The organism is Sporomusa intestinalis, from assembly GCF_055383785.1.
In genome coordinates, this window is the sequence record NZ_AP042390.1 from 3751888 (window position 1) to 3809558 (window position 57671).

Below are 57671 nucleotides of genomic sequence, written 5' to 3' on the forward strand. Positions count from 1 at the left end.
AAAACAGGGAAACCGGGCTGACCATGGATTTGTTCTGGCCGGCCAGGGACTACATCCGCCAGGGGCCCGGCCTGCTGCTGGTGCCGGCGCTGGATTTTCACGACGACGGCAAGTCATTGACACCAACTGATCGGTGTCTTAAAATGAAAAGAGAATTCCCTGTGAAAGGAGGTCAAGAGGATGTATGCTGTTTTTGATTGCGTATTGCCCCGTGATGTACAATCGCCGGTTCGCGCAAGCGGTTTGGGCCAAAATTGGCTTCGTCCGCCCTTTTTTAGGCAATCGCATATCGCGAACAATTACCGGAACCTCTTGACCGCAATAAGATCGTCCTATTGTTGAAAAATATTTGCGAAAAGACGCCGGTTATTCGGTGTCTTTTTTTGCTTTCACGGAGGAAACGCTATGCAACCACTCATAAGTTACCGACAAATCGGCAAGCTGGCTTGGCCGGTTATCGCCGCCCAATCTGTTGTGTTAATTAACGGCATGATTGACCTGGCTTTCATCGCCCCTTACGGCACTGAGGCCATTGCCGCCGTAGCCATCGCTAATGCCTTATGCGCTGTGCTGTTTAATTTTCTGGAAGGGTTCCGGCTTGGCACAACCGTTTTAATCGCCGAAGCCTCGTCTGGGAATAATATGCCAAAAGCAACCGCCATAGTAAGCAGCGGGTTATTCCTGGCGGCGATAATTGGCGGCTTGTTCACTGCCTTCGCCCCGCTCATCAGTCATTGGGTTTACCGGCTTGCCGGTAATGCGGCAATGCAGTATCACGGTACAGACTACTTGACAGTCTGGCTATGGGTCTTGCCGTTCATATTATTTTCCTATGTGCTTACCGGACTGTTCCGGGGGCTAAAGGACACGGCAACGCCGCTGTATGCAACCTTTGTTGTCTGCCTGCTCAATGTTTTGGGGGATTATGTGCTGGTTTGCGGCGGCTTTGGCTTTCCCAGCCTGGGCGTAAAGGGAGCGGCCTGGGGAACGCTGCTTGCCAGCCTTGCCGGGTTCAGCATCCTCATGCTGCTGGCAGTAAAGAAGCCTTTGACCAGCTCCTGTCTGCACGTTAAGCAACCATTTTTCAAACAAATCCCGGAATATGTCGCATTGGCCGTCGATGTCGGCCTGAACACAGGCTCCACACTGCTGGCCCTGCTGCTTTTTGTGTTCATCGTCAAACCGTTGGGACCTGCTGCTCTGGCGGTGCATCAGATTACCTTACAGGTTTTTAATTTAGCCTATCTGCCCGCCGTCGGCTTTCTCATCACAGCCTCAATTATTGTTCCCCGGCTATTGAACCCCCTTCATAGCGGCCTGCTGGTCCCCACCGTGCGCCGGATCGGTCAAATGAGCGTTGGGGTCGTCTTGATTACAAGCGGTTTGCTGGTTATCTTTTCCGCAACTGTCAGCAATTTTTTCAGTCCGACCGACAAACAAGTGGCAGCGCAGGCGGCGCAAACAATGCGGCTTGTTTGCGCCGGTCAGCTATTTTCTGCCATTTACATGGTCCTACGCGGGGCGCTCACCGGGTGCAAAGATACCCGGTTTATTGTTTATGAAGGCTGGATATCGGGTTATCTTGTCTTTTTGCCTTTGGCTTATTTTTTGGCAATAAAGGCAGGCTATGGCATCTACGGAGGATATATGGCCTTCGTGGCATGGTGCATAACCGATTGCGGCGCGCTTGCCTGGCGTTTTTTTCGTCAACAGCGTTTACTATAAAATGCTGCCGCTACAATAGCCGTGTTTCCTACACTTAACTGGCAGTGCTCCTCAGGGCCGTGCAACCGTTAATGCATTACGGAAAGTACGCAAACAGGCTGTGCACAAAGGCACAGCCTGTTTGCCAGACGGCCGGTTAGTACGGTTTAACACAAACCCTTCCCGCCAGGTTCAGCCGCGTTGTTGTACGGTTGTTGTAAAACTGCTCTGAAAACGAAAAAAAGGCTTTACGAAAATGCCCGTAAACCCCTGAAATATCTATGGCGACCCCGGCAGGATTCGAACCTGCGACCTTTTGATTCGTAGTCAAACGCTCTATCCAGCTGAGCTACGGAGTCATGTTCAATTGTTACTTGACTATTATATTATGAGAATCGAATAATGTCAACACCGACAGAATTATTTATAATCAACCATAATAGCAATACGCTGGGTCACAATCGTTTAAAACAGCAGGATTTTCCCTTGTCGCTTCCAGCGGCACCACCCTATCATACCCTGAATCCAAACAAAACAGGCTGATCCATACCAATAGATCAGCCTGTTTTTTATCTATTCTTTATACTTTTGTATTATATACCGTGGCGGCAGCAATAGCCGCGCCTATGCCGGAGCCATCTTTACTTAGTTTAAGCGTTATCTGCTTGGCATTTTGACTAAATATTTCCGCTATAGCCTCCAATAAGTGAGTTTTATACCCTGGCATCTTTTCATACAATGAGCCATCAACCGCAATTGTATGTTGCCTTGTTAGCATCGGATCAATCTTAATTAAAACGCCAGCCCATGTAGCAGCTACTAAACGGGCGGAACGCCTTGTAACAAGGCGGGCAACGCTCTTGATTGCCGCAAGCTCATGAATCCTTAACCCAGTAAGTCCCCAACACTTAGCGGCCATATTGGCTACAGCGTCCAGTGCCGGTGATTCATCGGCCAGAACCGGTGAAAGGTCTGCTGTTGAAACTGAATAAGGAACCCGCAGCCTGTCTGAAACAATACATATATGCCTCTTAATTGCGAGCTGATGAATAATCAGTCTCACCAGCTCACCCAAATATTGTCCTGAAGCCATTTTCTCAAGCCGTTGAGATCCAATTTTTTCACTGTCCGTATCGAGCTGCCTGTCATATTCTGTTTGCTGGATTCCGTCAAAGTTGCCTGCCTCCAAATTGATAATCATAGGCTGTCCAGTCAGAGGATGACAAGGTTCAAGGTAGCAGGTATTATGGCCTGTTCCGCAGATTGATCCGACCGAAGTGGCCATGTCGGTATAAGCAGTTGATAATAATGTACCGGTAGTGTCATTAATTACGGCTACTGATTTAATATGGCTAAGCCCGTTGCGTGCCAGCGCTGCCTGCAATAATTCGCCGATATTCCGGCCTTCAACCCCGCTCGTTGTAAATTCTTTCGTCCAGGTGATCAGTACGGCTTCGTTAACACCTTGCTGCCGGCAGGGAAAGGAAAACGTGTGCCCCAGGGGATATGTACCATCACTGGGTGCAATTTCAGCTATTTTGCCGGCGATGAAATCAAAAAGTTCCTCACCGGAGGCAGATGCCGCAGTATAATCGTAATTCCCATGCTTATCTTTTAATAGGGCTGCACGTTTGTCAATAATAGTAACCTGACCGTTACCAGCCAGTTCGACTAACAATACGCGAATATTAGTACCACCAAAATCAATAGCAATTACTTGCCCCTGCTCCCGGCCTGTCGGATTACCAAGAAAAGACGGTAGCATTTTCAGGGAACTTGCCTTTCCAGCCAGACCATTGCACATGTCCTGCTGAAAACAAATAGCAATGTCTCGCATAAAATCGGTAGATATAACAAACTGTTCCTCAATCAGTGCCAAAACTCCAGCTAATGTGTTCAGGATGATCTACCTCCGGGTTAATATATGATTAACTGAGCCTCTTCCGAGAGGCTATTTATAATATTTGCTGGGAGTAAAGATATACCTTATAGCTCGCAGTAGACGAATAGCCAGACGAATTAGCATTCGTTTGAAATCCAGCCACACCAGGCCGAGAATAATAATTGCAATAAAAAGCATTCGTAGGTTTACAGCAGTATAAAACTGATCGATTATAATAAACCCTGCCACAGCAATCGCCGCAAGACTGGTCCAGCTCATAAAAAACCTTCTTCCATGGTTTTACACTATGCTTTTAATGAAAGAACCTGTACTTTACTAGCATCTATAACAGTCTGAGTACTATATCAACAAGCTGACAACTAACTGCTTAATTATCCTGCTGAATACGATAATACTTGCTAATGTGGCTGTCTAACAACTGACTGGTTTCTAATACCTGAGGATCAGAAACTCCATAAGATGCAGCCAGCAAATTCATCTGTCTCCGTAAATATTCTATTATATCAAGGATATTCAAAGCTTCGATATTTTTAGACAACGAGCGCGCCCCCACACAGAAAAATACCTCTTCTCAACAACAATTAACATTATAAACTATATTCCCTAATTTTGGAAGAACGATTTAGTTGTTTTTTTGAAATTTTTTATACACTAAATAAAATCTATGTTTATTATTTCCCAAAACATCAGCTAGAAAAAGGACATGGCCTCCTATATATTTATATTAGAAAAAATCACCTGGCAATAACCAGATGATTTCTTATACAACCTATTTATTCCAGTCCCGTAAAATCTAAAGTAGAAAAATAATCTTCAATAGTTTCTGCCCGCCGGATCAGCTGAACACTGCCGTCACTCTTCAGCATTAATTCGGCTGAACGCAATTTACCATTATAATTAAAGCCCATTGCGTGACCATGTGCCCCAGCATCATGAATGACCAATACGTCACCAATATCGATCATAGGCAGCTTGCGATTAACGGCAAATTTATCATTGTTTTCACACAGCGATCCGGTAACATCATAGATATAGCCAAGCGGCCAGTCTTCTTTCCCGAGGACTGTAATGTGATGATAAGCACCATATAGGGCCGGTCGCATCAAGTTAGCCATACAGGCGTCAAGGCCAACATAATTTTTATAAATTTCTTTCTTGTGTAACACGGTTGATACCAGATAACCATAAGGGCCGGTAATCATCCGTCCGCACTCCATGGCAATTTTGAGCGGCGCAAGCCCATTAGCGGCAATCTTAGTCTCATACGCCTTTTTGATTCCCTGGCTGATTGTGTTAATATTAACCGGTTCTTGTTCAGGGCGATAAGGAATGCCAATCCCTCCACCAAAATTAACAAATTCAACCTTAATATCAAGAGTACGATAAATTTCATTAATAAGGTCAAACATCATATTGGCGGTTTCCACAAAGTAGTTGGGATCAAGCTCATTAGAAATAACCATTGTATGAAGGCCAAATCGTTTTACGCCTCTACTCTTCATAATCCGGTATGCATCCAGAAGCTGCTTCCTCGTTAATCCGTATTTAGACTCTTCCGGATTGCCAATAATCGAGTTGCCGCCTTCACGCAACGGTCCCGGATTATAGCGGAACGAAATCATATCCGGGATGCCTGCATGCTTATCCAAATAATCAATGTGGCTAATATCATCCAGATTAATAATAGCCCCTAACTCACGCGCTTTCTTAAACTCAACAGCCGGAGTATCATTGGAAGTGAGAATAATCTCTTCCCCGCTCATACCGGCTTTCTCAGCCAAAATAAGCTCAGCCAGCGAACTGCAGTCCGCTCCCAGTCCTTCTTCCCTCAGCACTTGTAAAATATAAGGATTAGGAGTGGCTTTAACAGCAAAATACTCCTTAAACTCCGGCGCCCAAGCAAAGGCTTTAATTAAATTGCGGACATTGCGACGGATAGCCTGCTCATCATAAATATGAAACGGTGTTGGGTATTCTTTAATAATTTCTGTTAATTGTTCTTTTGTAAACGGTATCACTTTCTCAGCCAAATGTTTCGCCTACCCTTCCAAAAATCAGTACCAGTAATACAAAAAGCAGTCTGCGCTAAATCTCGCAAACTGCCTGGCAACAAAAGAATGCTCTTAACGGCTGGTGCAAGATAGCGCTCCACCTGTACTATCAGCAGGTGACAGTCTTACATTTCTTAAACGTAAAACCAGCAAAAGTTTCTGGCAAAACCTTCACTTCGGCGGTTTGCCCCTTTCAGTACCATCATCGCTGCCAGCTCTGTATACTTACTGTTGGTCCCCGCAACCTCTATCGGAAAACGGTTATTTAATTATGTCTATAATACCAGTACACCCCAACCAATGTCAATATGCCGGGGGAAATCTTATATAATCCCTTCTATCGACGCCCTGACTTAGGTAGTATAGTATATCCCTATGCAATTATATGCAGTGAACGGCATCACTAGAGATAAATTAAAAGACGGAAATCTATCTCAGAAAAATAGAATCCCGTCTTAATTTCTGGGGTGACTAGAGGGTCTCGAACCCTCGAATACCGGAGCCACAATCCGGCGTGTTAACCGCTTCACCATAGCCACCATAAATTGGTTGCGGGAGTAGGACTTGAACCTACGACCTTCGGGTTATGAGCCCGACGAGCTACCAACTGCTCCATCCCGCGATATAAGCAGAGAACCAGGTTTTTAGGAGCGACAGCGACGCAGAAACCTGCGTGAATCGCTTAGTTACGAGCGTTAGCGAGTAACCTCCTTATTCCCCTTCTCTAAATCTCCAAAGACTAAAATGTGGCTCCTCGAGTAGGACTCGAACCTACGACCGATCGGTTAACAGCCGATTGCTCTACCAACTGAGCTATCGAGGAATATAAGCAGAGAACCAGGTTTTTAGGAGCGATAGCGACGCAGAAATCTGCGTGAATCGCTTAGTTACGAGCGTTAGCGAGTAACTTCCTAAATTTCATCATTCCCTGAAAACTTCACAGAAGATAAGCATTGCGCAATAGGTATCAATCAATGTTTGCACTTGTGCAAACGAGGGTTTAAAGTCAAGTCCTCGGCCTATTAGTACCAGTCCGCTCCATGGATCACTCCACTTCCACTCCTGGCCTATCAACCTTGTCTTCTTCAAGGGGCCTTACTTCTTGCGAATGACAGACCTCATCTTAAGGCTGGTTTCACGCTTAGATGCTTTCAGCGTTTATCCTTTCCGGACGTAGCTACCCAGCTCTACCCCTGGCGGGATAACTGGTACACCATGGGTCCGTCCACTCCGGTCCTCTCGTACTAGGAGCAGTTCCCTTCAAGTCTCTTACGCCCGCGATGGATAGGGACCGAACTGTCTCACGACGTTCTGAACCCAGCTCACGTACCACTTTAATGGGCGAACAGCCCAACCCTTGGGACCTACTTCAGCCCCAGGATGTGATGAGCCGACATCGAGGTGCCAAACCTCCCCGTCGATATGGACTCTTGGGAGAGATTAGCCTGTTATCCCCAGGGTAGCTTTTATCCGTTGAGCGATGGCCCTTCCACTCGGTACCACCGGATCACTAAGCCCGACTTTCGTCCCTGCTTGACTTGTCTGTCTTGCAGTCAAGCTCCCTTCTGCCTTTACACTCTTCGCGCGATTTCCATCCGCGCTGAGGGAACCTTTGGGCGCCTCCGTTACTCTTTCGGAGGCGACCGCCCCAGTCAAACTGCCCGCCTGACACTGTCCTCAGTTTCGTTACTCCTTGAGTTAGAACTCCAGTAAATAAAGGGTGGTATCCCAACATTGACTCCAATGAGACTTGCGTCCCATCTTCCTAGTCTCCCACCTATCCTGTACATCATTTACCAAAACTCAATGTCAGGTTGCAGTAAAGCTCCATGGGGTCTTTCTGTCCAGTCGCGGGTAACCTGCATCTTCACAGGTATTTCAATTTCACCGGGTCCCTCGTTGAGACAGTGCCCAAGTCGTTACACCTTTCGTGCGGGTCGGAACTTACCCGACAAGGAATTTCGCTACCTTAGGACCGTTATAGTTACGGCCGCCGTTTACCGGGGCTTCAATTCAAACCTTCGCGTTTCCGCTAAGCTCTCCTCTTAACCTTCCGGCACCGGGCAGGTGTCAGCACCTATACGTCAGCTTTCGCTTTAGCAGGCACCTGTGTTTGTGGTAAACAGTCGCTTGGGCCTCTTTTTTGCAACTCATTCCCGCTTCGACCGCTTCTGGTCTACACGGTTTACAAGCTCCCCTTTTCCCGAAGTTACGGGGACATTTTGCCGAGTTCCTTAACGAGGGTTCTCCCGCGCACCTTAGGATTCTCTCCCCGCCTACCTGTGTCGGTTTACGGTACGGGCACCTAGTCTCTCACTAGAAGCTTTTCTTGACAGTCTGGGATCAGCAATTTCGCCATTATCTCTAACAGCTACCCATCACTCCTCAGGTTCCAGCATCACGGATTTGCCTGTGATGCACCCTACAAGCTTAGACGCGATTTTCCATCCTCGCGCTTGCCTGCCCTCCTGTGTCACTCCCTCGCTCAAACGATCCTAGGTGGTACTGGAATATTTACCAGTTGTCCATCGCCTACGCTTTTTGCCTCGGCTTAGGGCCCGACTGACTCTGAGCGGACGATCCTTCCTCAGAAATCCTTAGGCTTTCGGTGGACAAGATTCTCACTTGTCTTTTCGCTACTCATACCGGCATTCTCACTTCTATACTCTCCAGCACTCCTTACGGTATACCTTCTCTGGGTATAGAACGCTCCCCTACCCAAGTCCGTAGACTTGCCATAGCTTCGGTTCCGTACTTTAGCCCCGGACATCTTCGGCGCAGCGACACTCGACCAGTGAGCTATTACGCACTCTTTTAATGGTGGCTGCTTCTAAGCCAACATCCTGGTTGTTTTTGTATCTCCACATCCTTTGCCACTTAGTACGGCATTGGGGACCTTAGCTGATGGTCTGGGCTGTTTCCCTCTTGACCACGGGTCTTATCACTCGTAGTCTGACTCCCAGGATTCCACTACAGGCATTCGTAGTTTGACAAGGTTCAGTAACCCATTAGGCCCCTAGCCCTATCAGTGCTCTACCGCCTGTACTTACTTCCTGAGGCTAGCCCTAAAGCTATTTCGGGGAGAACCAGCTATCTCCGCGTTCGATTGGCATTTCACCCCTATCCACAACTCATCCCAAAGCTTTTCAACGCTCACGGGTTCGGTCCTCCACGCATTTTTACCTGCGCTTCAACCTGGCCATGGATAGATCACTGCGGTTTCGGGTCTACACTATCCAACTTTCGCCCTTTTTAGACTCGCTTTCGCTTCGGCTCCGTGTCTTCCACTTAACCTTGCTGGATATTGTAACTCGCCGGTTCATTCTTCAATAGGCACGCCGTCAGCCTCCTACGGGCCTTCGACTGCTTGTAGGCATACGGTTTCAGGTTCTTTTTCACTCCCCTCCCGGGGTGCTTTTCACCTTTCCCTCACGGTACTATGCGCTATCGGTCGCCTCGAGTATTTTGCCTTGGAGGGTGGTCCCCCCTGCTTCCCACAGGGTTCCTCGTGTCCCGTGGTACTCTGGATTCCGGCCATTTCGCTCTGCCTTTCGCTTACAGGGCTGTTACCTTCTGCGGCCTACCTTTCCAGGTAGTTCGGCTAGGCCTGACGAAACTTCCGCCGGTCCTCAACCCCAGTCGACCGAAGTCCACTGGTTTGGGCTCTTCCCCGTTCGCTCGCCGCTACTTGGGGAATCTCGTTTGATTACTTTTCCTCCGGGTACTTAGATGTTTCAGTTCCCCGGCTTACCTCCCGACCTGAGTCGGGTAATGGTGCATGACCACCACTGGGTTCCCCCATTCGGATATTCATGGATCAGGGCCTGCTTGCGGCTCCCCATGACTTTTCGCAGCTTACCGCGTCCTTCTTCGGCTCTTGGCGCCTAGGCATCCACCGTATGCCCTTACTAACTTGACTTCTAGCTCCGACTGTCTATAAGCCGCCATCTGCGTTGTTGCTCCTCAACCCGATTGTTTGCGTACGCGAGTACGCGGCACGGCTCGGGTTTCCGGGGCGCCTAGCATATGGCACCTTCTAGCCAGTCTCCGCCTCAACTTAAACTTTGCTTGTGACTAAGGTTAAGTCATTTTTTAAAAATCCTAATTGCGCTTCGTTAAGCTACTTCACATATTTGCATATGAGAGGTACTTTTACTTTGCTTTCTTCTGTGCAGTTTTCAAGGAACATGGTGTTTCAGGAATCTCTATGTTATCATAATTACTTGTGTATTGCAACAAGTAATTATTGGTAATATAGGTTCTGAAACTTATGGTGGAGACGAGCGGGATCGAACCGCTGACCCCCTGCTTGCAAGGCAGGTGCTCTCCCAGCTGAGCTACGCCCCCATAATGTGAACTATATAAATAAAACTGGTGGGCCTAAGTGGACTTGAACCACTGACCTCACGCTTATCAGGCGTGCGCTCTAACCAGCTGAGCTATAGGCCCATTGAGGATATTGCATTCCCTCAAAACCAAACAATGTAAATGAATTTACTACAGCCACCGCATATGGTGCGTCTAGTATCTCCTGCATCTGCCAAATGTACCGACCTGGAATAGAGCTCGCTTAGTTATATGATGTTCTTCGCTTGCGCTCAGAACTAAGCGATTCACACCAATCAGACTTCGCCTCGCGGCTCGCCTTCTTGGGTTCTCTGCTTATCGCTTGCGCTCAGAACTAAGCGATTCACTCAGGTTTCCGCGTCGCTTTCGCTCCTAAAAACCTGGTTCTCTGCTTATCCCTAGAAAGGAGGTGATCCAGCCGCACCTTCCGATACGGCTACCTTGTTACGACTTCACCCCAATCATCGGCCCCACCTTCGACGGCTAGTTCCATTTCTGGTTACCCCACCGGCTTCGGGTGTGACTGACTTTCGTGGTGTGACGGGCGGTGTGTACAAGGCCCGGGAACGTATTCACCGCAGTATGCTGACCTGCGATTACTAGCGATTCCGACTTCACGGAGGCGAGTTGCAGCCTCCGATCCGAACTGAGAGCTTGTTTCTGCGTTTCGCTTGCCTTCGCAGGTTTGCTTCGCTTTGTTTAAGCCCATTGTAGTACGTGTGTAGCCCAGGACATTAGGGGCATGATGACTTGACGTCATCCCCGCCTTCCTCCGCATTCTCTGCGGCAGTCTCCCTTGAGTTCCCGCCTTTACGCGCTGGCAACAAAGGATAAGGGTTGCGCTCGTTGCGGGACTTAACCCAACATCTCACGACACGAGCTGACGACAGCCATGCACCACCTGTTTTCGCGTTACCCGAAGGTAAGGGATCTATCTCTAGACCTTTCGCTCAATGTCAAGCCCTGGTAAGGTTCTTCGCGTTGCGTCGAATTAAACCACATACTCCACCGCTTGTGCGGGCCCCCGTCAATTCCTTTGAGTTTCAACCTTGCGGCCGTACTCCCCAGGCGGGGTACTTATTGCGTTAACTCCGGCACAGAAGGGGTCGATACCCTCTACACCTAGTACCCATCGTTTACGGCCAGGACTACCGGGGTATCTAATCCCGTTCGCTCCCCTGGCTTTCGCGCCTCAGTGTCAGACACAGTCCAGAAAGTCGCCTTCGCCACTGGTGTTCCTCCCAATCTCTACGCATTTCACCGCTACACTGGGAATTCCACTTTCCTCTCCTGCACTCAAGCCTGGCAGTTTCCTGCGCCCATACGAAGTTGAGCTTCGCACTTAGACACACGACTTACCAGGCCACCTACACGCCCTTTACGCCCAATAATTCCGGACAACGCTTGCCACCTACGTATTACCGCGGCTGCTGGCACGTAGTTAGCCGTGGCTTCCTCCTTTGGTACCGTCATTACCCTATATTGTTCACATAGGATACGTTCGTCCCAAACGACAGAGCTTTACGACCCGAAGGCCTTCTTCACTCACGCGGCGTTGCTCCGTCAGACTTTCGTCCATTGCGGAAGATTCCCCACTGCTGCCTCCCGTAGGAGTCTGGGCCGTGTCTCAGTCCCAGTGTGGCCGTTCATCCTCTCAGACCGGCTACTGATCGTCGCCTTGGTGAGCCGTTACCTCACCAACCAGCTAATCAGACGCAGACCCATCTCTGAACGGTAGCTTATATATAGAGGCCACCTTTCTTATCTCAGTTATGCAACTAAGATACCACATTCGGTATTAGCACCACTTTCGCGGTGTTGTCCCCAATTCAGAGGCAGGTTGTCTACGCGTTACTCACCCGTTCGCCACTAAGTAGCTATTGCTAACTACTCCGTTCGACTTGCATGTGTTAGGCACGCCGCCAGCGTTCGTCCTGAGCCAGGATCAAACTCTCCAATAAAGTTCATAGCCTTGCGACTATATATATTGAAGCCGTTTTATCGGCTCAATTCAATCAAAATTGTTGTTGGTTGTGCTGCATGGCAGCACACCGCACATCTGGCTTTTATGATGCATTTCTTTACATTGTTCAGTTTTCAGGGAACGACGCGCATGGATGCGCTAGGATCACAGGCGTATCATGGACGATACGCTCTGCCCGGGACCGACGCGCATGGATGCGCTAGGATTCGCTTGAATAGCGACTAAAAAGTATATTAGCATTTTTATTTGTTTATGTCAATAGTATTGTTCATCATACTATTGACATTTACTGGTGCGGTTGGTGAGACTTGAACTCACACGCCTTGTGAGCGCCACCCCCTCAAGATGGTGCGTCTGCCGATTCCGCCACAACCGCATGTAATTAGGTAGATAATGGTGCGGTCGAGTGGATTTGAACCACCACGAGGTTGCCCCCACTAGCTCCTGAGGCTAGCGCGTCTGCCGTTCCGCCACGACCGCATGTAATTGGTGGATCTACTAGGATTTGAACCTAGGACCCGCCGGTTATGAGCCGGATGCTCTACCAAACTGAGCTATAGATCCTTAAATGGTGGAGGGAGGTGGATTCGAACCACCGAAGTCAAAGACGGCAGATTTACAGTCTGCTCCCTTTAGCCACTCGGGAATCCCTCCAGATTAGCTGGAGCTGGCGAGAGGAATTGAACCCCCAACCTGCTGATTACAAGTCAGCTGCTCTACCAATTGAGCTACGCCAGCATATAACAACCATGTTGTCGCGAGCCACAAGGCGACACGAGAACATACGTGAGTCGCTTAGTTCTGAGCGTAGTAAAGAACTTCCACTCAAAAAGTAAGATGGCGACCCCGGCAGGATTCGAACCTGCGACCTTTTGATTCGTAGTCAAACGCTCTATCCAGCTGAGCTACGGAGTCATAAGCAGCGAACCAGGTTATCGAACCGCGAGGCGACACGATAACCGTGAATCGCTTAGTTCTGAGCGTAGTAAAAAACTTCCACTCAGAGAGTAAGATGGCGACCCTGAACGGATTTGAACCGTCGATCTCCGCCGTGACAGGGCGGCATGTTAGACCGCTACACCACAGGGCCGTTAAATGGTGGGCGATGACGGGATCGAACCGCCGACATCCTGCTTGTAAGGCAGGCGCTCTCCCAGCTGAGCTAATCGCCCGTTATTTGTGGGTTCGCTTCGTTCGCGAGTTCGTTCCTTCGAACGCGCGACCTATTGAACCTCGAATCAACGAAGATGGTGACCCGTAAGGGAATCGAACCCTTGATACCGCCGTGAAAGGGCGGTGTCTTAACCGCTTGACCAACGGGCCGGAAACAAAACTTATTCAGGTTCTCATCTTGCCTAACGGCTCGTAAGAACCCAGGGTGCTTATGGCGGAGTGGGTGGGATTTGAACCCACGCAGGCCTCACGACCTCTAACGATTTAGCAAACCGTCCTCTTCAGCCACTTGAGTACCACTCCATATAATATAATTATTCAAACAAGTATTTGGAATAATCTGAATCATAAGCAGAGAACCATAAGCAGAGAACCATAAGCAGAGAACCATAAGCAGAGAACCAGGTTATTAGGAGCATCGCGACGCTAGAACCTGCGTGAATCGCTTAGTTACGAGCGTTAGCGAGTAACCTCCTAATTCTCTCTTTATTCCCTGAAAACTTCACAGAAGAAAGATTTGCGCATTAGTCATCCAATTAATGTTTGCGAACCGGTCGCCAGTTCAGAGCTAAAGGATACATTATGGATGTTATCGCTCCGCTCTAACTAAGCGACTCACACAACTTCCCGTTTCGCTCTCGCTCGCGGCAAGCTGGTTCGCTGCTTAAAAGTCAAGTCCTCGGCCTATTAGTACCAGTCCGCTCCATGGATCACTCCACTTCCACTCCTGGCCTATCAACCTTGTCTTCTTCAAGGGGCCTTACTTCTTGCGAATGACAGACCTCATCTTAAGGCTGGTTTCACGCTTAGATGCTTTCAGCGTTTATCCTTTCCGGACGTAGCTACCCAGCTCTACCCCTGGCGGGATAACTGGTACACCATGGGTCCGTCCACTCCGGTCCTCTCGTACTAGGAGCAGTTCCCTTCAAGTCTCTTACGCCCGCGATGGATAGGGACCGAACTGTCTCACGACGTTCTGAACCCAGCTCACGTACCACTTTAATGGGCGAACAGCCCAACCCTTGGGACCTACTTCAGCCCCAGGATGTGATGAGCCGACATCGAGGTGCCAAACCTCCCCGTCGATATGGACTCTTGGGAGAGATTAGCCTGTTATCCCCAGGGTAGCTTTTATCCGTTGAGCGATGGCCCTTCCACTCGGTACCACCGGATCACTAAGCCCGACTTTCGTCCCTGCTCGACTTGTCTGTCTCGCAGTCAAGCTCCCTTCTGCCTTTACACTCTTCGCGCGATTTCCATCCGCGCTGAGGGAACCTTTGGGCGCCTCCGTTACTCTTTCGGAGGCGACCGCCCCAGTCAAACTGCCCGCCTGACACTGTCCTCAGTTTCGTTACTCCTTGAGTTAGAACTCCAGTAAATAAAGGGTGGTATCCCAACATTGACTCCAATGAGACTTGCGTCCCATCTTCCTAGTCTCCCACCTATCCTGTACATCATTTACCAAAACTCAATGTCAGGTTGCAGTAAAGCTCCATGGGGTCTTTCTGTCCAGTCGCGGGTAACCTGCATCTTCACAGGTATTTCAATTTCACCGGGTCCCTCGTTGAGACAGTGCCCAAGTCGTTACACCTTTCGTGCGGGTCGGAACTTACCCGACAAGGAATTTCGCTACCTTAGGACCGTTATAGTTACGGCCGCCGTTTACCGGGGCTTCAATTCAAACCTTCGCGTTTCCGCTAAGCTCTCCTCTTAACCTTCCGGCACCGGGCAGGTGTCAGCACCTATACGTCAGCTTTCGCTTTAGCAGGCACCTGTGTTTGTGGTAAACAGTCGCTTGGGCCTCTTTTTTGCAACTCATTCCCGCTTCGACCGCTTCTGGTCTACACGGTTTACAAGCTCCCCTTTTCCCGAAGTTACGGGGACATTTTGCCGAGTTCCTTAACGAGGGTTCTCCCGCGCACCTTAGGATTCTCTCCCCGCCTACCTGTGTCGGTTTACGGTACGGGCACCTAGTCTCTCACTAGAAGCTTTTCTTGACAGTCTGGGATCAGCAATTTCGCCATTATCTCTAACAGCTACCCATCACTCCTCAGGTTCCAGCATCACGGATTTGCCTGTGATGCACCCTACAAGCTTAGACGCGATTTTCCATCCTCGCGCTTGCCTGCCCTCCTGTGTCACTCCTTCGCTCAAACGATCCTAGGTGGTACTGGAATATTTACCAGTTGTCCATCGCCTACGCTTTTTGCCTCGGCTTAGGGCCCGACTGACTCTGAGCGGACGATCCTTCCTCAGAAATCCTTAGGCTTTCGGTGGACAAGATTCTCACTTGTCTTTTCGCTACTCATACCGGCATTCTCACTTCTATACTCTCCAGCACTCCTTACGGTATACCTTCTCTGGGTATAGAACGCTCCCCTACCCAAGTCCGTAGACTTGCCATAGCTTCGGTTCCGTACTTTAGCCCCGGACATCTTCGGCGCAGCGACACTCGACCAGTGAGCTATTACGCACTCTTTTAATGGTGGCTGCTTCTAAGCCAACATCCTGGTTGTTTTTGTATCTCCACATCCTTTGCCACTTAGTACGGCATTGGGGACCTTAGCTGATGGTCTGGGCTGTTTCCCTCTTGACCACGGGTCTTATCACTCGTAGTCTGACTCCCAGGATTCCACTACAGGCATTCGTAGTTTGACAAGGTTCAGTAACCCATTAGGCCCCTAGCCCTATCAGTGCTCTACCGCCTGTACTTACTTCCTGAGGCTAGCCCTAAAGCTATTTCGGGGAGAACCAGCTATCTCCGCGTTCGATTGGCATTTCACCCCTATCCACAACTCATCCCAAAGCTTTTCAACGCTCACGGGTTCGGTCCTCCACGCATTTTTACCTGCGCTTCAACCTGGCCATGGATAGATCACTGCGGTTTCGGGTCTACACTATCCAACTTTCGCCCTTTTTAGACTCGCTTTCGCTTCGGCTCCGTGTCTTCCACTTAACCTTGCTGGATATTGTAACTCGCCGGTTCATTCTTCAATAGGCACGCCGTCAGCCTCCTACGGGCCTTCGACTGCTTGTAGGCATACGGTTTCAGGTTCTTTTTCACTCCCCTCCCGGGGTGCTTTTCACCTTTCCCTCACGGTACTATGCGCTATCGGTCGCCTCGAGTATTTTGCCTTGGAGGGTGGTCCCCCCTGCTTCCCACAGGGTTCCTCGTGTCCCGTGGTACTCTGGATTCCGGCCATTTCGCTCTGCCTTTCGCTTACAGGGCTGTTACCTTCTGCGGCCTACCTTTCCAGGTAGTTCGGCTAGGCCTGACGAAACTTCCGCCGGTCCTCAACCCCCGGGTCGACATTCGACGTACGACTTTAGACTTTCGTAAGGGATTCGTAAAACTATCGTTTTACTCTTCCAAAATCCAGTGTCGAAAGTCGAATGTCGATCCGGGTTTGGGCTCTTCCCCGTTCGCTCGCCGCTACTTGGGGAATCTCGTTTGATTACTTTTCCTCCGGGTACTTAGATGTTTCAGTTCCCCGGCTTACCTCCCAACCTAAGTCGGGTAATGGTGCATGACCACCACTGGGTTCCCCCATTCGGACATTCATGGATCAGGGCCTGCTTGCGGCTCCCCATGACTTTTCGCAGCTTACCGCGTCCTTCTTCGGCTCTTGGCGCCTAGGCATCCACCGTATGCCCTATATAACTTGACTTTTGCTGCAAAGCTGCAACTGTCTATCGCGCATCATCTACTTCGTTGTCAGTCCGGGCGCTCTCTTCGACGTACTTCCAGTACGACTCCGTTCGCGTCCTCCCTCCGCCTCGCAGCTGATACACGCTAGCCAGTTTCGCCTCAACTTAAACTTTGCTTGTGCTCGGTTTAAGTTTTGTTTTAATAAATCTTAATTGCGCTTCGTTAAGGTACTTCACATATTTGCATATGAGAGGTACTTTTACTTGCTTTCTTCTGTGCAGTTTTCAAGGAACAGCGGAACATCTATGTTATCACAACCACTTGTGTATTTCAACAAGCAGGTTGTGGAACTTTTGTTCCGGAACCAGCAGCTTCCTAATCTCCCGGGCCGTTTCCAGCCAAGTACCTTCGGCGTTTGTGGGCTTAACTTCTGTGTTCGGTATGGGAACAGGTGGAACCCCACAGCTATCGTCACTGGATCTTTTGTTGTCAGGAATATCTATGTTACCATCGTCGCTTGTGTTTTGCAACAAGTAACTTTTGCTAACAGACCATTCCCTCAAAACCAAACAATGTAAATGGTTTGCATCAACCAGATGTACCGACCTGGAAGTTGTTTGGGTGTTAACCCAAACGCTTCTCCCTAGAAAGGAGGTGATCCAGCCGCACCTTCCGATACGGCTACCTTGTTACGACTTCACCCCAATCATCGGCCCCACCTTCGACGGCTAGTTCCATTTCTGGTTACCCCACCGGCTTCGGGTGTGACTGACTTTCGTGGTGTGACGGGCGGTGTGTACAAGGCCCGGGAACGTATTCACCGCAGTATGCTGACCTGCGATTACTAGCGATTCCGACTTCACGGAGGCGAGTTGCAGCCTCCGATCCGAACTGAGAGCTTGTTTCTGCGTTTTGCTTGCCTTCGCAGGTTTGCTTCGCTTTGTTTAAGCCCATTGTAGTACGTGTGTAGCCCAGGACATTAGGGGCATGATGACTTGACGTCATCCCCGCCTTCCTCCGCATTCTCTGCGGCAGTCTCCCTTGAGTTCCCGCCTTTACGCGCTGGCAACAAAGGATAAGGGTTGCGCTCGTTGCGGGACTTAACCCAACATCTCACGACACGAGCTGACGACAGCCATGCACCACCTGTTTTCGCGTATCCGTAGATAGGGATCTATCTCTAGACCTTTCGCTCAATGTCAAGCCCTGGTAAGGTTCTTCGCGTTGCGTCGAATTAAACCACATACTCCACCGCTTGTGCGGGCCCCCGTCAATTCCTTTGAGTTTCAACCTTGCGGCCGTACTCCCCAGGCGGGGTACTTATTGCGTTAACTCCGGCACAGAAGGGGTCGATACCCTCTACACCTAGTACCCATCGTTTACGGCCAGGACTACCGGGGTATCTAATCCCGTTCGCTCCCCTGGCTTTCGCGCCTCAGTGTCAGACACAGTCCAGAAAGTCGCCTTCGCCACTGGTGTTCCTCCCAATCTCTACGCATTTCACCGCTACACTGGGAATTCCACTTTCCTCTCCTGCACTCAAGCCTGACAGTTTCCTGCGCCCATACGAAGTTGAGCTTCGCACTTAGACACACGACTTATCAGGCCACCTACACGCCCTTTACGCCCAATAATTCCGGACAACGCTTGCCACCTACGTATTACCGCGGCTGCTGGCACGTAGTTAGCCGTGGCTTCCTCCTTTGGTACCGTCATTACCCTATATTGTTCACATAGGATACGTTCGTCCCAAACGACAGAGCTTTACGACCCGAAGGCCTTCTTCACTCACGCGGCGTTGCTCCGTCAGACTTTCGTCCATTGCGGAAGATTCCCCACTGCTGCCTCCCGTAGGAGTCTGGGCCGTGTCTCAGTCCCAGTGTGGCCGTTCATCCTCTCAGACCGGCTACTGATCGTCGCCTTGGTGAGCCGTTACCTCACCAACCAGCTAATCAGACGCAGACCCATCTCTCAACGGTAGCTTCTTTGAGAGGCCACCTTTCTTATCTCAGTCATGCAACCAAGATACCACATTCGGTATTAGCACCACTTTCGCGGTGTTGTCCCCAATTCAGAGGCAGGTTGTCTACGCGTTACTCACCCGTTCGCCACTATCTGCTGTACAACACCAAAGGCTCTGTGTTGGCACTTTTATTTTGCGTGAAGCGCTCTCTATCGTTCGCGCTTGACGCTGTCGGATTTCACCATCACTTAACTCTTGGTGTTGAACAGCAGACCGTTCGACTTGCATGTGTTAGGCACGCCGCCAGCGTTCGTCCTGAGCCAGGATCAAACTCTCCAATAAAGTTCATAGTCTTGCGACTATATATATTGAAGCCGTTTTATCGGCTCAATTCAATCAAAATTGTTGTTGGTTGTGCTGCAAGCAGCACACCGCACATCTGGCTTTTATGATGCATTTCTTTACATTGTTCAGTTTTCAGGGAACGACGTGCACGGATGCGCTAGGATCACGGGCGTATCATGGACGATACGCTCTGCCCGGGACCGACGCGCATGGATGCGCTAGGATCACGAACACCATACTGTTCGGACCGGTATTTCTCATTTGTTAACCGACAAGATATTATAATAGCATTTTCATCTGTTTATGTCAATCATAATTTTCTTGCCAATTATTGCCGCCACTCATCAGCGACTTTTATAGATTACCATGAACTTCTCATTATGTCAAGTAATTTTATAAATTATCTTTGAGGCCAAACTACAAAATTAAAAATAAAATACCACTACCAATCGGCAGCGGCAGGAAAAGAATATATCTAAATAGACAACGCACCGGATTATTGTCTAGTACCTCATCTTTCTTAAAATCGAGGGAATAGTTTGCGTAGATTTTCTCGCAATGCAAGGCGGAGGAGCCGCGCATATCGGACATATGTAAGGCGACGACAACGAAGCAGTGCGGGAAAAGATGCGCAAAATATCCTTGGTTTTAAGGGAGATGAGGTACTAGTAGCTTGTCAGTTCTAAAACAGTAGAATAATGGCGAGGCTATTTTTCGCAAACCAAGGCGGAGGAAGGAGGCATAGCGGACGTATGCCGACTGACGACAACGAAGGGTTGCGGGAAATAGACCATCAGTATTCACTGGATTAGGGCTGACAAGGTACTGGTATTACTTAATATTAGATATTAGAGCTTTATCATACCGGTACGTCATCTAGTTAATTTTACAGGTTTAACTATAACATGGAAATATGACAAATATATGACAAATACTCTTTTATATGACAATTATTCTTTTACGTTTCTCAAGTCTACAATTCGCTTGGCTTTCCCTTCCGAGCGGGCTATCGTTCTCGGCTGTACTAATTTTACAGTAGCATCAATCGATAATATGACCCGCAGCTTATGTCGAATTATATCTTGCAGGCCTTCCAGCTTGCGAAAATCTTCTAATAAAGTATCATCAGCCAGTTCAACCATGACCTCCATATCATCGAGGTAACCTTTTTTGCGAACAATGATATTATAATGAGGGCCGATTTCCCGGATACCCACCAATACACTCTCAATCTGTGAAGGAAAAACATTTACCCCCCGGATTTTAAGCATATCGTCAGTACGGCCCTGCACCTTTGTCATACGCACCAGCGTCCTGCCACACTGGCAGGGTTCCGGATTAAGGCTGGTGATATCACGGGTCCGGTAGCGCAGCAGCGGCAAGCCTTCCTTAGTCATAGTGGTAATGACTAGTTCCCCCATTTCGCCATAAGGCAACGGTGTACCGGTCACTGGATCAATAATCTCCGGATAAAAGTGATCTTCATTAATATGCAGCCCGGCCTTACACTCACATTCTCCCGATACGCCAGGACCAATTAATTCGCTCATACCATAGTTTTCAACAGCATTGATGCCCCAGATCCGTTCTATTACCTGGCGCATCTCTTCCGAGCAGCCCTCGGCCCCGAACAAACCCAACCGGACAGAAAGCGACCGGATATCTATCCCCATACTATGGGCAGTTTCAGCGAGATAGAGGGAGTACGACGGTGTACTTACTAATATAGTAGTGCCGAAATCCTGCATCATCATAATCTGCCGTTCCGTATTGCCCGTAGATGCCGGCACAATAGTAGCGCCAAGCCGTTCCAGTCCATAATGCAGCCCGAACGCGCCGGTGAAGAGCCCATACCCAAAAGCGACCTGCGCTACATCCTCTTCCTTCGCCCCGGCAGCAACAGCCAGCCGTGTCACCATATCAGCCCATAATTCAATATCCTGCCTGGTATAGCCCACAACAGTTGGTTTGCCGGTAGTACCAGAGGAAGCATGCAAACGGACAATTTTTTTTAAAGGTACGCTGAATAAGCCATAGGGATAATTGCTGCGGATATCGTCTTTGGTGGTAAAGGGAAGCAAACTCACATCCTGCAAAGAGCGGATATGATGTAATCCTACCCGTGCATTGTCTAACGCCTGACGGTAAAAAGGAACATTTTCGTAAACTCGCCGTACTACGTGCTGCAGCCTGGTCAGCTGCAGTTCGGCCATCTTGCCGCGTTCCAGGCATTCTGCCTCAGGATTCCATATCATAACCTCTAACCTTCTCTCAATATATTTATCTGCCTTCCGTCACAGTCCGCGGCACAGGCTGAGTTAACAAACTAACGGCAACAAGCACTAAGGCACTAATCGGCAGGGTAATGACCAGCGGATCAATATATGTCCAGGGGGCGAGCGCCACAGTATTCACGCCGAACAGCTTAAAACACAGGCCAAAAATAGTGGCCTCTTTCTCATGCACAAATAATACCAGAACGAGGTAAATTACCGATGCGATGACCATGCTGGCAATGGCACCGGCCGGGGTAATTTTGGGCCAGTATAACGCGGCTGTATACATAGGCAGAAACGCCGAGGTACACAGGCCGAAAAACAAGGCGGTAGCTACAGCGATTACACCGAACGGCAGCTTTAATGCCAAAGCACTGGTGAGAACAAAGCCAAACAGCGTACCAAGCCGCGCCAGCAGGAGAGTCCGCTTGTCGCTTTGCCCCTGGCTGGGATTTAAATCATAGGAAATTGACGTGGAGATAATATGAAACTGACCGCTTAAGGTCGACATGGCAGCCGACAACAACGTAAACAAAAATAAATATTTGAGCCATTCCGGCATCGCCTGGGTAATAAATAAGGGAATGATTTTGTCAACATTCGGCGCCGCCCCGCCAACTGCGGTTGCCGCCAAGGCCAGCGTGCCGCTCTGTTCCATAAAATACACATTGGATAATGCCCCGACAGTGAAGGCCACACCGGTCATGAACAAAATGAATAAAGCACCGATGCTTAACCCTTTGTAAATATCCTGCGAACTGGCTACAGTCATAAAACGGACGACTAACTGTGGCTGGGCCAAAACACCAATGCCAACACCAAGAATCAAAGTAGAAAAAACAAACCACCATATTTCCGACCCCACAGCCGGCATAGCCGTCCAGCCCTGGTGCCCTTTCGCGGCAAGTCCAGCCGGCACAAGCTGCTTTAACGCTTCCAGTTTGCTATGAGCGGGAGTGACACCACCTAGCAGGGAGTAAGTCAGGACTATCAGGGCCGCCATACCGGCAAACATAATCAGCCCCTGCATAGCATCGGTGTAAATAACCCCGCGCAGTCCGCCAAAAAAGACATACGCAAGGACAATGAGCGCAAAGATTGCCAAAGCTAAGGTGTAACTCATATTTAGGGCTTCTTCCATATACCGGGCGCCGCCAATCATGACTGCAGCGGCATACAGCGGCATAGTCAGGCTGATCATGCCGGCAGCAAACTTCCTGATAAAGGGCGAATCGAAACGAGCGCCTAAAACTCGGGAAATGTTTTGACCTGCAGGTTATGGGCGATCTGACGGGTTCTGACACCAAAGAAAACAAAAGCAATAAAAACGCCTATGAATATGTTAAATGCCGTCAACCACAACAAGCTCATGCCATAAACACCGGCCGCCCCGCCAAAGCCAACAATGGCCGACGTAGAAATAAAAGTAGAGCCATAGGCCAAAGCCATCAGTACCGGATGTACATTTCCGCCGGCAATCATATAATCTTTGGCTGATTTGGTATGCCGGTAGCCAAGATAACCGAGCAATACGGTCATCCCCAAATAAACTGCCAGCATTACATAGAGTAACTGATTATCCATAAACATTCCCTCCCGGATAGTTAATCTGCTTTTTTGCCTTTCCAAATTGCATATATAATGCAAAGAGCCGTAGATCCCAGACAGGCGGCATACGCCAGAGCAATCCAGGGATCGCTGAAGCCAAACATCTAAATCACCTCCTGTAAAAAAAATAACTCCCGTCCCTTATGTAAAAATAAGGGACGGGAGTTTTATTCCCGCGATACCACCCTTGTAGAGCCGTTAAACTAACGCTGAGCGGCTCCGCCTCTGCAGAGTACGGGTAAACACAAGTATTGAACCGGTTTACCGATACCCCCTTCCTGATAACGGCGGAAGTTCCGGCCACACCTACCAAATTCATAAACTAACTAGATAGTTTAGCGAACTCTTCAGCTAGCAACTCCGAGGTGTACTTCACGATTCAACCCCAGGCCGGGCTCACACCGCCGCCGGCTCTCTGCGCTGCAATTGAATGCTACTTCTCCTCTTCACAGTCTTTAGGATAGTTATATCTAATTGTAATCACCAATTGAACCTTTTGTATTTTTTAAACATTGTTGTTACTTTTAGTTTAATATAACAATACATATGTTTTTTGTCAAGCAAATTTTCTCAAGAATTCCATTTCCTAGCGGCCCCTCGCTATCTTCTACTCATCCGGTTTTGCGGCTCGGACGATTCTTCCATTCCCAGCAGATAATCCAGACTGTACTTTCCCGGTCCGATAAAAGCCGCAGCAAAAAAGCTTAACCCATCCTCCAATGCCTGGGAGGCTTTCTGCAAGCCCTTGCCATCCAGCATCTGGCTGGCAAACGCAACCATCATATTAGTGAACAGCAGGAAACAGGCCGGGCGATAAAATAAGCCGACCGCAAACAACAGGCCGCCGCCAAATTCGGCGAAGCTGGCCATAAACCCCCAGAAACCCGGCGCAAACTCAATGCCGAAAGTACCCACAGCTTTGCCAAGACCGGCCCATCTTTCCGGACCGCCGATAATCTTTGGCCAGCCATGCCACATAAACATCCCGCCTAAGCCCAGCCGAAAAATAAGGAGAGCCAGATCCCGATAGCGGGAAAGAAACCGGGCAAATAACCGCAGAGACTGTTTCATCTCATCAAGCTCCTTTATTGCTACCAATTCATCTTATATAAGTTTACCTCGTTTGCGGCCAAAATATATGAGTCAGCCTGCTACCTAAAGCTGCCAATAAGTTGACAGGCTCCTAAGGCAATAATATACTAAATTTGTAAATGTTCTCAATACAAAGGGGGGTAACTATGAAAACAGTATTTCTCAACTTAGCTAAGCTGGACTTTGACAACAAACTGGATTTTTCCCGGTTAACACAACAAACGACGGTGACAAAATATGCTGCCAGCAGTGACAAAGAAATCTTGGACAGGGTTAAAGACCAAAACATTGTCATTACCAAAGAGTTGCCGGTAGGCAAAGATTTGATTGCTCAGTTTCCGCCTTCTGTCCGTCTCATTTGTGAGGCAGGCACCGGTTACAACAACATTGATATTGCCGCTGCCAGAGAAAAGAATATTACGGTTTGCAATATTCCCGGCTACAGTACGGAGGCCGTTGCCCAACTGGCCATCACTTTTATCCTGAGCCTCAGTGCCTCGTTAACCCAGCAGCAGACCATGCTTAAACAGAAAAATTACGATAATTTCACCAAACACTTGCTGGTACCGCATATGGAGATTCAGAATAAAACTCTCGGCATTATCGGCGCCGGCAGCATTGGCCGTCAGGTGATAAAAGTTGCCTTGGCCCTCGGCATGAACATCCTTGTATATAACAGAACGCCCAAAACGTGGGACGATCCGAAGATAAAGTCTGTTCCTCTGACAGAACTGCTTGGCCAAAGTGATTTTATTTCCCTGCACTGCCCGCTTACCCCTGATACCAAACACCTTATCAACAAAGAAACCTTAAGCCTGGTAAAACCATCGGCATTCATTATCAACACCTCCCGCGGCGCCCTGATCAAAGAAAGCGATTTAATTGCCGCTTTACAGGCCGGTACTGTCGCCGGCGCCGCCCTGGATGTGCAGGACCCGGAACCGCCGGCCCTGGATAACCCCTTATTCACAATGAACAATGTAATCCTCACCCCCCATATTGGCTGGAAGCCATATGAAGCCAGACAACGCCTGATCAATTTGATCGGCGACAATATCGCAGCCTTTATCCAGGAAAAACCCATTAATGTCGTGAGTTAGCCAAAATACCGGGGCCGGCCTAAAACAATTAGGCCGGCCCCGGGTCTACAGTGAATACCCCCTGCCCGCATATAAAAGCACTGTGTTCAGCCTGTTTTCCGCAAGACAAAAAGCCATTTTTACGTTACAATATATGTAGTGGCAATCATTACCATCCTTGTTGCTTTGGTCATCACTGTTAATGAGGAGGCACTGATGATAAAGATAACTAATGTAAAATTACAAAACCTGATTAACTCCTCTTTCTTGCAGGAGTTTCAGGACAATTTCGCTTTAAGCGTGGGCGTGGCCAGCTTGATCGAAGATAACCAGGGACAAGCGCTAACCTGCCCCAGCTGCTTTTCCACGTTTTGTAAGGAAATCCGCACAAGCCCGCTGGGACTAAAACGGTGCCTGGCGGACGACATGCGCGGCGCCGCCCTGGCAGTGCAAACCGGCAAGCCGGCAATATACCAATGCCATGCCGGCTTAATTGATTTTGCCGCCCCTATCCTCCTTCACGGCCAGGTACTTGGCACAATATTCGGCGGCCAGGTGTTAACCACACCCCCAAACCCGGCTGCCTATCATAAGGCCGCCAAAGAATTGGGGGTTGATGCCGCCAAATATCTGGCGGCCATAAAAGAAATCCCGGTAGTGACCACAGAAAAGATTCATGCCGCGGCCAGGGTCCTGTTTTCAGTTGCTAACACCTTATCCCAGAACGCCTACCAAACGCTGCGGCTAAAAGAGACAACCCGGGAAATAGTTTTGTCCTATAACCGGCTGGAAAATATATTTAACACCATGTCGGACGGAGTTTTAATTATTGATGATAAGGGTATCGTCAAACAAGTCAACGTGATTGCCGAAGAGATCTTTGACAGACCCGGGCCTGAACTTCTTAATAAATCGGTGAAAGAACTTATGGGCAGTGAACCTCCGTTTATCGAGAATATTTATAAACTGCAGACTGCCTATACGGATTTTGAAATCTTCATTGACGCCAGCTTAGGCCGCCTGCACTGTCTGTCCTCAGGCCGCCCCATCGTTGATGATGAGGGGGAATTGTCAGGGGCCGTTATCCTCCTCCGCCCCATGAAAATAGTGCATAATCTGGTGAACCGCCTGAGCGGCGCCCAGGCCACCTTCCGGTTCGGCAATATTATCGGCCAGGGCCCGGCCATACGCAAAACGGTGCAACTGGCCACCCAGGCGGCGGCAGGCGTATCCAACGTACTTATTGAGGGAGAGAGTGGTACAGGCAAGGAGGTTTTTGCCCAGGCCATCCACAATCAGAGCGCCCGGCGCAAAGGACCTTTTGTCGCCGTCAACTGTGGCGCCATCCCCCGCGAGCTGATGATAAGCGAGCTGTTTGGCTATACGGAGGGGGCCTTTACGGGCGCACGGCGGGGGGGCAGACCGGGAAAATTCGAGTTTGCCTCAGGCGGTACGATTTTTCTTGATGAAATCGGCGACACGCCGCTCGAACTGCAGGTGGCTTTACTCAGGGTAATCCAGGAACGGAAGATTACCCGTATGGGTGACAATAAAGTTATTCCCGTTGATTTAAGGATTATCTGCGCCACCAATAAAAATCTGGCCCAGGAAGTTGCCAAAGGCAACTTTCGTCAGGACCTCTATTACCGGTTAAATGTTATCTCCCTGAAAATTCCGCCGCTGCGCGAACGCCCGGAGGATATCCCGCTGATATTCAAGTATATGCTCAATACGATGGGCCGCGAATGGGGCAAAGCCACAAAAAAAGTTGATCCGGCAGTAATTGCGCTTTTGCAAGAATATCACTGGCCCGGTAATATTCGCGAATTACAGAATATTGTGGAAAGAGTGATTAGTATTGCCGAAGAGGATATCATTAAGCCTGAGCATTTGCCTGACCACCTGGTAACGCCGGCCGGTTTACCGGTCGCGTATCTGACCTCACCGTCCAAGCAGGACGATATCTGCGCCCGGGAGAGGATTAAGCAAGATCTAAACGAGAAAGAGCGCCAGCAAATCGTCGACTACTTGCTCAATGCCAGCGGCAATATCAGCCATGCGGCCAAACAAATGGGCATCGCCCGCAGTACGTTGTATCGGAAAATGCGCTACTATAATTTATCAGATTAAAGCCTTATGCCCAAATAACAGGCCGGAGATGAAGTTGCAGCCAACTTACATCCCCGGCCTGATTTAGGTTAACAGGGTTTTACAATCACCTTGATATTTTGTTCTTTGCGATGTACCAGTTCTTCAAACCCTTTCTCGACAATGTCATCAAGGCTTATCTTACCGGTAATCAGCGGCTCAACGTTAATCCGGCCGTCAGCCATAAGCTGAATGGCCGGCGCAAACTCACCGTAATAAGCCAAAGAGCCCACAACCTCTCTTTCGGTAAAAGACAACGCGTTGAAATTCAGGACAGAAGCCTTTTCAAAAATACCGACAATAACCACCTTACCGGCCGAACGGGCCAGTTCGAGGGCCACAGGCGCCGTTTTATCACTGCCCACACACTCAAATACTACATCGGCGCCGCCGTTGGTCAGCGCCTTTACCCTGGCAACCACATCGCCCTCTGTCGGGTCCAAAACGGCCGTGGCCCCGGCCTTTAAGGCATATTCCTTTCTGGCTTTGGCAACCTCTACCGTATATACCTTACTGGCCCCGGCCGCCTTGGCGCACATCAGGGTGGCAAGACCGATTGTCCCTGCCCCCATAATGACCGCTGTATCCCCCTGAACCAGGGGCGCCCGCCGTACGGCATGCATCCCTACCGCCAGCGGCTCAATGAGTGCGGCGGCCTCATAGGACATGTCGTCGGGAATCTTGTATATTGTGTAGGCCGGCACATTTACATACTCGGCAAAAGCCCCGTCCGTCATCAGGCCGGTAAAGGCCAGTTTCTCGCACAGACTGTAACGGCGCTCCCGGCAGCGCGGGCACTCCCAGCACACCTGACAGGCGTCAGGCGCCACCCGGTCGCCAATGGCTACATTCGTCACCCCGGTGCCAACCTCTACCACATCGCCGGAAAACTCATGCCCGAGAATGACAGGGGCCGTACTGCCGGTCAGGGCATGGGGCTTATCTACAGGGATGAAGATCGGACCGGCAAGATACTCGTGCAGGTCTGAGCCGCAAATTCCACACCACCGCACCTTGACCTTGACCCAGCCGGCTTGCGGGCTGGGCGGCTCAGGCACATCCATAACCCGCACATCTTTTTGACCATACCATACTGCTGCTTTCATTCCAACTCCCCCTTTAGTCAAGGATTCTGCATCCTCACAGTTTCTACTTTTGCAAAAAACGTGCCAGCAGCAGAGAGTGTCCGGGAGCCCTAAAGCGCTCTAATTAACTCAATATTTTTATAATTATCAACATTCAGAACATTAGTTTGTAGCGTTCTGTTCCATAATTATCCATAACTGTAGCCCTGCCGATCACCGGTGCTACAAGAAAAGACTCGGCTTGTGCCAAGTCCTTGCGGACGATGCCCTGTAGGTTATCGTCGTTCTTATGTCCACAGAATTTTTTATAAATTCCGGTAGGCAAAAAATTCCGGCAATGCGGCCGGAGTGTAACCAATGGAGCTACCCACTACAAGGTATTGCTTGCGCGCCATATCTTGCCAGTCCCTGCAAAAGCCGCAAGATCAAATCATTTTTTAAGCGGGTCTGATTTTCAAAACGGCCCTGATACGCTGTTTGCGCCTGGCCGAGGTCATAGCACGTACTGTTGTCAACATTAACAAGGATGCCCGGTAAGCCAATCCGTTCAAAATCCCGGCCGTGCTTGACCCAGAAAGACTCGCAGCAGGTGCCGATAAAAGCCCGGCAGCCATTCTGCTTTAAAAATGCCAGCTGTGCCTCAAGCATCTCGTAATTCTGAATGGTGATTGCCGTCAAGCCGTAGTGGTCTGCCAGGCGGTAGATATGGCCAGTGTCACATTGGCCGCACCGGCCGCAGCCTTCGGTATAACGGAAGCTGCAGCCTTTGTCTTTGGCGCAGTAAGGAATAAGCAAGGGAATTGACGCCTGTGCGAACAAGTCTTGGCCCGGCCAGTCACCAACGACAGTGATCTCGTTTAGCTCTTCCGGGTAGGCGCCCCAGTCAAGAAAGCGCAGCTTGGCGGCCGCCCTGATGATGGTTTGACTAAAGTGGTCTGGCAATAATCCCGGTACATAGCCCTGATGGTTACGGAAACAAGTCTCCACGGTTGTGCTTATTACCTCCGGGTCGGCCTTAATGCCGCATAAACCGGCCTCCAGTTCTGCGATTACTGCCAGGGGATAAGCAGAAAAGTCGCCGGCGATGGCGACAGCCTCAAGTTGTTGCCGCTGCCCATCCAATGCCAGCGAAACCGTGAGTGCAGCCTGTTCCTTGGCCGTTGCCCGCAGCTTATAACAGCCCGGCGTAAGAACCTCAGCCGGACCGTCTACCCAGGCCGGCGAGGAGGTCTCGGCATAGGCCGGCGGATAAAAGCTGCCGGCGACAGCTGTGAGGCGCCCCGGTATGGCCGCAGCCTGAAAGACCTCGCAAAAACCGGCAACAATCGCCGCTTTGATGTCAGCCGGCAGCGGCGGCCGGCCGAGCACTCCCGCAAGGCTGGTACACCTTTGGCCAAACAGGGCCAGCTCTTTGTTTTTTAACTTTTCCGTAGGAATGCGCAGGGCATACAGCATCCTCTCTATATTAACATCGGCAACGCGAACGCAGCCTTGATACAAAACCGCGTTCCCCTGGCGGGTGCCGCCAAGCCAGCCAAGCTCCCGGCCGGTCACGGTTACGGCGCCGGGATGCCGGTAGTGGGCAGATACTCCCAGCCGGGCAAGCCCCCGGGCAATACCAGCACCAAGCTGCAGCGTCAGTGCCGCCAGCTGTTCACCGGCAGCTACGCCGGCACGATACACCACAACCTCCCAGCCAAGGGTTGACTCATCGCAATACACCGTATTGCCGCCGGCCAAACGGCGATTAACCTCAATCCCCTGCTCGCGGCAAAAATTGAGCCTGACCTCCTGGGCGGCGGTTTGATAGTAACCAAGCAAAACACAGTCAGACGTAAATTGATAAAAACGGAGCGTATCGGGAATTAACTGTTCCTGGCCGGCCTGTAACAAAGCTTTAGCCAAAGCCATATTCTGCGCCCCGGTTTGCGCGCCTGTGTCGATTACCTGCACCGGTCTCATCTTTTGCCCTCCTTGCCAATGTCCCGGCTGCGCTGTCCGCAGCCGGGATTCTCCAGTCAATTGCCGCGCCGCAATGCCAAGGCATCTATTTCCTTACTTAGGCCGGCAGGCCGCAGCAGGTTTCCTGATAGGTCACGGTATAGCCGAGGGAATATACATAATCCACAGTTTCACGGGCCGGATAGGCAATGGCGTTAAACCCGGCATCCACTGCCAGCCGCTCCACCGTCCGGGCGTATAGCCCCGGCGGGCGGGCACAGCCCAAGGCCAGTGGGATATCCGGCAACAGCTCCCGGGCAGCCTGGAAAACCCTGGCTACCGACTCGGCCGGCGGGGGAACAACCGCCCCCATGGGGGTATTCTGCAGGGGATTCAATAGTACCAGGACCAAACTTTCCGCCCCCTCGGCCGCAACCATCTTCAACGCTTCATATTCGCCGCGGATTTCACCGTAATGAAGACCGATAACAATATGCGGCGAGGCTTTCAGACCGGCCAGCCGGGCGGCGCGCAAACTGTTTTGATAGTCCTGGGGGGTGCGCGCCAGGTGGTATACCTCACGGATCGTGGCCCGGTCCCCGATTAGATCCAGGGCGACCCGCGCTACTGCAGCCTGCGCCAGTGCCTGGGCCAGTTCACCGGTCAGCAGCCCCGGATGGACCACAACGGCCAATCCCATGGCGGCAATCTCTTTCAGGGCCCCGGTAAAACGCTGTAGCGGCACACTGCCGTCCCGGCAGGCCCCGCCGCTGATCAACACACCGCGGCAGCCGCGCCGGCGCAGATCAGCGGCCAGTTCTATTAACAGTTCGGGTTCGGTGGCGGCCGCCATGGTATTGAGCAGCTGGCCCCGGCAGTGCTCGCAGCGGCATTGACAGGCAGAACCGGTGATACTTATGTTAACAAAAGAGTGCGCGTGATTTTGGTATAAGCCATTGTCATAATGCCGTACGCCCGGCGCATAAAAGGCAATCTTATTCATCCCAGATCTGCCCCTTAATGATATCAATATCCCCGGCTGCCGGCGGGAACGGGTAATTGCGCAAATCAGGGCCTGGCCGCTCATTGCCGTACGGCCGGTTGCAGGCCACACAGCCCTCCCGGTTGGGGCAGCCTGAGGTTCGGAACGGCTCGCCGGCGGCCAGATCATCGCCCAGCAGTTCCTGCAGCCGGCGGCCATAGCCAATGATTTTCCCGCGGCTGTTAAAGGCAAAGGCGTCGCTGGTACTGTGCCTGTTATTCAGCAGGTAGGCCGCCAGCTGAATGCGCCGGTACTGACCGTAGGCCGGCGGCTTGCAGTTCCCCAGCCGGCTGCCGGGCTCCGGACAGAACGAAAACAAGTGGGCCTGCGCCCCATATTGGTTTGCCCTGTCGATGGCCTGTACCATCGCCTGTTCCGTCTCGCCCAGCCCGACAATCAGGTGCACGCTGACCTGGCCGGAGCCAAACACCCTAACCGCTTGTTCGATTGCCTCCCAGTAGGTCTCCCACCGGTGGGGTCCGCCTGCCGCCGGCCCCCGCAGGGCGGAAAACAAGGCCGCCGTTGCCGCATCGACCGCTATCCCCACCCGGTCGGCCCCGGCGGCTTTAACCGCCTGAAAGAAAGCCCCCGCCGCCGGCAAGCTGGTGGGCGAGGCCAGGACGCTAACCGGTAACTGGCTTGCGGCCTGTAACTGTTTGACTATTGCAATGCAGTCAGCCGCCGCCCGGGGGTGAGTAATCATCGATATACAAATCCGGCCCAGTTTTTGCACTTTAGCGGCCGCAGCCTGCGGCGGCTGCAGTAAAATATCAATGATATCCGCCAGTGCGTAGACCGGCCATTTTACTCTAATAAAGGTATTTTTATCAGGTTCGGCCCACCGTTCTCTGGCCAGCCCGCAATAGCTGCAATTGGCCCGGCAGCCGTCCTGATAGGTCATTAATAGATTCAGGCTGCCCGGATAGGCGTTACGGTAGAAGCTGCCTGGCTCCAGCCCCAGCGCCATCGCGCCGGCCAGGCTGGTCTGCACATAATCCGGGCTTTCCTGTCTGCCAATATTGTCCATGGACCGGAACCCCCTCCACGTCAAATCGTTTGTTCTGTAAACTTCACTGTTGCCGGTAGTATTCGGGAAAAGCAATCCAGCTGCGCCGTATGAGCGTGCTGAAGGCCTCCGGGTCATCTGTCCAGCCCTGGTTACGGCGCAGCAGCCGGTCACCGGCGATAGCAAACTGCGTCCCGTACTCGGCCAGCAACAGGTCCGGGTAGCTCCTGGCAAGCGGCTCGCCGCCGCCATTGCGGCCGGCTTGCCGCACCACCGCCCTGGCCGCCAGCTCCCCGCTGACGACAGCATTCATAATGCCGGCCCCGGTAATGGGGTGAGTACAGCCGGCTGCGTCACCGGCTACCAGCAGATGGTCCTTGGCCAGATTTTTTACCAGGCCGCCGGCCGGGATCAAGCCGCCGGCTGACACGGAAGGCGGCCCGGCCTGTATGGTCCCCCTGCGGCTAATCTTGCGGCAGAAATCGGCCAAGGCGTATTTTAATTTATCTTTACAGCCGCCATGAATAGCCACGCCGACATTGGCGGTTTTGCCTTTGGGAAAAACCCAGCCATAGCCGCCGTAATAGGCCGGGTCAAAGTAAATCTCAGCCTGGGCCAGCGGCTTGGCAAGCAGCCTTTCCGCCTGCAGGGCAACGCACATCGCCTGGGGTTCATTGCCTAACCCTTGGCTGACGACAGAGCGGGGGCCATCGCAGCCAAGAATAAAACCGGCCCTAAGCTCCCGCGACCGGGCGCCGCTTATCAGGGTCAGTTTCCTGCCGTCAATACCGCTCACCCGGGTTGCGGCCATAATGGTGGCGCCGGCGGCCTGTGCCAGCCGGGCCTGATAGGCATCCCACAGCCCCCGGTTCAGCACAAACCCCGGGGCGCGAAGGGTACTTACCGGTTCACCGTTGATAAAGGTTTTTATTCCCTGGACAGGCTGGGCTATATCGGCGGCGCGCACAGCGGTGTGGCGCGTAATAGCAAGGGGAACGAACTCCGCGCACTGGACAGGGCTGCCAATAACCCGGCGCTGTTCAACCAGCAGCACCTTCAGCCCCGCCTGCCCCAGTCGCCTTGCCGCCATGCAGCCCGCCGGCCCCGCCCCGACGACGGCCACATCATAGTATTCAGCTGTTGGGTTCACAGCTACCCTCCGCCAGGCCGTTCCCGACCGGGTGAACTGCTCTGGCCTTCGTCACGGCCAGCAGGACGGCCTCCACAAAGTGTTCAGGCGAAACACCGGGAATCTGGGCCTGATTGGCAAGAAAAAAATTTCTAATCCGGTCAGCGATCCGCGACCTGTCGACAGGCGTATTTTTCAAAGCCGTTTCCAGGTCGTTGATCACCCGGGCCGGATACGCAAAAAAGTCACCGCTGATAAACAGATATTTGATGACGCGGAACCCTTCATCCAACCGCATCTGAATCCGGATCAGGCCGCCCGGCGCCTTATAATTGGCCAGGCAATCCACCGTATTCACTACCCTGCCGGCGTTGCCGTAAATCCAGTCCTCACTCTGAAAGTACGGCAAATACTCGCTAAGCCTGTCTGTTTCCAGCGAAGTAAGGCCGCCGGCGGTAAAATCATACCCCAGGGTTTTCTGTAAACCGGTTATAATGGCGTGCTTAATCAAACTGGCTTCCGGGACATACCCTAGCTGCTCTTGGAGCGAAGTTACCCGCTCCCGCATGGATTTGACGGCCTTGTCACTCAGTTTTTCCAGGGGAAGCCGCAAAACCCGCAGCATTTGCTCCACATCAAAATCAACCAGCAAACTGCACTGGAATACAAAAGATGCAGCTAATTCCGTGCCGCCGGTCCCGGCGATTTTGCGGCCCTGGATCTCGATATCGTTGACCGGCCTATAGGCCGCCGCCAGGCCCAGGGTCCCGAGCCCCCGGGCCATTGCTTCACATAACAGGCGGTACATCCCTTCTACCTGCCGGGGAATGCCGGGGGTATTTTTACCGGCATACAGTTCCCAGCCGATTTCCCGCCGGCCCCAGTACAGGCTGCCGCCGCCGGTAATCCGCCGGTTTATATCAATGCCATGATGCTGACAATAGGGAACATTTACCTCTAACAGCGTGTTTTGAAACGCCCCCACCAGCACGCAGGGGTTAAACTGCAAAAACCGCAGCGTATTGGGAATATGGCCCTGACTGTGGGCACCTATGATCACCTCATCCAGCGCCATGTGTTCAGCCGCGCTGCAGGGTGCAGAATCCAGAACCCGGAAAGCGGTACCGTTATCCACCCTAGGCATTTGCTTTCATTTCCTCGGCCAGCCAGCTGCGCAAACCGGCCGCCGCCATCAGCTTACCCAGCTCTTCCGGCCGGGACAGTTCAATCTCGGCAAACCAGCAGGTATAAGGCGACCGGCTGATAAGCGCCGGGCTGCCAAGCACGGTTTCATTGACGCTGGTTATCCTGCCGCTGGCCGGGGCATAGACACGGCCCACCCATTTTCCCGCCTCCAGCGACCCGCAGGCGCCGCCGCCCGCCACCGCTGTTCCCACCGGTGGCAAAGCCAGATATAAAACATCACCGGTGATCCCATGGCCATAAGGAGTCAGGCCGAATACAATCTTATTGCCCGTTTTTTTAATCCACTGGTAATGGGTATCATACAATAGGTCTTCCGGAAAATTTTCCGTAATTGCCGCCATCGGTCGCACTCCCTTTCTTCCCTGTCAAGACTCCCCTTCGACCGCCATTAACAATAATTCGGCCACATCCATCACCTGCACAGGCAGCTTTTCTGTTCTTGCCGCCTTCTCCAGCATCTGCTCACACTGCTGACAGGCTGATACGACAATCGAGGCCTTGGTGGCCGCAGCTTCCCGGATACGTTTGCAGGCTATCGCCTCCGCCAGCCCCTGGTCGGCTCCCTGCAAATTCCCGCCGCCGCCGCAGCAGGTGGATTCATCGCCATGAGTGGCCATTTCCCTAAACCGAATGCCGGGGATACTGTTAATGATCGCGCGCGGTGCATCGATAACCCCGCTGTTGCGCCCCAAATCACAGGGGTCGTGATAAGTAACCGTTTCCGCCAGTTCCCGGGGAACTAATTGCCCCGCCTGGATCAGCTCTGACAACATTTCGGTCGCGTGCACCAGCCGGAACCCCGGCGGCTCGCCCAAAATCGCCGGGTAAACATGGCTCCACACATGATAACAGGAGGCACAGCCGGTAACCAGGGTTTTCGCGCCCAGCTGCCGCACCTTTTCCACATTATGCCGGGCAAACGCAGCGATCTCCGCCCCGTGTCCGGCAGCCAGCAGGGGAAAACCGCAGCACCATTCTTCCGGGCCCAGGGTCGTAATGCTGACTTGTGCTTTGGCCAGCAATTGCACCATGGCCACCGGCACTTGCGCGGCCCGGGGGAAAAAAGAGGATACACAGCCAACAAAATAGGCGACTTCGGCCCCCTGCTCCCGGTCAAGATAATCCGGCACCTCATCAAGGTCTTCAGCCCAGTCCAGCCTGGTGGCGTTGGCGAAGGTAGATATATTCCGCCTGCTGTTCAGGTTTTCGGCCATCGCGTTATAAGCCGCAGGCGCTTTACCGGCTGTGACCAGGCTGGCCCGCAGGTCCTGCCACAGGCTTTGCAGCTCGATCCTGGCGGCACAGGCCCGGGTACAGGCCCCGCACAGGGTGCACTGGGTAATGCGCTTGGCATACTCCTCGCTGATCTTGCCAGCGCCTTTTCTGGCAAACAACTCGCGCGCCAGCGAAATCTTAGCCCGTGGCGCCGCCGACTCCCAGCCGATTTCCCGGTATACCGGGCAGTCGCTGCGGCAATTGCCGCACCGGCCGCAGATCAGGGATTCGTCAATCAAGCTTTTATAAAAGCTGCCGCTGCTCATAGCTGTTCCCTCCCGGTCCTGCCCCTGTACAGTAATCTGGTGGCTGCCAGCAAATCCATGCTCAGGCCAAACAGCGCCGGCTGCAGCAGCAGAGGGGGCTGATATCGTTTGCCGGGGTTCATGATGTTGCGGGGATCAAGCAGTTGCTTCCGCCGTTTGAGTTCGGCCAGCTCCGCCGGCGATTGGCACCGGCGCAGATACGGTGTGTTCCACAGGCCGATGCCATAGGGAATACCGCCATGGCGGGCGCCAATATCATGCAGTTTTTTTACTAAAGCCAGGCCCTGCAAATAGCCCAGCGTATCCCGTTCATCGGCATTGAACATGGTCATGACCATCGCGTGTCTTGCTGATACGATATGCCCATAGCTTGTTAGGCCCAGGCCCTGTTTCCCTGCAAAAGCCGCCATGGCGGCCAAATAGCCGGTCAGGCTCTGAAGGGGCAGCCAGATTTCTGCTCCCAGCAAGGACGGGCCTTCCCGTTTTAGTACCAAAGAACAGAACCGGTGCTGCCATTCGTGCTCCGCTTCTTCCCCCAGATCACTGCCGTCTGCCGCCTGCAAACAGCGGTAATAAGCCAGACGCAGCGCCTCCGTTTCCGCTGTGGTGCCGTCCCCGTCGAAAGCCACCGTGTAGGCAGCGGCGGCCCGCTCGCTTGCCAGCCCCAGCCGCTGCCGGAGCGAGTTGCAGCCCGGGTCACTGAAATGCAGATTAAAGGGTTTATTGGGCAAGGCTGCAGCCTGCTCAATAAAACGCTGCATTTTCCCGGCATCGGGGAAGGCGGCCAAACCATGCCACTCGGTTGCCGGACAGGGGCGCACCTGCAATTCCACTGCGGTGACAATGCCCAGCGTCCCCTCCGAGGCGGCCAGCCAGGCAAGCGGCGGCTGACTTGTTTTGTTTAATTCCCTGACACTGCCGTCAGGCAAAACTACCTGGGCGGAAATAACCTGCTCGATTACCGGACCGTATTTCAAACTGCCCAGCCCATAGCCCATCATTACCAGCCAGCCGCCGACCGTAGCGGACTGGGCGCTGCTCGGATAGGAGCAGACAGCCAGGCCAACCCGGTTTAACGCCCGTTCCAGGTTCCACCAGGTCAGGCCGGCCCCCACCCGGACAAGGTTGTTCTCCCTGTCCACGGCCAGCAGGCCGTCCATGCCGTTTACGTCGACAACGATGCCCTTCTGTGTACATACTGTGTTGAAGTAAACAGTAGAGCCCCCCGCCCTGGTGGTTACCGGAATCTGTTGCTCCGCAGCCGTCTTAACAATATAGGCTACTTCGGCCGTGGTTTGGGGCCTGATGACAATATCCGGCAGGGTAGCGGCCAGGGGTTTAACTAAAAAATCCGGTACAGGCGCCAGATCCCGCTCATAAAAACTGCGCTCGAAGCTATCGTCAGTAGCACGGTCGCCGAAGGTTTGCTTTAAGCTTGCCAGTGTTTGCGCGTTCATATTGATGCTCCTTCCTGGGAAAAGGTTGGATTTAGCGGTTAAGCTACTACCTTGTCAGCCCTAATTCAGTGAATACTGACGGTCTATTTTCCGCAACTCTTCGTTGTCGTCAGTCGGCATACGTCCGGTATGCCTCCCTCCTCCGCCTTGATTTGCAAAAAATAGCCTCGCCATTATTCTACTGTTTTAGAGCTGACAAGGTACTACTCTGGTTTTGCAAACTTTGCATGTTCCTCGGTAAAAAATTTGTCGGCGTCGTCGCCATGAATCAGCGTTTGCAGCCCGGCCGCCAGATCATCGGGTTCCATAACGCAAATCCAGCCCGCGCCGTAACTGTCGCTGTTTAACAGCTTAGGATTAGCCGGCAGTTCGCTGTTGGCCGCCAGCACCTTGCCCGCCATCGGCACCTGAATCTTGCCGGCCCACTTCCCGGACTGGATCGAGCTGAGCGTTGCCCCGGCCGCAAGAGTTTTGCCAACCCGGGGAATCCGGATAAAGGTAATCTCTCCCGCCAGTTTTTGCATAAAGTCGGTAATGCCCAGCCGGATTGTGTTGTCCTCCACCTTTACCCAGGCATGATCCCGTGTATAATAAAGCCCCTGGGGAATCTCATACTGTGCCACTAACAAATCACTCCCTATTCCTGTCTGGCTAATATCCAGTCAATTAATATCTCCTTAAAAACCCGGACTGCGCCGTTGTCATCCCGGCGGAACCACTGCGTCAGGGCCAGCCTGACAGCAGGCTCCTGCCAGCAGCTGCCAATAAGACAGGCTGCCAGCGCAGACAGTTTATATGGCTCCAGGCAGGGTAGCTCCTGGCTCTCGAAGGCAACAATTTTATTATTTTGAATCACCAGGACAGCATACCCTGTGCAGGGTCCGCCCCGCCTGCTGCCGCAGCCGCATTGGCCGGCAACCGTACTCTTAAGGCATTGGGGAAACCGATGCAGGCGTACATAAGTGCCTTCATTGACCTTTACCTGACGCACCCGGGTCTGCTTGCCGGGCAGCTGTAGAAACTCCGGGCTGGTCAGATACTGCACCGCCTGACTGACGGCTTGCTGCAGCGCCGGCGAGTATTCACCCCGCCGGAGATCAAGCCAGGCTGAGAAATGATAAACCAGTCTGTCTTCCACGGCCCTATAGTCCGGCATGTAGCCAAGTTCCTCACTCATCGAGGTTAAATACCGCGCCATCGACAACCGGAGCTGCTCGCGAAACCGGCTGCCGGGCACCTGCAGAACATTGGCCATGGCCGTGCGGTCAAAGGCCAGCAGAATATTGCCGGTATACACGGAAAAGCCATTGATATCGCCGGCGCCGTTGCCGGAAATTTTTTTGCCGTCCACCACAAGATCGGCCGGCAGCTTAATTGCGGCCCTGATCGCAAAATCGGCTAATGTTTTTATGGCCGGTTGTAGAAACTGAACAAAAAATGCCTCGCGCCGTCCTGTTAACAGCGGATTGCCGGCCCGCAGCACCAATTGAAAAAAGATCTGTTCCTCGGCCAGCAGCACCATGCCGCCGCCGATATCCCGCCTGATAATCGGTATATTATGCTCCCGGCAGTAGCCGGTGTTGACCTCCTGCGCCAAGTCGTCATGCAAGCCAAGGCAGACACAGCGGCCGGCAGGGCGGCAGATGACCAGCCCCTCCTGCGCATTTTGCGCCAAGGCATGATAGATCGCCTGTGTCTCAGCCCACGGTATAGCCCCCAGCCGATATAGGTCCATTCACTGCCCTCCGTACCGGCTTTGCCAGCAGCCACGCTTATGTACGGAAAACTCTACGCCAAAAACACCGGCAAACTGCGCCGCTATCGCTTGGCCGACTGCAGCCAGGGTTACATCAACCCCCAAAGCCTGCATCGACACAACCGGGCGATTGGTTAGGCCACACGGATTAATCAGGCCGAAATAACTCATGTCAGGCCGGACATTCAGGGCGAAACCGTGCAGCGTTACCCAGCCGCGGGCTCCGATGCCGATGGCGGCTATTTTGCCGCTGCCGGTCCAGACCCCGGTCAGGCCATTTTCCCGGAAGCCCTTGATCCCATATTGGTCCAGTGTCCTGATAAGGACTGCCTCCAGCATCCGGGTGTAGCAGTGCAGGTCCTGTTGGTAGCCCCGGAGGTCCAATATCGGGTACCCTACCAGCTGACCGGGGCCATGATACGTGACATCCCCGCCCCGGTCGACCTCGATGACCTCAAGCCCCCGTGCCTGCAGGGCCTCGCCGGTAAGCTTAATATTGCCCCGGCTGCCGGACCTGCCCAGCGTATACACAGGCAGATGCTCGACCAGCAGCAGGGTATCGCGGCCCCGGCCCTGGCGGCGGGCCGCCGCAACCGCCTGTTGCAATTGCCAGACCTCGCCATAAGGCCGGCGCCCTAACAGGACTAAGTCACAGGCGTTGCGTTCAAGCCGCCTGCTCAAAAGACATCATCGCCGCTTTTTCCTGCCAGCCCGGGGTGGATATCAAACCGCACTACACCGACAACCGCCCGCTGCTGCGCAGCCTTTTTAACGGCCGCCACCCCCTCATGCCCGAAGCCGCCGCATAATTCAATCGCCTCTATGCCTTGGCCAACAAGCTCTGCCACGGCCGCAACGGACGACCGGATATCACGCACCCCGACAACAGTCAATTCCACTGCCGGGGTGGCGATCACCGCCCGGTGCTGCCTGCTGTCCGCCTCAGGCGCAATAAAGATAAAAGCTGCTTTAAGCATTGCCATCCCTCCTCTGAATACGATTGGTAATAGGCTGATCAAGTCCGGGCCAGCCCGGCAAAAGAGTACCCGGCGTGGTAGGAACTGCGCACCATCGGTCCGGCGCTGACCTGCCAAAAGCCGATTGTTTGCGCAGTCCGGGCCAGCTCGGCAAACACAGCCGGCGGTATGTATTCCTCAACAGGCAAATGAGCCGGTGACGGGCTGAGATACTGTCCGAGGGTCAGCATTTTACAGCCGCAGTCATACAAATCCTGCATTACTGCGACGACTTCCGCGATTTCCTCACCCAGGCCCAGCATCAGGCCTGACTTGGACACTATCCCGTTTCCCGCCCGGCTGGCCCGGTTAAGCAATGCCAGTGAGCGCGAATAGACCGCCTGCGGTCTGACAACCGGGTACAGTCTGGGAACGGTTTCCAGGTTATGGTTAAGGATATTGGGGGTAGCCTGGAGCACGGTTTGCAGGGCCCGCAGGCTGCCTTTAAAATCCGGAATCAGCACCTCGACGGCGGCCTGAGGCAGCTGGGCCCTTACCGCCCCGATAGCGGCCGCAAACTGCCCGGCCCCGCCGTCGGCGAGATCATCCCGGGTCACCGATGTAATCACCACATGCTGTAACCCTAACTGCCTGGCGGCCGCTGCCAGCAGCTGCGGTTCATCGGGGTCCACCGCCTCCGGGCAGCCGTGGGTCACGGCGCAAAAACGGCAATTCCGGGTGCAGCGGCTGCCCAAAATCATGAACGTACAGGTCTTATTGCCAAAGCATTCGCCGATATTGGGACAGTCGGCGCTCTCACATACGGTATGCAGCCGTCCCTGGTCCAGCAGGGCTTTCATCCGGTCAAGCGCCGCTGCTTCCGGCACCGGCAAAGTGAGCCATGGCGGTCTGTCCGTAGGCCTGCCGGCTGTCTTAGCCATTATTCAAACGCGTCAAGCGCTTTCATAAGCGTAGTGGACAGGTAAGCCATAGCCGGTGACCCGCCAAAAGCTACGGCAACGGCGGCGGCTTCCAGGATTTCCTCCCGGGTGGCTCCCTCCGCCAAAGCATTTTTTACATGAATGTTCATGCAGTATTCGCAGCGTACGGCCAGGGCGATGCCGATACCGATCAGTTCTTTGTACTTGCGTTCTAATTCCCCTTCCACATAGGCGGCCTGATCCATCTGCACGAACGCGGCCATCAGTTCCGGGCTCTCCGCCTGGAGCTGACCCATTCCCGCCTGTAGTTCACTCACTAAATCCATGCAATCTCCTGCCATTGTATCTCCCTGCCTTTTCCTTTTATTTTGTTAAAATTAAATAAAGATTTTATAGGGCTGTTCAATCAGTTTAATCAATAAGGCCAGGAATTCCGCCGCCGGCGCGCCGTCAATCACCCGGTGATCAAAGGCCAGCGACAGGCCCATGATGGGTTTGATGACAATCTGTTCGCCCTGAACAGCCGGCTGCCGGACCGTCCGCCCAACCCCCAGGATGGCCGACTCCGGCTGATTGATAATAGGTGTAAAATAATCGACCGACCCATAGCCGCCCAGATTAGTAATGGTAAAGGTGCCACCGGTCATCTCGGCCGGGTCCAGCTTGTTTTTCCGGGCCCGTTTGGCAAAATCCTTAATCTCCCGGCTGACATCAGCCAGGCTTTTTTGATTGGCGTTCCTAACGACCGGGACGACTAGTCCGGCGGGAATCGCAATCGCCACCCCGATATGGATATCCTGCAAAACCCGGATTTCCTCCCCGCGCAGGGTCGAGTTAAGCCGGGGGTGAGCCTGCAGCGCTTTCGCCACCGCTTTTACCAGGATATCGGTGACGGAGATCTTCTCGGTATCCTTAACCTCGGCATTTATGGTGGCCCGCAAAGCCTGCAATGCGGCGATGTCCACCCCCGCATGATGCGTAACCTTCGGCGCTACGGTCCAGCTGTTGGCCATATTTTCACCAATTGCCTGGCGCATGCCCTCATACGGAATAACCTCCAGGACAGCGCGGTCGTCGGTGTCGGCGGCAGCATTGGCAATCGCCTGTTCGATGTCTTCCCTGACAATCCGTCCTTCCGGCCCGGTGCCGGCAATCACAGTATAATCAAGGCCATTGGCCTGGGCCAGCGCCCGGGCGGCCGGGGAAATTTTCACTTTGGCGCCGGGTACGGCGGCCACGGCTTTCCTGGCCGGCTGCCCGCCGGCGGCCTTAGCGGCCGGCGCCGCTTTAGCGGTACTGTCGGCGGCAGCTCGCAGCAGCTCGCCGATATCTTCGCCGGCCTTGCCAATAACCCCCAGCAGACCGCCGATCGGCAGTTTTGCTTTCTTATTGGCAACAATTTTTAGCAAAACCCCATCGGCCGGGGCGTCAATTTTATTGGCAATCTTATCGGTCATGACCTCCAGCAGGGCATCGCCCTTTTTGACCGGGTCCCCTTCATTGACCAGCCATTTGCCTACAGTACCTTCTTTCATGGACAAGCCTAGTTTCGGCATATTAATCTCTATGGCCATTACTGCTCCTCCTCATCGTGAACTGGGTTTACCTTGTTGTTGAACTTACTGTAGCCGCCGGCGACAGCCAGGCGCAGCGCCGCGGCGGCGTCGATTACGTTAGGCCCGTCAAAAGTCAGCTCAATCTGCGCCCGGTCGCCGGCCCGGATCTCCACCTCCCGCTCGCCGTCCAAAGCAATAACACCGGCTCCGCTGACCTCAATAACCTGGCCAAGCCGGATATAGCCATAATTTTGGACCGGTACCTGTTCGATCAGGCCGGGGGCAATCGGCGCGCGCACCTGCAGGCGGCCCGGACCCACTTCAATAGCGGCCCCCCTGGGCTCAGCGGGCGTCACCGGCACCAGATTGCCGGCAATGGCCGCTATGCCGATATTATGCGGCTCGCCTCTGGTCACGATAATCCGTCTGATCTTGGCGGCATCCCAGACTGCCCGCGAGCCGATAAAGGCTTCATTAAGCACAACCGCGTCAACAATCGCACTGTCGGCCAGCCGGCCATTCTTATAAATGTTAAGCTTCTTGCTCGGTTGTATCGCCGGCGCCCCCCTTACCAGGCCGGTGGCCACAACAGCGGCCGCCAAACCGGCAATTGTGCCTTCGACCAGTGTGGGAAACACATTGTTCGTGCCCGTGGAAATCGGCAGCAAAGGCACAGCCCCGCAGCCCTTGGCCACCATGCGGTTCGTGCCGTCACCGCCCAGCGTAATCAAACAGCCAGCCCCGCCCTGGGCCATAATGGCGGCGGCCTGAAAGCTGTCCTGCTGGGTGCCTGTCATGCACATCCCGGCGGCTGCCAGCTCCAGATCCGGCCGGTGGCGGCTGCAGATACTCGCCGCCGCAGCCGGGACAATGCCATAATACTCCGGCATATAGGTAATCTTGGTAACCCCGGCGGCCGCCAGACTGAGGATAAGCCGCCGGACAATATTCACTTTTTCCTGATTATCCACAACCGTTCCGTACGCCACCAGCCGCCGGATATCCTTACCTGATGCCGGATTCGCAATGATGCCGACATGCCCCATACCGCCTCACCACCTTGCCGGCTGCTTAGAACAGGCTTTTAACGGCAGCCACGATTTGATCTTCACTGGGTATGACGATACTCTCCAGGGCCGGGCTGAAGGGAATCGGGGTAAAAGGCATAGCCACCCGCTTAATCGGCCCGTCCAGCAGATCCAGGCCCTCTTCGGCCACCATAGCGGCGATTTCGCCGCCAAAGCCGCCGGTTTTAACCGCTTCATGCACGATAACCAGCCTGCCGGTCCGGCCTACTGACTGTAAGATGCTGTCGGTATCAAGCGGGATCAGGGTACGGGGGTCAAGCACCTCGGCGTTAATTCCCTCCCCGGCCAGTGCTTCGGCCGCTGCCAGGGCTTTTTGCACCATCCAGGACCAGGCCACAATCGTGACGTCAGAGCCGGCCTTCTTGATATCGGCCTTGCCAAGGGGAATCACATACTCGCCCTCCGGTACATCGCCTTTAAGGCCAAACAGCTGCTTATGTTCGATATACATGACCGGATTATTGTCCCGGACCGCAGCCGCCATCAGGCCCTTGGCATCGGCCGGGGTCGAGGGCATTACCGTTTTTACGCCGGGTATATGCGTAAACCAGGCTTCCAGGGACTGCGAATGCTGCGCGGCGGCACCCATACCGGCGCCGCAGGGAGTTCGGAGCACCAGCGGGATTTTAGCCTTGCCGCCAAACATATAATGCATCTTTGCCGCCTGATTGAATAACTCATCCAGACAAACCCCCATAAAATCCACAAACATAATCTCGGCAATCGGCCGCAGACCGGCGGCGGCCGCGCCGACAGCCGCGCCGACAATGGCTGTTTCACTAATCGGGGTGTCGATCACCCGCCCGGGGAATTCGGTATATAAATTGCCGGTTACGCCAAAGCAGCCGCCAAATCCGGCTACATCCTCGCCCCAGATAAAAACATTGGGGTCTCTTTGCATTTCCACGCGCATCCCGTCTCTAATCGCCTCAGCATAAGTCATTTCTGTCATCGTTTTTCACCCTCTCTTCCTTGCGGTTATTCCGCGTATACGTCGGTTAAAGCGTCTTCCGGGGCAGGATACGGACTGTCTTGCGAGAATTTAATAGCCGCCGCAATCTGAGCGTCCACTTTGGCCTTGATTTCATCTAATTCCGCACTGCTGGCATAGGTAAGCTCCACCAGCTTGCGGGCAAAGCGGGGAATGGGATCTTTCTCCAGCCACGCTTCCTGTTCGGCCGGATCCTTATAAGCGCCGGGATCACCCTCAAAATGGCCGCGCCATCTCCAGGTCTTGCATTCAATCAAACTGGGGCCGTCGCCTTTTCTGGCCCGGGCAATCGCCGCCGCCGCCGCTTCGTACACAGCAATCACATCATTGCCGTCCACGGTCACCCCCGGGATGCCGTAAGCGCCGGCCCGGTCCGAGACATCGGTAATCTGCATGTGATTTCGCTGGCAATTGGAAATACCGTACATGTTATTTTCACAAACAAACACCAGCGGCAGCTTCCAGATGGAAGCCATATTCAGCGCCTCATGGAAAGTACCGCGGTTGGATGCGCCATCGCCAAAGAAGCATACGGCTACAGCATCGGTCTTTTTATACTGACAGGCAAAGGCCGCCCCGGCCGAGATCGGCTGGCCGGCGCCGACAATGCCGTTAGCGCCCAGAATCCCCAGTTCAACATCGGCAATATGCATGGAACCGCCTTTGCCCTTGCAGTAGCCGGTGGCCTTGCCGAACAATTCGGCCATCATCAGGTCAACCTTGCCGCCTTTGGCCAGCAAATGCCCATGGCCCCGGTGGGTACTGGTAATATAGTCCTTATCGGTCAGGCTGCCGCAGACACCGGTGGCAACCGCCTCTTCCCCCAGGTACAAATGCACGAACCCCGGCAGTTGATTATCAGCGAACAACTCTACCGCTTTGTTCTCAAACGCTCTGATGGTGAGCATAGTTTCATAAAAGCCCAGCAATTTCTCTTTGGTAATTTCCATAATTCTCCCCCCGTTTTCTCTTCTTTGCTCGTACATGGCAATACACTTAGCCGGCTATAGGCGTTTCAACATATACAGTAAGTGCAGCTACAGCAACAACAATCGTATCCCCTTCACCGAGCGCCGGCAGGTGCAGCCCCCGGGCTGCCAGCCCCCCTGACACCGTTTCCACCGTTACAGCCCCAAACGGTATGACCTCCCTGACCGCAGCGGTGTTGATTTTTTCCGGCTGCGGACAGCCAAGCCGCACTTCCACCTGCATCTGGTCAGGGTCACTGATGCCGGCAATCTCGAATAAGCCACAGAGACAGCTTCTGGACAGGGCGTCTTTTACGGCCCGCTGCGCGGCTTTAGTGACATCGCCGCCATGCAGATCAGCGCCCATGCCCAGCTCGACAATGAATCGCTTGCGTTTCACCTTATCACCTCCGTTGAAAAGTTTGTACCGGGGCTGTAAAAATGACCATGCGCACCACTATACTTGCAAATCCTGTGCCAACAATAAAAAAAAGGAACTGATAAACCCCTGGCAGGAGCTTCAGTTCCCTGTATTGCCACAATTCTGAAATGTCTAATTTGTTTTCCGCCGGCAATTATCCGGCTTGCCCCGGTGGCGACTGTAGCAGCGGCTGTAGCACTCTGTAGCGCCCGCGCACCTTACGCTACACTTTGCAACAATGCGAGTGTCAATAAATCGCATGCCGCTTAATTTTACGGTACAGCGTACTGCGGGCAATCCCCAGTATCGCGGCTACCCGGGTGATATTGCCGCCCTCGGCCGCAAGCAAAGCCCTGATCCGGCCAATTTCGTAATCCACCAGGCCCTGCTTGATCTCCCTGTTGCCGGTTACAGCCGGCCCGATGGCTGCAGGGGGCCGGCAAATCTCGGACGGGAAACAGGCCATGGAGATAACACCGTTCTCCGCCATGGTGCAGGCTCTTTCGGCCGCATTGTGGAGTTCCCGGACATTTCCCGGCCAATGGTAGCCGTTTAGCAGGGCAAAAACACCGGCAGCAATCGTATAAGCCCGGCCCTGTTCACTGCCGATTTGCTTAACAAAATTACGGAACAGCAATTCGATATCCCCCTGCCGCTGCCGCAAGGGCGGGATTTCTAGCTTAAATACGTTCAGGCGGTAGTATAAATCCTGGCGGAATAAGCCGTCCTGCACCAGCCGGCTCAACTCTTTATTTGTCGCGCAAATGACGCGCACATCAACAGGGATCACCTGATTGCCGCCAATCCGGGCAACCTTTTTTTCCTGCAGAACCCGGAGCAGGGCAACCTGCTGCGCTAACGGCATATCGCCGATCTCATCGAGAAACAGGGTGCCGCCGGCCGCCAATTCAAACTTCCCCGCCCGGCCGCCACGCTTGGCCCCGGTAAACGCGCCATCCTCATAGCCGAACAGTTCGCTGGCCACCAACTCTTTGGGGATGGCACCGCAGTTCAGGGCAACAAAGGGGCCGCGGCCGCGGCTGCTCTTGTTGTGGATCGCCTGGGCAAACAGCTCTTTTCCGGTGCCGCTTTCCCCCTGCAAAACAATGTTGGACACGGTAACGGCTGCCGCGGACGCCTGGCGCACAGCCTCGGCAATCGCGGCACTGCTGCCCAGGATACTTTGGAAATGAAAGCGCGTATCATAGCCGCTTTCCCCGGTGACTAAGCGGGTTCGCCGGCCGGCCGGGCGCAGGATAATAACCCCGCCGTTGCTGCCGCCTTGTTTATCGGGAATGGACTCGCCCGAGACTAGGCAGCGGTTCGGCCCGGCGGCGCAGCCGGCTTGAAGCTCCAGCTCAATCCGGGCCTCCTTGCCGGTTAACAGCTGTTGTATTGCCTGACCGTTGCCCTTGAAAATGGTCTGCACGGAAGCGCCGTGCAGCCGAGTGCCGTTCTGCCCCAGCAGCCTGCCGGCAATTGGATTGTATTCTGTTATGAAACCAAAACGGTCAAATAAAATTACACCCTCTGACATGGTATTGAAGATACTCGCCAGGTGCTTGTTCATCAAAGACAGCTCATTCCGCTTTTGCTCCATGCCCAGTTGCATGCTAATCGCCTTGGCGGCAGCCGCAACCATCCCCAGCGTATGCGAATAGGCGGCCGGCGCCGGTCCGGATAAATCCAGAAAGGCAGCAATCCGGCCGTCAAGGCCGTAAATAGGCGCAGCCGAGCAAGTCCACCAGTGATGCTTGGCGCAATAGTGCTCGGCGCCGGAAACCTGCACCGGTTTACCGGTTGTGAGCCCAACGGCAATGGCGTTCGTGCCCACATCACCTTCCCGCCAGCTTGCGCCCCGCACAAAATGCAGCTTCTTGGCACTGGTCAGCGAATCCCGGTCGCCAAAGCACTCCATTACATAGCCGTTCCCGTCGGCTAACACCACAATAAAGCCTGAGTCGCGGAAAAACTCATATATATTAGCCATAAACGGCTTGGCAATATTAATAATCTCCTGATTCTTTTCCAGCAGCAGCCGGACATCGGCCGGCGCCAAAATATTCTGCGCCCGGCCGTCCTCAGAATTAAGACCGGCCTGCGAGCATCTGACCCACGAGTCCGCAATCTCCGGCAGGAGCACGTGACGCTCCAGCTTGCCCTTGCCAACGAACGCTTTCCAGGCCAAATCTTTACTGGCTAACCCGGTTGGTTTATCTCTTAGCATCTTGCCACACCCCTATCAGCGCCTCGACATTGTTGTTGTAGGAGTTCTAAAAATAGCACGAAAATTCCTGCAATATCTCTCGCCAGGGTAAAAATTTAACCAGGCGCCGCTGCTCGTCTCAGCCTCACCGTTCCCGTCTCTAAATTTTATATTAAGTGATAAGTTCGATAAATGCTGCGAAATGACTCAAGAGAACCGTCCCCTTGAGTCATTTTCCTCAGGGCGGAAACGTGAGAAACGGGAAACAACAGACCGAGGCGCGGGGACGCACAGTTTACTTTGCAAGAACGAAACAAACAGCAAAGCAAAATATATGTCCCCTGTTTCTGCTTATTTGACAACAGGCAGTCTCAATACAGTATGCAATTTTTCCGGCTTGGTTTTATTGGGGTCGGACAAGTAGATTTCATGGTGTTTGCGCTCTGGTCCTGTCCTATCGGCAAGGCCGTTTTGCGCCATAAATGCTCTCATTTTTTCAATTGTAACCGGCTCGTCCGCATACGGCCCGCGGTGCAGCATTTGGACGCATAAACCTTCATTGAACACTTCCAGTCTTGCTTTGGTAACATCAAGCTCCGGCTTTTTCTTTTGCGCCATCGCTACCGCCCACTGGAAAACAGCAGGTGTAACAAACTCCGGCTGGCGTATCATAGCTATCCAGCGCCAGTTATGCCGTTGGTCAATAGCAAAAACACCGCCTTCACACCACCACAAACCTTCAAGCGGAAAAACAGTATACTCAAAATAGCCGGCAATTTCCTTGCCCTTCATTTTAATGGTATACGCAAGGGCATACAACAGGGAAACAGCGTCCTGATATTCTTTTTCTTGAGGGTCGCCTTTTCCATTCACCATGATATAGACCATTGCCGGCACATCAATGATTGCGGGCCCGGCTTTAGGCAAATACAAGTCTTTATAATCCTTCCTGTAATCTACTTTCGGCATGTTCATCCTCCTTAACCGGCATGATAATTTCCGTGATATAATTATTTTCATTCCCGCGAAAAATCAGGCCAGGGCCTTTAATATATATTTCCCGGGAAGGCAATTCCTGGGTGAGGTTGTTCGCATGAGCATAGTCCAGCAAGGCTTTATAGGCATGATTGGACAAGGCATAGCCGCCCTTGTGGATTGTGCAGACAGCCTTGACAGCAGGTATTGTCTGAATGGCAATGGCGGCGTCATCCAGCCTGTTTGTTATAGGAAGGCAGAGAGCAATATCGGCTTCCTCCTTGTATTCGCGATCATAGGAGAGGCTAAACAGGCTTCCGGCTGCATTATTTCTTACAGCTTTGAACAGAGTTCTAACAGGCGTACCCATTTCATTGTAATTTCCCCGGTAACGTATAAAAGCAGCCAGCACAGCCGGAATTTCCTTCCGTTCTACTTCATAGGCCCCGGCGGGTTCCGCTACCCTTGGCGGCTGAATGTGCAAACTGATTTTGTCAATCAGGGCGCGTTCTTTTTCCATATTGCGTTTTATCTGCTCTCGCTTTTCCCGCAGATAATAGGATATATCCGCTTCGTTATCACAACAGCTTAAAACCTCCTTCGTCTCCGCGATCGAAAATCCCAAATCCCGCAGAAAAACGATGAACTGGGCTTTGTGAAAATCGTTTTCGCCATAATATCTATAGGCATTGTTTTTGTCCCGGTGGGAAGGAGTTAGTATCATTTCTTCATCATAATAGCGCAAGGCCTTTACACTTATTTTGGCAATCCGGGAAAACTCACTGATTTTATACATCCCTTCTCCTCCCTAATCAGTATAAACTATCCCCCGCACAGGCAGGTCAAGTAACGCTCGCCTCTGTATAAAAAAAAACCGCGCAACAGCAAAGTCACAGCGGTCGATGTAAAAAATAGTCTCCCGGCCAGGGCAGTTGTGAGCGGTCCTGGGCAAGCAGCGGACACCGGCCGGCGCCACGGCATCAATTGCGCTCCTCCGGCTTGGCCAAGCCAAGATTTATATGGCAGTACCCGCCGGGCGTCTTTCGCAGATAAGCCTGATGATACTCCTCGGCCGGATAAAAGCTCTGCAATGGCTCAACCTCGACAACAATAGGCGCCTGATACCGGGGCTGCATGGTTTTAATAAATTCGAGGATAACCGGCCGCTCGGCCTCATCCTGATAATAGACCCCGGACCGGTATTGAGTCCCCCGGTCCGGCCCCTGCCGGTTGAGGCTGGTCGGGTCGATGATCCGGAAATAGTGCTCCAGTACCTTGCGGATTGGCAGCACCTCTTCGTCATAAACTATTTCACAAATCTCAGTGTGTCCGGTCTGGCCGGAACATACCTGCTCATAGGCGGGCTTGTCCGTATGGCCCTGGCCATACCCGACCCGTGTGCTCAGGATACCTTTCAGTTGCTGAAAGTATGCTTCAACCCCCCAGAAGCAGCCTCCTGCAAGCCATAATTTTTTCATTAGCATTCCCTCCTTTAGGCTATTAGCCTTACATTCATCAGGCAGTCCAGCTGGAAAAACAACTGCCCCCTAATTATATAGTATACAATTTGCGGCCCGCTTAGCCGGCGCCATGCCCAGAAAGCCGGCAGTTCAGATTATCGCCGCCAAGGCGCCGTTCATTTTCTATATAAAGTTGTGATTTTTGTGTTACAATAATTCATATCAGCTTGCAGGCCCCCATGGAACTTCCTGCTGCCGGCAAAGCGTTGTCCAGTATTCATTATCGAGGAGGCGGAATATGACAGAACAACATATATTGCTTAAAAACCAATTGCATACGCGCTATGCCCAAAACTCATTTGTCAATTTGCTGCAAATAGAGATTGTCGAATTAGAAGCAGGAAAGGCAAAATTATCCATGCCGGTACTACCGGCTATACATACGAACCTATACAATATCGCCCATGGCGGCGCCCTGGCCTCACTGGCCGATACCGGCATGGGAATGGCCTGCGCCAGTCTCGGCAAAAAGGTAGTAACACTGGAAATGAATCTGAATTATATTCGCAAAGCCGAATGCGAAGCGACAGTCATCGCCGTCTGCACGGTCATTCATAACGGCAGCAAGACACTGATTGCCGAAGCCGAGCTCCTGGACAGCACGCAAAACCTGCTGGCCAAAGCCAGAGGCACCTTTTTCATAACCGGTACATTCTTAGAAGAAGTTAAATAATCGCCAGGTAAGGATAAACAATGAGTAATCAAAGAGCCTTATGGAGCATCCAGGCCCGGGCCTTTAAAATCCCCTTTACCCCTTTCAGCCACAATTTTTGGGCTCTGGGCAACCCCGCCGGCCAGGTTGCCGATCAGATTCACGGCTTGGCCTATGATCCCAAAGCGGGAACAACGAAAGCCATTGGCAATGCTTCGCATTATTTGCGCGTTGTCCATGATGCCACCATTGTCTGGTCACTGCAGCCCAACCAGCCAACTGCGGTTTGCAGCACAGGGCCGGAGGCGGAAATCCGCGACCGCTGGCAGGCAGCGCTGAACTCAGTTTTTGCTATCAATGCGTTAAATCTGCGTTATCCCAGCCTCTGGCAGCATCTCTATAAAATGAACAGCAACACCATATTCAACACACTGGGCCGGATTATGGGGGTCGCTCAGCCGGAAAAGCTGCTTCCTACCCTCGCCCCCGGCATAAAATTGGTCGTTTCCCAGGCGATTATTGATCTTTACAGCTATAAATACCCGCCGGCCAAGCCCTGTCAGCCGGAACATCCGGCCCGGGCCTGAGGCACCAGGACAACCACAGCACCTTACCGTGATTTTCTCTTTGTGTGCCCCGGTGTAATATCTCCGGCTGCTTTGTGAAATACTTACAGTACTGGAGGTTGCTGCCAATGGATACTGCCTTAAGAACACACAAACGGAAAATCTATTACCATACCTTTATCGTTTTTTCCTTAATGATCTTTATCACCTTGAATTCGGTCCTCATTTTTCTGGGCATCTTACTTCATAATGGGATCAGCGTGCTGAACACAAGAGCCGAATTCATGCATTATACCAGTGTTCAATCCCGGTTAAAGCATGGTTTGGAAACCAAAGGCTGGCAGCCGGTCAGCCTCAATTCCCGTTTTGGCTATAGGCTGGAAGGCACCTTTATTGCCAATCCGTCCCCTGCCAATAAAACCGTAATTTTTGTTCATGGCCTGGCAGCCACTCAGTCGATGGGGCTCCATGTCCTGGATATGTATCTTGACCGCGGCTACAACCTGCTGATTTATGACTCCCGCAGCCACGGCGCCAGCGGCGGCCCCTGTGTAAGCTGGGGGTATTACGAACAATACGACCTGGACCAATGGGTCGACTGGCTCGAACAAAAACAGCCTGGCGGCGTCATCGGCGTGCATGGGATATCACTGGGAGCCACCACCGCAGTGATGCATTCGGTGTTAAACGAATCGTCCCGGCGGGTGCAGTTCTATATTGCCGACAGTGCCTACAGCGATTTGCCACAACTGCTGGAACAGCAGCTTGCCAAGCACACCCGGTCGAATAACCTGCTGTGGATCGATATTCTTATCCATTACGCCAGTCTGATTTCCTACCTCCAGTCTGATTTCGCCTATGCGGCCATCAGGCCCGCTGCCGCCATGGGGACGGTTACTACCCCCGTCTTATATCTCCATGGTGAAGCAGACACGCTTGTACCGGTGGACATGAGCCGGGAACTGGCCGCTGCCACCAATGCCGCCAACGGCTACCGGGAATTGCACACCTTCCCCGGCATTAAACATGGCCGGGCTGCTTTGGACAGCAAACAGGAATATCAGGCGGCTGTAACTAATTTTCTGTCAGCGACCGGCCACTGATCTGTTCCTCGGCCCTTACCAGGTGCCGCCGGTCATTTCCAGGAAATAACTGTGTCAATAATAAACGCCCCTGCCAAAGCAGGGGCGTTAAAAATTCTAGTATCTGTTGTTGTTTTGAGTGAAGCAGTCTCTGCAGTAAACAGGACGGTCGCTGCTGGGACGGAACGGCACTTGTGTTTGTACACCGCAAGCGGCACAAGTTACATCATGCATTTCGCGTTGGAAGTTATTGCTACGGCCGCCAAAGCCGCCGCGGTTGTTGTTTTGTTGTTTGCGGGCTGCTCTGCACTCAGGGCAACGGCCTGGCTCGTTGGTGAAACCTTTCTCCGCAAAGAAGTCTTGCTCAGATGCTGTGAATACAAAGTTGGCACCACAGTCACGACAGGTTAAGTTTTTGTCTTGATTCATTATAAAATTCCTCCAAATTAAGATTGTACCCGGATAGCTTCTCGTAAATTACTCACTGGGCTTCTCTTAATGAGAAGGTCTAATGATCAATTAACTGGGCCTTCAACTGGGTCTATTTCATTATACTTCGATTCAAACTAAAAGTAAAGCCTCAAGCTGTGTTTTTTTGTTATTTTTGCATTTTTTTGATATATATTAGTCTGTACGGTTTACCGCTGGGCGCCCGAAACAAAATATCCGCCGCCGGGGAATGCCGCCAGCCCGGTACGGTAATCAAAAAACGCCCTTGAATAAACTGAACGAGTGCCTGACCCTCATTGTATTGAAACAGCTCGCTTACAGTAACAAACTCATAGCCCTGTTCCCGCAGACGATCAATAATAATTGCCAAAGCCCGGGGGGTTGGCAACGGATACTGGCCGTCATGCAGCAGGATAATGCTGCCCGGCTTTATCTCGGCTAATACTTTTTCAACCACACTGTCCGGCGGCGGGCAGCTCCAGTCCCTGGGGTCAATGGACCATAAAACGACAGCATACCCCCGCTGGCGGGCTGTCTCCATAACCTGGCTGTTATAAAAGCCCCCGGGCGGACGGAACAAGGTTGGCTTGGGGGCAACGGCCTCAAGCGCTCTTTCTGCCTTGTCAAACTCCTCGGCCATTTTTTGCGGGCTTAGCTTCGGTAATGCCGGGTGGCTGTAGGTATGAACCCCGATCTCATGGCCGTCAGCCACCTCCTGCGCCACAAACCCGGGTAATTTTTCGGCATTTTGGCCAAGCACGAAAAACGTTGCCCTTACGTTTTTGGCTTTTAAGACTGCCAAAATCTCCGGGGTCGCTTTATAATTGGGCCCGTCATCAATCGTAATGGCCACTACCTTATGCGTAGTGGGCACTTTCGAAATTACCTGCATATCATCCGCTAACTGCCGTTCGGCCACGCCGGCCAGGATAACCATAACAGCTAGCGTCCAAAGCATTGCATAGCGTCTGCCCATAAGAACCTCCCTGTACATTGGTTTGCGGTAGAAAACGCCTCAATATTTAACTGTATGAGCAATATAGGCTTAATATAACGAATCTATCTGCGGCTCCGCCAATTTCAGTCCGGGAAAATGGGGAAACGCACAAAAAAAATAGTATTCACCACCTGGACACCGGCCCTTTAGCTTATATAAAAATATGACAAAATTAAATAATCCCCCTTGCTTTCTGGCTGATATGAATATATAATTAGAAATCATCAGCAGTATATTGCACTTATCGGCTGAGCAAAGGCGCTCAATCCATTGGATTGAACGCCTTTTTTTGTTACCATTTTTTTGGAGGAGAGGAGGAATGCTATATGATTACCTTAGCAAAGGTAAACAAATCTTTTGGCAGCAATCACGTGCTTAAGGACATTGATTTAACGGTAAAAACCGGTGAGAAACTTGTTGTGATCGGACCAAGCGGCTCCGGCAAAAGCACAATGATCAGGTGTATGAACCTGCTGGAACGCCCCAATAGCGGCACCGTAACGGTAGACGGGGTAGATATTACGGCCGCAAATGCATCAGTCAATCAAATACGGCAGTCGGCAGCCATGGTCTTTCAACAATTCAATCTCTATCCTCACAAAACGGTACTGGAAAACCTGACCCTGGCCCCCATTCTGCTAAAAGGAGTCAAAAAAGAAGCAGCGGCGGCGACAGGTATGGCCTTCCTTGACCGGGTAGGGCTTAAAGAAAAAGCCGACGCCTACCCGTCCCAGTTATCAGGCGGCCAGCAGCAGCGCGTCGCGATCGCCCGGGCCCTGAACATGCATCCGAAAATCATGCTGTTTGACGAGCCCACATCGGCGCTTGATCCGGAAATGATTAAAGAAGTGCTTGATGTTATGGTCGACCTGGCCAACGAAGGAATCACAATGGTGGTAGTCACCCATGAAATGGGATTCGCCCGCAGGGTTGCCGATAGAGTCATCTTTATGGACGAAGGGCGAATCATGGAACAGGGAACACCGGAACACTTCTTTGTTAACCCTGACCATGACCGAACAAAACTTTTTTTAAGCCGTATTCTGCATTAATTCAAAAACACGGAGGCGATCATTGTGAAACTGATGAAAAAACCTGTACTCATTTCTTTCGTTATGCTGCTGGCTTTCAGCCTGTTCCTGGCTGGTTGCGGCGGCTCCTCAAGCCAGCCGGCAGCATCCAAGGAAGATGTCCCTGCCGATATTAAAGCCATTAAAGACCGGGGCGTATTTAAAGCCGGCGTAAAAGTGGACGTACCTAAGTTTGGCTATAAAGACCCAAAAACCGGCAATGTTGAGGGCTTCGAAATTGATTTGGTCAAAGCCTTAGCCAAAAAAATACTGGGCGACGAAAATAAAATTGACTTAACAGGCACTGTCGCCAAGACCCGCGGTCCCCTGCTGGATAACGGCGACGTCGACGTCGTAATTGCCACCTTTACCATTACCGAAGAACGCAAAAACAGCTACAACTTCTCCGACCCCTATTACACCGACGGCGTGGCCTTAATGGTTAAAAAAGCCTCCGGCGCCCAGGGCTTAAAAGACCTGGCCGGCAAAAAAATCGGGGTCGCCCAGAGTTCCACCAGCCGTAAAGCAATCCAGGAGGCAGCCGATCAACAAGGCATCAAAGTCAGCTTCCTCGAATTCGGCACCTACGCCGAGGTAAAAGCAGCTCTGGATTCGGGCCGTGTCGACTGCTTCAGCGTTGACGCCGCCATCCTCTATGGCTATTTAGATGATTCCACTACCATTCTCAGCGAGCGTTTTGCCCCCCAGGAGTATGGAGCAGCCACCAAGAAGTCCAATACGGCCCTGGCTAAATTGGTAAATGATACCTTAAATGACATGAAACAATCCGGTGAGATTGACAAACTGCTGGCGAAATGGGGACTTAAATAGTGCCAGGTCCCTTCGCCGGGTTTAAGTGGCTGGCGTTATTCCAGGATTGGACAGTCTTTGCCGAAGGTTTTCTTACAACCCTTATGGTAGCAGCCTTAGGTTTGACGTTGGCCTTAACCCTTGGCATTCTGTTCGGTATTCTTGGCACCGCCCCCGGACGGGTGTTCCGCGCTCTTAACCGGATCTATGTCGAATTCATCCAGAATACCCCGTTAGTCATCCAGGTCATCTTCCTGTATCATGGCCTGCCGCATCTGGGGATTATGCTCCCGGTGTTTTCCATCGGCGTACTGGGGTTAGGTGTGTATCATGGCGCTTATGTTGCAGAAGCAATCAGGGCCGGACTGCAGGCTGTCCCCAGAGGACAGCTTGAATCCGCCTATTCCCAGGGTTTTAATTACTGGCAGGCCATGCGGTATATCGTTTTGCCGCAGGCGAAACGAATTGTGCTGCCTCCGATCACCAATCAGTCGGTCAGCCTGATAAAAAATACCTCTGTATTAGCCATGGTGGCAGGCGGGGACCTGATGTATCATGCCGACTCCTGGTCGAGCAGCAACCTTTATTATGGACCGGCCTACGTCATTACCGGCCTTCTCTATCTCAGTCTGTGCTACCCGCTGGCCAATCTGGCCCGGCGCATGGAAAAGAAACTGGAGGTCTCATTATGATACAAGACCTTCTACAACCTGAAATCGCCTTATTCCTGCTGGATGGGCTGTATATCACCCTCAAAATCGCGCTTACGTCAATTATCCTGAGTCTGCTTTTCGGCACAGTGCTGGGAGTGGCTCAGTCCTCCGGCCATCCGCTCTACAGCCGGCTGGCCACACTCTATATCGACTCCATCCGCAATACCCCGCTGCTCTTGTTCATCCTGGCCGCCAGATTCACCACCAGGCTGGAACCTGTCAAT

46 protein-coding genes, 16 tRNA genes, 5 rRNA genes, 1 riboswitch and 1 other annotated feature (2 of these 69 only partly in view) are annotated in these 57671 nt (G+C 52.6%); of the genes, 11 read left to right on the forward strand and 56 right to left on the reverse strand.

Annotated features, from left to right (window positions below; all coding sequences use genetic code 11):
• Both ACZ481_RS17650 and ACZ481_RS17655 read left to right on the forward strand, forming a co-directional pair.
• A protein-coding gene (locus ACZ481_RS17650) for a hypothetical protein (protein ID WP_464766662.1) crosses the window boundary here: on the forward strand, nt 1–197 show its 3' portion. It extends 19 nt beyond the left edge of the window; the window shows 197 of its 216 coding nt (coding positions 20–216); the start codon falls outside the window, past its left edge; its stop codon occupies nt 195–197.
• Nucleotides 198–405: 208 nt separating this feature from the next.
• Nucleotides 406–1725, forward strand: coding sequence for an MATE family efflux transporter (locus ACZ481_RS17655; RefSeq protein WP_464766663.1), 1320 nt, complete (start codon nt 406–408; stop codon nt 1723–1725).
• 261 nt (nt 1726–1986) lie between these two features.
• Here the strand turns inward: ACZ481_RS17655 and ACZ481_RS17660 are convergent.
• The 30 genes from ACZ481_RS17660 to ACZ481_RS17805 all read right to left on the reverse strand — a co-directional run bounded on the left by ACZ481_RS17660 (nt 1987) and on the right by ACZ481_RS17805 (nt 24074).
• A tRNA-Arg gene (locus ACZ481_RS17660) sits at nt 1987–2063 on the reverse strand.
• Nucleotides 2064–2284: 221 nt separating this feature from the next.
• Nucleotides 2285–3583 (reverse strand): hexokinase family protein, encoded by a 1299-nt coding sequence (locus ACZ481_RS17665; protein ID WP_464766664.1) that lies wholly within the window; start codon nt 3581–3583, stop codon nt 2285–2287.
• Nucleotides 3584–3655: 72 nt separating this feature from the next.
• The gene (locus ACZ481_RS17670) at nt 3656–3865 is read right to left on the reverse strand and encodes a hypothetical protein (RefSeq protein WP_464766665.1); all 210 of its coding nucleotides are present in this window, start codon (nt 3863–3865) and stop codon (nt 3656–3658) included.
• Nucleotides 3866–3974: 109 nt separating this feature from the next.
• A complete protein-coding gene (locus ACZ481_RS17675; RefSeq protein WP_464766666.1) occupies nt 3975–4145 on the reverse strand; it encodes a Spo0E family sporulation regulatory protein-aspartic acid phosphatase in 171 nt (56 codons plus the stop codon).
• A 235-nt stretch (nt 4146–4380) separates the two neighbouring features.
• Nucleotides 4381–5637 (reverse strand): diaminopimelate decarboxylase, encoded by a 1257-nt coding sequence (gene lysA, locus ACZ481_RS17680; RefSeq protein WP_464766667.1) that lies wholly within the window; start codon nt 5635–5637, stop codon nt 4381–4383.
• Nucleotides 5638–5740: 103 nt separating this feature from the next.
• A riboswitch (Lysine riboswitch) is annotated at nt 5741–5916 on the reverse strand.
• Nucleotides 5917–6121: 205 nt separating this feature from the next.
• Nucleotides 6122–6197 (reverse strand) — tRNA-His (locus ACZ481_RS17685).
• Between the two features lie 7 nt (nt 6198–6204).
• Nucleotides 6205–6280, reverse strand: a tRNA-Met gene (locus tag ACZ481_RS17690).
• Nucleotides 6281–6405: 125 nt separating this feature from the next.
• Nucleotides 6406–6481 (reverse strand) — tRNA-Asn (locus ACZ481_RS17695).
• A gap of 179 nt (nt 6482–6660) precedes the next feature.
• Nucleotides 6661–9577: ribosomal RNA gene (locus ACZ481_RS17700) — 23S ribosomal RNA — on the reverse strand.
• A 352-nt stretch (nt 9578–9929) separates the two neighbouring features.
• A tRNA-Ala gene (locus ACZ481_RS17705) sits at nt 9930–10005 on the reverse strand.
• A gap of 25 nt (nt 10006–10030) precedes the next feature.
• Nucleotides 10031–10107 (reverse strand) — tRNA-Ile (locus ACZ481_RS17710).
• Nucleotides 10108–10407: 300 nt separating this feature from the next.
• Nucleotides 10408–11966, reverse strand: a 16S ribosomal RNA gene (locus ACZ481_RS17715).
• Between the two features lie 313 nt (nt 11967–12279).
• Nucleotides 12280–12365: transfer RNA gene (locus ACZ481_RS17720), tRNA-Leu, on the reverse strand.
• Nucleotides 12366–12383: 18 nt separating this feature from the next.
• Nucleotides 12384–12469 (reverse strand) — tRNA-Leu (locus ACZ481_RS17725).
• A 7-nt stretch (nt 12470–12476) separates the two neighbouring features.
• Nucleotides 12477–12553 (reverse strand) — tRNA-Ile (locus ACZ481_RS17730).
• 5 nt (nt 12554–12558) lie between these two features.
• Nucleotides 12559–12643, reverse strand: a tRNA-Tyr gene (locus ACZ481_RS17735).
• 8 nt (nt 12644–12651) lie between these two features.
• Nucleotides 12652–12727 (reverse strand) — tRNA-Thr (locus ACZ481_RS17740).
• Between the two features lie 100 nt (nt 12728–12827).
• Nucleotides 12828–12904: transfer RNA gene (locus ACZ481_RS17745), tRNA-Arg, on the reverse strand.
• 98 nt (nt 12905–13002) lie between these two features.
• A tRNA-Asp gene (locus ACZ481_RS17750) sits at nt 13003–13079 on the reverse strand.
• 6 nt (nt 13080–13085) lie between these two features.
• A tRNA-Val gene (locus tag ACZ481_RS17755) sits at nt 13086–13161 on the reverse strand.
• 76 nt (nt 13162–13237) lie between these two features.
• Nucleotides 13238–13312 (reverse strand) — tRNA-Glu (locus ACZ481_RS17760).
• A 62-nt stretch (nt 13313–13374) separates the two neighbouring features.
• Nucleotides 13375–13465, reverse strand: a tRNA-Ser gene (locus tag ACZ481_RS17765).
• A gap of 364 nt (nt 13466–13829) precedes the next feature.
• A 23S ribosomal RNA gene (locus ACZ481_RS17770) occupies nt 13830–16830 on the reverse strand.
• A gap of 343 nt (nt 16831–17173) precedes the next feature.
• Nucleotides 17174–17290: ribosomal RNA gene (rrf, locus tag ACZ481_RS17775) — 5S ribosomal RNA — on the reverse strand.
• A gap of 168 nt (nt 17291–17458) precedes the next feature.
• Nucleotides 17459–19116, reverse strand: a 16S ribosomal RNA gene (locus tag ACZ481_RS17780).
• The 16S, 23S and 5S rRNA genes sit together here with 15 tRNA genes alongside, the layout of an rRNA operon.
• 953 nt (nt 19117–20069) lie before the next feature.
• On the reverse strand, nt 20070–21374 hold the full coding sequence (locus ACZ481_RS17785; RefSeq protein WP_464766668.1) for a phenylacetate--CoA ligase family protein: 1305 nt from the start codon (nt 21372–21374) through the stop codon (nt 20070–20072).
• Between the two features lie 25 nt (nt 21375–21399).
• Nucleotides 21400–22596, reverse strand: coding sequence for a sodium:solute symporter family protein (locus ACZ481_RS17790; RefSeq protein WP_464766669.1), 1197 nt, complete (start codon nt 22594–22596; stop codon nt 21400–21402).
• Nucleotides 22597–22640: 44 nt separating this feature from the next.
• Nucleotides 22641–22979 carry a sodium:solute symporter family transporter gene (locus ACZ481_RS17795; RefSeq protein ID WP_464766670.1) on the reverse strand — a complete coding sequence of 113 codons (339 nt, stop codon included), beginning with the start codon at nt 22977–22979 and terminating at the stop codon, nt 22641–22643.
• Between the two features lie 20 nt (nt 22980–22999).
• A complete protein-coding gene (locus ACZ481_RS17800) occupies nt 23000–23107 on the reverse strand; it encodes a symporter small accessory protein (protein WP_464766671.1) in 108 nt (35 codons plus the stop codon).
• Nucleotides 23108–23154: 47 nt separating this feature from the next.
• Nucleotides 23155–23462, reverse strand: a binding site (T-box leader).
• Between the two features lie 141 nt (nt 23463–23603).
• Nucleotides 23604–24074 carry a DoxX family protein gene (locus ACZ481_RS17805; RefSeq protein ID WP_464766672.1) on the reverse strand — a complete coding sequence of 157 codons (471 nt, stop codon included), beginning with the start codon at nt 24072–24074 and terminating at the stop codon, nt 23604–23606.
• 167 nt (nt 24075–24241) lie between these two features.
• Here ACZ481_RS17805 and ACZ481_RS17810 point away from each other — a divergent pair, with 167 nt between their 5' ends.
• Both ACZ481_RS17810 and ACZ481_RS17815 read left to right on the forward strand, forming a co-directional pair.
• Nucleotides 24242–25195 (forward strand): NAD(P)-dependent oxidoreductase, encoded by a 954-nt coding sequence (locus tag ACZ481_RS17810; protein ID WP_464766673.1) that lies wholly within the window; start codon nt 24242–24244, stop codon nt 25193–25195.
• A gap of 195 nt (nt 25196–25390) precedes the next feature.
• The gene (locus ACZ481_RS17815; protein ID WP_464766674.1) at nt 25391–27304 is read left to right on the forward strand and encodes a sigma 54-interacting transcriptional regulator; all 1914 of its coding nucleotides are present in this window, start codon (nt 25391–25393) and stop codon (nt 27302–27304) included.
• Between the two features lie 68 nt (nt 27305–27372).
• Here the strand turns inward: ACZ481_RS17815 and ACZ481_RS17820 are convergent, their stop codons facing one another.
• The 24 genes from ACZ481_RS17820 to msrA form a co-directional block, all read right to left on the reverse strand.
• Nucleotides 27373–28428 carry a 2,3-butanediol dehydrogenase gene (locus tag ACZ481_RS17820; RefSeq protein WP_464766675.1) on the reverse strand — a complete coding sequence of 352 codons (1056 nt, stop codon included), beginning with the start codon at nt 28426–28428 and terminating at the stop codon, nt 27373–27375.
• Between the two features lie 342 nt (nt 28429–28770).
• Complete coding sequence (locus tag ACZ481_RS17825; RefSeq protein WP_464766676.1) at nt 28771–30369, reverse strand: lipoyl protein ligase domain-containing protein; 1599 nt, start codon at nt 30367–30369, stop codon at nt 28771–28773.
• 97 nt (nt 30370–30466) lie between these two features.
• Nucleotides 30467–31351: a radical SAM protein gene (locus ACZ481_RS17830; RefSeq protein WP_464766677.1), complete on the reverse strand. Its 885-nt coding sequence runs from the start codon at nt 31349–31351 to the stop codon at nt 30467–30469.
• A complete protein-coding gene (locus ACZ481_RS17835) occupies nt 31344–32417 on the reverse strand; it encodes a radical SAM protein (RefSeq protein ID WP_464766678.1) in 1074 nt (357 codons plus the stop codon). Before ACZ481_RS17835 ends, ACZ481_RS17830 begins: the two co-directional genes overlap by 8 nt.
• 43 nt (nt 32418–32460) lie before the next feature.
• Entirely contained in the window at nt 32461–33546 is a 1086-nt protein-coding gene (locus tag ACZ481_RS17840) for a geranylgeranyl reductase family protein (protein WP_464766679.1), read from the reverse strand.
• A complete protein-coding gene (locus tag ACZ481_RS17845; RefSeq protein WP_464766680.1) occupies nt 33530–34660 on the reverse strand; it encodes a lipoate--protein ligase in 1131 nt (376 codons plus the stop codon). The genes ACZ481_RS17840 and ACZ481_RS17845 overlap by 17 nt, the downstream gene beginning before the upstream one ends.
• Nucleotide 34661: 1 nt before the next feature.
• Nucleotides 34662–35072 (reverse strand): glycine cleavage system protein H, encoded by a 411-nt coding sequence (locus ACZ481_RS17850; protein ID WP_464766681.1) that lies wholly within the window; start codon nt 35070–35072, stop codon nt 34662–34664.
• Nucleotides 35073–35096: 24 nt separating this feature from the next.
• Nucleotides 35097–36272 carry a (Fe-S)-binding protein gene (locus ACZ481_RS17855; RefSeq protein ID WP_464766682.1) on the reverse strand — a complete coding sequence of 392 codons (1176 nt, stop codon included), beginning with the start codon at nt 36270–36272 and terminating at the stop codon, nt 35097–35099.
• Entirely contained in the window at nt 36269–37729 is a 1461-nt protein-coding gene (locus tag ACZ481_RS17860; RefSeq protein ID WP_464766683.1) for an FAD-binding oxidoreductase, read from the reverse strand. Before ACZ481_RS17860 ends, ACZ481_RS17855 begins: the two co-directional genes overlap by 4 nt.
• A 203-nt stretch (nt 37730–37932) precedes the next feature.
• Nucleotides 37933–38352: a glycine cleavage system protein H gene (locus ACZ481_RS17865; protein ID WP_464766684.1), complete on the reverse strand. Its 420-nt coding sequence runs from the start codon at nt 38350–38352 to the stop codon at nt 37933–37935.
• A 14-nt stretch (nt 38353–38366) separates the two neighbouring features.
• Nucleotides 38367–39464, reverse strand: a complete 1098-nt coding sequence (locus ACZ481_RS17870; protein WP_464766685.1) for a lipoate--protein ligase family protein — start codon at nt 39462–39464, stop codon at nt 38367–38369.
• The gene (gene lipB, locus ACZ481_RS17875) at nt 39465–40166 is read right to left on the reverse strand and encodes a lipoyl(octanoyl) transferase LipB (RefSeq protein ID WP_464766686.1); all 702 of its coding nucleotides are present in this window, start codon (nt 40164–40166) and stop codon (nt 39465–39467) included. It lies immediately after the preceding gene.
• Nucleotides 40163–40462 (reverse strand): DUF6506 family protein, encoded by a 300-nt coding sequence (locus tag ACZ481_RS17880; protein WP_464766687.1) that lies wholly within the window; start codon nt 40460–40462, stop codon nt 40163–40165. Before ACZ481_RS17880 ends, lipB begins: the two co-directional genes overlap by 4 nt.
• Nucleotides 40463–40500: 38 nt before the next feature.
• The gene (gene lipA / locus ACZ481_RS17885; RefSeq protein ID WP_464766688.1) at nt 40501–41382 is read right to left on the reverse strand and encodes a lipoyl synthase; all 882 of its coding nucleotides are present in this window, start codon (nt 41380–41382) and stop codon (nt 40501–40503) included.
• Nucleotides 41382–41708 carry a carboxymuconolactone decarboxylase family protein gene (locus ACZ481_RS17890; protein WP_464766689.1) on the reverse strand — a complete coding sequence of 109 codons (327 nt, stop codon included), beginning with the start codon at nt 41706–41708 and terminating at the stop codon, nt 41382–41384. The genes lipA and ACZ481_RS17890 overlap by 1 nt, the downstream gene beginning before the upstream one ends.
• A 51-nt stretch (nt 41709–41759) precedes the next feature.
• Nucleotides 41760–42956, reverse strand: coding sequence for a dihydrolipoamide acetyltransferase family protein (locus tag ACZ481_RS17895; protein ID WP_464766690.1), 1197 nt, complete (start codon nt 42954–42956; stop codon nt 41760–41762).
• Entirely contained in the window at nt 42956–43984 is a 1029-nt protein-coding gene (locus ACZ481_RS17900) for an ATP-NAD kinase family protein (RefSeq protein ID WP_464766691.1), read from the reverse strand. The genes ACZ481_RS17895 and ACZ481_RS17900 overlap by 1 nt, the downstream gene beginning before the upstream one ends.
• A 25-nt stretch (nt 43985–44009) precedes the next feature.
• Nucleotides 44010–44978 carry an alpha-ketoacid dehydrogenase subunit beta gene (locus ACZ481_RS17905; RefSeq protein ID WP_464766692.1) on the reverse strand — a complete coding sequence of 323 codons (969 nt, stop codon included), beginning with the start codon at nt 44976–44978 and terminating at the stop codon, nt 44010–44012.
• Between the two features lie 26 nt (nt 44979–45004).
• Entirely contained in the window at nt 45005–45967 is a 963-nt protein-coding gene (locus ACZ481_RS17910; RefSeq protein WP_464766693.1) for a thiamine pyrophosphate-dependent dehydrogenase E1 component subunit alpha, read from the reverse strand.
• Between the two features lie 46 nt (nt 45968–46013).
• Nucleotides 46014–46385, reverse strand: a complete 372-nt coding sequence (locus tag ACZ481_RS17915; RefSeq protein ID WP_464766694.1) for a Lin0512 family protein — start codon at nt 46383–46385, stop codon at nt 46014–46016.
• 268 nt (nt 46386–46653) lie between these two features.
• A complete protein-coding gene (locus tag ACZ481_RS17920) occupies nt 46654–48633 on the reverse strand; it encodes a sigma-54-dependent Fis family transcriptional regulator (RefSeq protein WP_464766695.1) in 1980 nt (659 codons plus the stop codon).
• Between the two features lie 330 nt (nt 48634–48963).
• The gene (locus ACZ481_RS17925; protein WP_464766696.1) at nt 48964–49581 is read right to left on the reverse strand and encodes a GyrI-like domain-containing protein; all 618 of its coding nucleotides are present in this window, start codon (nt 49579–49581) and stop codon (nt 48964–48966) included.
• Nucleotides 49550–50383, reverse strand: a complete 834-nt coding sequence (locus tag ACZ481_RS17930; RefSeq protein WP_464766697.1) for a MerR family transcriptional regulator — start codon at nt 50381–50383, stop codon at nt 49550–49552. Before ACZ481_RS17930 ends, ACZ481_RS17925 begins: the two co-directional genes overlap by 32 nt.
• Nucleotides 50384–50567: 184 nt before the next feature.
• Nucleotides 50568–51065 (reverse strand): peptide-methionine (S)-S-oxide reductase MsrA, encoded by a 498-nt coding sequence (gene msrA, locus ACZ481_RS17935; protein WP_464766698.1) that lies wholly within the window; start codon nt 51063–51065, stop codon nt 50568–50570.
• Between the two features lie 280 nt (nt 51066–51345).
• Here msrA and ACZ481_RS17940 point away from each other — a divergent pair, with 280 nt between their 5' ends.
• The 3 genes from ACZ481_RS17940 to ACZ481_RS17950 all read left to right on the forward strand — a co-directional run bounded on the left by ACZ481_RS17940 (nt 51346) and on the right by ACZ481_RS17950 (nt 53428).
• The gene (locus tag ACZ481_RS17940) at nt 51346–51780 is read left to right on the forward strand and encodes a PaaI family thioesterase (protein WP_464766699.1); all 435 of its coding nucleotides are present in this window, start codon (nt 51346–51348) and stop codon (nt 51778–51780) included.
• Between the two features lie 20 nt (nt 51781–51800).
• Nucleotides 51801–52346 carry a hypothetical protein gene (locus tag ACZ481_RS17945; protein ID WP_464766700.1) on the forward strand — a complete coding sequence of 182 codons (546 nt, stop codon included), beginning with the start codon at nt 51801–51803 and terminating at the stop codon, nt 52344–52346.
• A gap of 107 nt (nt 52347–52453) precedes the next feature.
• Complete coding sequence (locus ACZ481_RS17950) at nt 52454–53428, forward strand: alpha/beta hydrolase (protein ID WP_464766701.1); 975 nt, start codon at nt 52454–52456, stop codon at nt 53426–53428.
• Between the two features lie 96 nt (nt 53429–53524).
• Here the strand turns inward: ACZ481_RS17950 and ACZ481_RS17955 are convergent, their stop codons facing one another.
• Both ACZ481_RS17955 and ACZ481_RS17960 read right to left on the reverse strand, forming a co-directional pair.
• Nucleotides 53525–53836: a zinc-ribbon domain containing protein gene (locus ACZ481_RS17955; RefSeq protein ID WP_464766702.1), complete on the reverse strand. Its 312-nt coding sequence runs from the start codon at nt 53834–53836 to the stop codon at nt 53525–53527.
• A gap of 169 nt (nt 53837–54005) precedes the next feature.
• Nucleotides 54006–54833: a polysaccharide deacetylase family protein gene (locus tag ACZ481_RS17960; protein ID WP_464766703.1), complete on the reverse strand. Its 828-nt coding sequence runs from the start codon at nt 54831–54833 to the stop codon at nt 54006–54008.
• A 347-nt stretch (nt 54834–55180) separates the two neighbouring features.
• Here ACZ481_RS17960 and ACZ481_RS17965 point away from each other — a divergent pair, with 347 nt between their 5' ends.
• The 4 genes in view from ACZ481_RS17965 to ACZ481_RS17980 are tightly spaced (at most 33 nt apart) and all read left to right on the forward strand, a layout consistent with a single transcriptional unit that may run on beyond the window.
• Nucleotides 55181–55906 (forward strand): amino acid ABC transporter ATP-binding protein, encoded by a 726-nt coding sequence (locus ACZ481_RS17965; RefSeq protein ID WP_464766704.1) that lies wholly within the window; start codon nt 55181–55183, stop codon nt 55904–55906.
• 33 nt (nt 55907–55939) lie between these two features.
• Nucleotides 55940–56755, forward strand: a complete 816-nt coding sequence (locus tag ACZ481_RS17970; protein WP_464770654.1) for a transporter substrate-binding domain-containing protein — start codon at nt 55940–55942, stop codon at nt 56753–56755.
• Complete coding sequence (locus tag ACZ481_RS17975) at nt 56755–57426, forward strand: amino acid ABC transporter permease (protein WP_464766705.1); 672 nt, start codon at nt 56755–56757, stop codon at nt 57424–57426. The genes ACZ481_RS17970 and ACZ481_RS17975 overlap by 1 nt, the downstream gene beginning before the upstream one ends.
• On the forward strand, nt 57423–57671 hold the beginning of the coding sequence (locus tag ACZ481_RS17980) for an amino acid ABC transporter permease (protein ID WP_464766706.1). Its footprint extends 402 nt past the window's final position; only the first 249 of its 651 coding nucleotides appear in the window; it begins with the start codon at nt 57423–57425; its stop codon lies off the right edge, out of view. Before ACZ481_RS17975 ends, ACZ481_RS17980 begins: the two co-directional genes overlap by 4 nt.

Coding starts and splice junctions, on each gene's coding strand:
- ACZ481_RS17870 (WP_464766685.1), bottom strand. CDS start 39,464: ATGGACCTATATCGGCTGGGGGCTATACCGTGGGCTGAGACACAGGCG.
- ACZ481_RS17950 (WP_464766701.1), top strand. CDS start 52,454: ATGGATACTGCCTTAAGAACACACAAACGGAAAATCTATTACCATACC.
- ACZ481_RS17945 (WP_464766700.1), top strand. CDS start 51,801: ATGAGTAATCAAAGAGCCTTATGGAGCATCCAGGCCCGGGCCTTTAAA.
- ACZ481_RS17955 (WP_464766702.1), bottom strand. CDS start 53,836: ATGAATCAAGACAAAAACTTAACCTGTCGTGACTGTGGTGCCAACTTT.
- ACZ481_RS17880 (WP_464766687.1), bottom strand. CDS start 40,462: ATGCTTAAAGCAGCTTTTATCTTTATTGCGCCTGAGGCGGACAGCAGG.
- ACZ481_RS17895 (WP_464766690.1), bottom strand. CDS start 42,956: ATGGCCATAGAGATTAATATGCCGAAACTAGGCTTGTCCATGAAAGAA.
- ACZ481_RS17825 (WP_464766676.1), bottom strand. CDS start 30,369: ATGAGACCGGTGCAGGTAATCGACACAGGCGCGCAAACCGGGGCGCAG.
- ACZ481_RS17925 (WP_464766696.1), bottom strand. CDS start 49,581: ATGCCGAAAGTAGATTACAGGAAGGATTATAAAGACTTGTATTTGCCT.
- ACZ481_RS17805 (WP_464766672.1), bottom strand. CDS start 24,074: ATGAAACAGTCTCTGCGGTTATTTGCCCGGTTTCTTTCCCGCTATCGG.
- ACZ481_RS17930 (WP_464766697.1), bottom strand. CDS start 50,383: ATGTATAAAATCAGTGAGTTTTCCCGGATTGCCAAAATAAGTGTAAAG.
- ACZ481_RS17965 (WP_464766704.1), top strand. CDS start 55,181: ATGATTACCTTAGCAAAGGTAAACAAATCTTTTGGCAGCAATCACGTG.
- ACZ481_RS17835 (WP_464766678.1), bottom strand. CDS start 32,417: ATGGACAATATTGGCAGACAGGAAAGCCCGGATTATGTGCAGACCAGC.
- lipA (WP_464766688.1), bottom strand. CDS start 41,382: ATGGCTAAGACAGCCGGCAGGCCTACGGACAGACCGCCATGGCTCACT.
- ACZ481_RS17855 (WP_464766682.1), bottom strand. CDS start 36,272: ATGAGCAGCGGCAGCTTTTATAAAAGCTTGATTGACGAATCCCTGATC.
- ACZ481_RS17905 (WP_464766692.1), bottom strand. CDS start 44,978: ATGACAGAAATGACTTATGCTGAGGCGATTAGAGACGGGATGCGCGTG.
- ACZ481_RS17655 (WP_464766663.1), top strand. CDS start 406: ATGCAACCACTCATAAGTTACCGACAAATCGGCAAGCTGGCTTGGCCG.
- ACZ481_RS17890 (WP_464766689.1), bottom strand. CDS start 41,708: ATGGATTTAGTGAGTGAACTACAGGCGGGAATGGGTCAGCTCCAGGCG.
- ACZ481_RS17910 (WP_464766693.1), bottom strand. CDS start 45,967: ATGGAAATTACCAAAGAGAAATTGCTGGGCTTTTATGAAACTATGCTC.
- ACZ481_RS17920 (WP_464766695.1), bottom strand. CDS start 48,633: ATGCTAAGAGATAAACCAACCGGGTTAGCCAGTAAAGATTTGGCCTGG.
- ACZ481_RS17820 (WP_464766675.1), bottom strand. CDS start 28,428: ATGAAAGCAGCAGTATGGTATGGTCAAAAAGATGTGCGGGTTATGGAT.
- ACZ481_RS17860 (WP_464766683.1), bottom strand. CDS start 37,729: ATGAACGCGCAAACACTGGCAAGCTTAAAGCAAACCTTCGGCGACCGT.
- ACZ481_RS17940 (WP_464766699.1), top strand. CDS start 51,346: ATGACAGAACAACATATATTGCTTAAAAACCAATTGCATACGCGCTAT.
- ACZ481_RS17795 (WP_464766670.1), bottom strand. CDS start 22,979: ATGGATAATCAGTTACTCTATGTAATGCTGGCAGTTTATTTGGGGATG.
- ACZ481_RS17830 (WP_464766677.1), bottom strand. CDS start 31,351: ATGAATAAGATTGCCTTTTATGCGCCGGGCGTACGGCATTATGACAAT.
- ACZ481_RS17815 (WP_464766674.1), top strand. CDS start 25,391: ATGATAAAGATAACTAATGTAAAATTACAAAACCTGATTAACTCCTCT.
- ACZ481_RS17900 (WP_464766691.1), bottom strand. CDS start 43,984: ATGGGGCATGTCGGCATCATTGCGAATCCGGCATCAGGTAAGGATATC.
- ACZ481_RS17785 (WP_464766668.1), bottom strand. CDS start 21,374: ATGATATGGAATCCTGAGGCAGAATGCCTGGAACGCGGCAAGATGGCC.
- ACZ481_RS17790 (WP_464766669.1), bottom strand. CDS start 22,596: ATGATCAGCCTGACTATGCCGCTGTATGCCGCTGCAGTCATGATTGGC.
- msrA (WP_464766698.1), bottom strand. CDS start 51,065: ATGAAAAAATTATGGCTTGCAGGAGGCTGCTTCTGGGGGGTTGAAGCA.
- ACZ481_RS17800 (WP_464766671.1), bottom strand. CDS start 23,107: ATGTTTGGCTTCAGCGATCCCTGGATTGCTCTGGCGTATGCCGCCTGT.
- ACZ481_RS17960 (WP_464766703.1), bottom strand. CDS start 54,833: ATGGGCAGACGCTATGCAATGCTTTGGACGCTAGCTGTTATGGTTATC.
- ACZ481_RS17810 (WP_464766673.1), top strand. CDS start 24,242: ATGAAAACAGTATTTCTCAACTTAGCTAAGCTGGACTTTGACAACAAA.
- ACZ481_RS17670 (WP_464766665.1), bottom strand. CDS start 3,865: ATGAGCTGGACCAGTCTTGCGGCGATTGCTGTGGCAGGGTTTATTATA.
- ACZ481_RS17850 (WP_464766681.1), bottom strand. CDS start 35,072: ATGGCGGCAATTACGGAAAATTTTCCGGAAGACCTATTGTATGATACC.
- ACZ481_RS17970 (WP_464770654.1), top strand. CDS start 55,940: ATGAAAAAACCTGTACTCATTTCTTTCGTTATGCTGCTGGCTTTCAGC.